This window comes from uncultured Sphingopyxis sp., assembly GCF_900078365.1.
In the GTDB taxonomy this organism is placed as follows: Bacteria; Pseudomonadota; Alphaproteobacteria; order Sphingomonadales; family Sphingomonadaceae; genus Sphingopyxis.
In genome coordinates this window covers 3,292,284-3,347,653 of the sequence record NZ_LT598653.1, presented here as the reverse complement: position 1 = coordinate 3,347,653, position 55,370 = coordinate 3,292,284, and the positions used below count along the sequence as shown (strand labels likewise).

The 55,370-nt window shown below is 66.7% G+C and carries 53 protein-coding genes (2 of these 53 cut by a window edge); 23 read left to right on the top strand and 30 right to left on the bottom strand.

Translation table 11 applies throughout. From position 1 onward, the window contains the following. The 3 genes from QZL87_RS15575 to QZL87_RS15565 form a co-directional block, all read left to right on the top strand. On the top strand, nucleotides 1-951 hold the 3' portion of the coding sequence (locus QZL87_RS15575; protein WP_362987696.1) for an efflux transporter outer membrane subunit. The gene continues 435 nt to the left of window position 1, outside the view; 951 of the gene's 1,386 nt are visible here — the last part of the coding sequence; the start codon falls outside the window, past its left edge; the stop codon is at nucleotides 949-951. Further along, a complete protein-coding gene (locus QZL87_RS15570) occupies nucleotides 951-2,102 on the top strand; it encodes an HlyD family efflux transporter periplasmic adaptor subunit (RefSeq protein ID WP_295321137.1) in 1,152 nt (383 codons plus the stop codon). The genes QZL87_RS15575 and QZL87_RS15570 overlap by 1 nt, the downstream gene beginning before the upstream one ends. A gap of 136 nt (nucleotides 2,103-2,238) precedes the next feature. Continuing rightward, nucleotides 2,239-3,789, top strand: coding sequence for a DHA2 family efflux MFS transporter permease subunit (locus QZL87_RS15565; RefSeq protein WP_295321133.1), 1,551 nt, complete (start codon nucleotides 2,239-2,241; stop codon nucleotides 3,787-3,789). A gap of 3 nt (nucleotides 3,790-3,792) precedes the next feature. Here QZL87_RS15565 and QZL87_RS15560 read toward each other — a convergent pair whose 3' ends face one another. Further along, nucleotides 3,793-4,215 (bottom strand): VOC family protein, encoded by a 423-nt coding sequence (locus QZL87_RS15560; RefSeq protein ID WP_295321131.1) that lies wholly within the window; start codon nucleotides 4,213-4,215, stop codon nucleotides 3,793-3,795. A gap of 134 nt (nucleotides 4,216-4,349) precedes the next feature. Here QZL87_RS15560 and QZL87_RS15555 point away from each other — a divergent pair, with 134 nt between their 5' ends. The 3 genes from QZL87_RS15555 (at nucleotide 4,350) to QZL87_RS15545 (ending at nucleotide 8,233) form a co-directional block, all read left to right on the top strand. Next, nucleotides 4,350-6,233: an ABC-F family ATP-binding cassette domain-containing protein gene (locus tag QZL87_RS15555; RefSeq protein ID WP_295321128.1), complete on the top strand. Its 1,884-nt coding sequence runs from the start codon at nucleotides 4,350-4,352 to the stop codon at nucleotides 6,231-6,233. A 182-nt stretch (nucleotides 6,234-6,415) separates the two neighbouring features. Beyond that, nucleotides 6,416-7,516: a 4-hydroxyphenylpyruvate dioxygenase gene (hppD, locus tag QZL87_RS15550; RefSeq protein WP_295321124.1), complete on the top strand. Its 1,101-nt coding sequence runs from the start codon at nucleotides 6,416-6,418 to the stop codon at nucleotides 7,514-7,516. Between the two features lie 165 nt (nucleotides 7,517-7,681). Then, nucleotides 7,682-8,233, top strand: coding sequence for a VOC family protein (locus QZL87_RS15545; protein ID WP_295321120.1), 552 nt, complete (start codon nucleotides 7,682-7,684; stop codon nucleotides 8,231-8,233). Nucleotides 8,234-8,381: 148 nt separating this feature from the next. Here QZL87_RS15545 and QZL87_RS15540 read toward each other — a convergent pair whose 3' ends face one another. The 10 genes from QZL87_RS15540 to QZL87_RS15495 form a co-directional block, all read right to left on the bottom strand. Further along, complete coding sequence (locus QZL87_RS15540) at nucleotides 8,382-9,035, bottom strand: YqaA family protein (protein WP_295326970.1); 654 nt, start codon at nucleotides 9,033-9,035, stop codon at nucleotides 8,382-8,384. Between the two features lie 206 nt (nucleotides 9,036-9,241). Next, nucleotides 9,242-10,834 (bottom strand): bifunctional phosphoribosylaminoimidazolecarboxamide formyltransferase/IMP cyclohydrolase, encoded by a 1,593-nt coding sequence (gene purH / locus QZL87_RS15535; protein ID WP_295321116.1) that lies wholly within the window; start codon nucleotides 10,832-10,834, stop codon nucleotides 9,242-9,244. A gap of 259 nt (nucleotides 10,835-11,093) precedes the next feature. Continuing rightward, the gene (locus tag QZL87_RS15530; RefSeq protein ID WP_295321113.1) at nucleotides 11,094-12,104 is read right to left on the bottom strand and encodes a phytase; all 1,011 of its coding nucleotides are present in this window, start codon (nucleotides 12,102-12,104) and stop codon (nucleotides 11,094-11,096) included. Beyond that, nucleotides 12,104-14,947 (bottom strand): TonB-dependent receptor, encoded by a 2,844-nt coding sequence (locus QZL87_RS15525; RefSeq protein WP_295321110.1) that lies wholly within the window; start codon nucleotides 14,945-14,947, stop codon nucleotides 12,104-12,106. Before QZL87_RS15525 ends, QZL87_RS15530 begins: the two co-directional genes overlap by 1 nt. Before the next feature lie 458 nt (nucleotides 14,948-15,405). After that, nucleotides 15,406-17,184, bottom strand: a complete 1,779-nt coding sequence (locus tag QZL87_RS15520) for a heparinase II/III family protein (protein WP_295321108.1) — start codon at nucleotides 17,182-17,184, stop codon at nucleotides 15,406-15,408. 3 nt (nucleotides 17,185-17,187) lie between these two features. Beyond that, nucleotides 17,188-17,859 (bottom strand): ribulose-phosphate 3-epimerase, encoded by a 672-nt coding sequence (gene rpe / locus QZL87_RS15515; protein ID WP_295321106.1) that lies wholly within the window; start codon nucleotides 17,857-17,859, stop codon nucleotides 17,188-17,190. 387 nt (nucleotides 17,860-18,246) lie between these two features. After that, nucleotides 18,247-18,489 carry a hypothetical protein gene (locus tag QZL87_RS15510; protein ID WP_295321103.1) on the bottom strand — a complete coding sequence of 81 codons (243 nt, stop codon included), beginning with the start codon at nucleotides 18,487-18,489 and terminating at the stop codon, nucleotides 18,247-18,249. Nucleotide 18,490: 1 nt separating this feature from the next. Then, entirely contained in the window at nucleotides 18,491-18,694 is a 204-nt protein-coding gene (locus QZL87_RS15505) for a toxin-antitoxin system HicB family antitoxin (protein ID WP_295326968.1), read from the bottom strand. 9 nt (nucleotides 18,695-18,703) lie between these two features. After that, nucleotides 18,704-19,606 carry an SPFH domain-containing protein gene (locus QZL87_RS15500; RefSeq protein ID WP_295321101.1) on the bottom strand — a complete coding sequence of 301 codons (903 nt, stop codon included), beginning with the start codon at nucleotides 19,604-19,606 and terminating at the stop codon, nucleotides 18,704-18,706. 98 nt (nucleotides 19,607-19,704) lie between these two features. Beyond that, complete coding sequence (locus QZL87_RS15495) at nucleotides 19,705-20,601, bottom strand: LysR family transcriptional regulator (RefSeq protein WP_295321099.1); 897 nt, start codon at nucleotides 20,599-20,601, stop codon at nucleotides 19,705-19,707. Nucleotides 20,602-20,699: 98 nt separating this feature from the next. On the opposite strand from QZL87_RS15495, the gene QZL87_RS15490 reads away from it, so the two are divergent. Further along, a complete protein-coding gene (locus QZL87_RS15490) occupies nucleotides 20,700-21,449 on the top strand; it encodes an SDR family oxidoreductase (protein ID WP_295321096.1) in 750 nt (249 codons plus the stop codon). Nucleotides 21,450-21,482: 33 nt separating this feature from the next. Continuing rightward, nucleotides 21,483-21,908: a hypothetical protein gene (locus QZL87_RS15485; protein ID WP_295321093.1), complete on the top strand. Its 426-nt coding sequence runs from the start codon at nucleotides 21,483-21,485 to the stop codon at nucleotides 21,906-21,908. A gap of 63 nt (nucleotides 21,909-21,971) precedes the next feature. Here QZL87_RS15485 and QZL87_RS15480 read toward each other — a convergent pair whose 3' ends face one another. Both QZL87_RS15480 and QZL87_RS15475 read right to left on the bottom strand, forming a co-directional pair. After that, nucleotides 21,972-24,089 carry a M3 family metallopeptidase gene (locus QZL87_RS15480; RefSeq protein ID WP_295321089.1) on the bottom strand — a complete coding sequence of 706 codons (2,118 nt, stop codon included), beginning with the start codon at nucleotides 24,087-24,089 and terminating at the stop codon, nucleotides 21,972-21,974. A gap of 320 nt (nucleotides 24,090-24,409) precedes the next feature. Continuing rightward, entirely contained in the window at nucleotides 24,410-25,279 is an 870-nt protein-coding gene (locus tag QZL87_RS15475) for an SMP-30/gluconolactonase/LRE family protein (RefSeq protein ID WP_295321086.1), read from the bottom strand. Nucleotides 25,280-25,545: 266 nt separating this feature from the next. On the opposite strand from QZL87_RS15475, the gene QZL87_RS15470 reads away from it, so the two are divergent. From QZL87_RS15470 to QZL87_RS15455, 4 genes are all read left to right on the top strand, one after another. Beyond that, complete coding sequence (locus QZL87_RS15470; RefSeq protein ID WP_295326961.1) at nucleotides 25,546-26,700, top strand: acyl-CoA dehydrogenase family protein; 1,155 nt, start codon at nucleotides 25,546-25,548, stop codon at nucleotides 26,698-26,700. A gap of 155 nt (nucleotides 26,701-26,855) precedes the next feature. Continuing rightward, entirely contained in the window at nucleotides 26,856-28,025 is a 1,170-nt protein-coding gene (locus tag QZL87_RS15465) for an acetyl-CoA C-acetyltransferase (RefSeq protein WP_295321084.1), read from the top strand. Between the two features lie 160 nt (nucleotides 28,026-28,185). After that, nucleotides 28,186-28,968 carry an SDR family NAD(P)-dependent oxidoreductase gene (locus QZL87_RS15460; protein WP_295321080.1) on the top strand — a complete coding sequence of 261 codons (783 nt, stop codon included), beginning with the start codon at nucleotides 28,186-28,188 and terminating at the stop codon, nucleotides 28,966-28,968. 1 nt (nucleotide 28,969) lies between these two features. Then, the gene (locus QZL87_RS15455; RefSeq protein ID WP_295321078.1) at nucleotides 28,970-29,407 is read left to right on the top strand and encodes an acyl-CoA thioesterase; all 438 of its coding nucleotides are present in this window, start codon (nucleotides 28,970-28,972) and stop codon (nucleotides 29,405-29,407) included. A 188-nt stretch (nucleotides 29,408-29,595) separates the two neighbouring features. On the opposite strand, the gene gmk is transcribed toward QZL87_RS15455, so the two are convergent. Continuing rightward, on the bottom strand, nucleotides 29,596-30,258 hold the full coding sequence (gene gmk, locus QZL87_RS15450) for a guanylate kinase (RefSeq protein ID WP_295321077.1): 663 nt from the start codon (nucleotides 30,256-30,258) through the stop codon (nucleotides 29,596-29,598). Between the two features lie 52 nt (nucleotides 30,259-30,310). On the opposite strand from gmk, the gene QZL87_RS15445 reads away from it, so the two are divergent. Then, the gene (locus QZL87_RS15445; protein ID WP_295321075.1) at nucleotides 30,311-30,871 is read left to right on the top strand and encodes a DUF2585 domain-containing protein; all 561 of its coding nucleotides are present in this window, start codon (nucleotides 30,311-30,313) and stop codon (nucleotides 30,869-30,871) included. 190 nt (nucleotides 30,872-31,061) lie between these two features. Here the strand turns inward: QZL87_RS15445 and QZL87_RS15440 are convergent, their stop codons facing one another. The 4 genes from QZL87_RS15440 to QZL87_RS15425 are packed head-to-tail and all read right to left on the bottom strand — an operon-like array spanning nucleotide 31,062 to nucleotide 33,656. After that, the gene (locus tag QZL87_RS15440) at nucleotides 31,062-31,430 is read right to left on the bottom strand and encodes a hypothetical protein (RefSeq protein ID WP_295321073.1); all 369 of its coding nucleotides are present in this window, start codon (nucleotides 31,428-31,430) and stop codon (nucleotides 31,062-31,064) included. A 21-nt stretch (nucleotides 31,431-31,451) separates the two neighbouring features. Then, nucleotides 31,452-32,864 carry a class II fumarate hydratase gene (gene fumC, locus QZL87_RS15435; protein ID WP_295321071.1) on the bottom strand — a complete coding sequence of 471 codons (1,413 nt, stop codon included), beginning with the start codon at nucleotides 32,862-32,864 and terminating at the stop codon, nucleotides 31,452-31,454. Further along, nucleotides 32,861-33,172 carry a hypothetical protein gene (locus QZL87_RS15430; protein WP_295321068.1) on the bottom strand — a complete coding sequence of 104 codons (312 nt, stop codon included), beginning with the start codon at nucleotides 33,170-33,172 and terminating at the stop codon, nucleotides 32,861-32,863. The genes fumC and QZL87_RS15430 overlap by 4 nt, the downstream gene beginning before the upstream one ends. Nucleotide 33,173: 1 nt before the next feature. Continuing rightward, nucleotides 33,174-33,656 (bottom strand): ClpXP protease specificity-enhancing factor SspB, encoded by a 483-nt coding sequence (locus QZL87_RS15425; protein WP_295321064.1) that lies wholly within the window; start codon nucleotides 33,654-33,656, stop codon nucleotides 33,174-33,176. A 97-nt stretch (nucleotides 33,657-33,753) separates the two neighbouring features. Between QZL87_RS15425 and hisB the strand changes: the two genes are divergently transcribed. From hisB to QZL87_RS15400, 5 genes are all read left to right on the top strand, one after another. After that, nucleotides 33,754-34,341: an imidazoleglycerol-phosphate dehydratase HisB gene (gene hisB / locus QZL87_RS15420; protein ID WP_295321062.1), complete on the top strand. Its 588-nt coding sequence runs from the start codon at nucleotides 33,754-33,756 to the stop codon at nucleotides 34,339-34,341. Between the two features lie 196 nt (nucleotides 34,342-34,537). Further along, nucleotides 34,538-35,146 (top strand): imidazole glycerol phosphate synthase subunit HisH, encoded by a 609-nt coding sequence (gene hisH / locus QZL87_RS15415; RefSeq protein WP_295321060.1) that lies wholly within the window; start codon nucleotides 34,538-34,540, stop codon nucleotides 35,144-35,146. A gap of 145 nt (nucleotides 35,147-35,291) precedes the next feature. Next, nucleotides 35,292-36,023, top strand: a complete 732-nt coding sequence (hisA, locus tag QZL87_RS15410) for a 1-(5-phosphoribosyl)-5-[(5-phosphoribosylamino)methylideneamino]imidazole-4-carboxamide isomerase (RefSeq protein ID WP_295321058.1) — start codon at nucleotides 35,292-35,294, stop codon at nucleotides 36,021-36,023. 124 nt (nucleotides 36,024-36,147) lie between these two features. Then, on the top strand, nucleotides 36,148-36,912 hold the full coding sequence (hisF, locus tag QZL87_RS15405) for an imidazole glycerol phosphate synthase subunit HisF (protein ID WP_295321056.1): 765 nt from the start codon (nucleotides 36,148-36,150) through the stop codon (nucleotides 36,910-36,912). Between the two features lie 49 nt (nucleotides 36,913-36,961). Further along, a complete protein-coding gene (locus QZL87_RS15400; RefSeq protein WP_295321053.1) occupies nucleotides 36,962-38,044 on the top strand; it encodes an ionic transporter y4hA in 1,083 nt (360 codons plus the stop codon). A 212-nt stretch (nucleotides 38,045-38,256) separates the two neighbouring features. Here the strand turns inward: QZL87_RS15400 and QZL87_RS15395 are convergent, their stop codons facing one another. Beyond that, entirely contained in the window at nucleotides 38,257-39,393 is a 1,137-nt protein-coding gene (locus tag QZL87_RS15395; protein WP_295321050.1) for a beta-ketoacyl-ACP synthase III, read from the bottom strand. A gap of 192 nt (nucleotides 39,394-39,585) precedes the next feature. Between QZL87_RS15395 and QZL87_RS15390 the strand changes: the two genes are divergently transcribed. Continuing rightward, the gene (locus QZL87_RS15390) at nucleotides 39,586-40,137 is read left to right on the top strand and encodes a hypothetical protein (protein WP_295321048.1); all 552 of its coding nucleotides are present in this window, start codon (nucleotides 39,586-39,588) and stop codon (nucleotides 40,135-40,137) included. A 512-nt stretch (nucleotides 40,138-40,649) separates the two neighbouring features. Here QZL87_RS15390 and QZL87_RS15385 read toward each other — a convergent pair. Together QZL87_RS15385 and QZL87_RS15380 are read right to left on the bottom strand one after the other, a co-directional pair. Continuing rightward, nucleotides 40,650-41,417, bottom strand: coding sequence for a sulfite exporter TauE/SafE family protein (locus QZL87_RS15385; protein WP_295321045.1), 768 nt, complete (start codon nucleotides 41,415-41,417; stop codon nucleotides 40,650-40,652). Nucleotides 41,418-41,539: 122 nt separating this feature from the next. Further along, nucleotides 41,540-42,466: a LysR family transcriptional regulator gene (locus tag QZL87_RS15380; protein WP_295321043.1), complete on the bottom strand. Its 927-nt coding sequence runs from the start codon at nucleotides 42,464-42,466 to the stop codon at nucleotides 41,540-41,542. Between the two features lie 83 nt (nucleotides 42,467-42,549). On the opposite strand from QZL87_RS15380, the gene QZL87_RS15375 reads away from it, so the two are divergent. Further along, the gene (locus QZL87_RS15375) at nucleotides 42,550-42,885 is read left to right on the top strand and encodes a hypothetical protein (protein ID WP_295321040.1); all 336 of its coding nucleotides are present in this window, start codon (nucleotides 42,550-42,552) and stop codon (nucleotides 42,883-42,885) included. Between the two features lie 137 nt (nucleotides 42,886-43,022). Continuing rightward, nucleotides 43,023-43,166: a hypothetical protein gene (locus QZL87_RS15370; protein ID WP_295321038.1), complete on the top strand. Its 144-nt coding sequence runs from the start codon at nucleotides 43,023-43,025 to the stop codon at nucleotides 43,164-43,166. Nucleotides 43,167-43,181: 15 nt separating this feature from the next. On the opposite strand, the gene QZL87_RS15365 is transcribed toward QZL87_RS15370, so the two are convergent. Genes QZL87_RS15365 through QZL87_RS15355 form a run of 3 tightly spaced genes read right to left on the bottom strand, consistent with a single transcriptional unit; the run spans nucleotide 43,182 to nucleotide 46,986 of the window. After that, a complete protein-coding gene (locus QZL87_RS15365) occupies nucleotides 43,182-43,802 on the bottom strand; it encodes a TetR/AcrR family transcriptional regulator (RefSeq protein ID WP_295321035.1) in 621 nt (206 codons plus the stop codon). A gap of 48 nt (nucleotides 43,803-43,850) precedes the next feature. Continuing rightward, entirely contained in the window at nucleotides 43,851-46,079 is a 2,229-nt protein-coding gene (locus tag QZL87_RS15360; RefSeq protein ID WP_295321032.1) for a TonB-dependent receptor, read from the bottom strand. Nucleotides 46,080-46,113: 34 nt separating this feature from the next. Then, entirely contained in the window at nucleotides 46,114-46,986 is an 873-nt protein-coding gene (locus tag QZL87_RS15355; RefSeq protein ID WP_295321031.1) for an alpha/beta hydrolase-fold protein, read from the bottom strand. A gap of 131 nt (nucleotides 46,987-47,117) precedes the next feature. On the opposite strand from QZL87_RS15355, the gene QZL87_RS15350 reads away from it, so the two are divergent. Further along, on the top strand, nucleotides 47,118-48,473 hold the full coding sequence (locus QZL87_RS15350) for an MFS transporter (protein WP_295321028.1): 1,356 nt from the start codon (nucleotides 47,118-47,120) through the stop codon (nucleotides 48,471-48,473). Beyond that, nucleotides 48,470-49,888 (top strand): amidase family protein, encoded by a 1,419-nt coding sequence (locus QZL87_RS15345; RefSeq protein WP_295321026.1) that lies wholly within the window; start codon nucleotides 48,470-48,472, stop codon nucleotides 49,886-49,888. The genes QZL87_RS15350 and QZL87_RS15345 overlap by 4 nt, the downstream gene beginning before the upstream one ends. Here QZL87_RS15345 and QZL87_RS15340 read toward each other — a convergent pair. The 6 genes from QZL87_RS15340 to QZL87_RS15315 all read right to left on the bottom strand — a co-directional run. Then, complete coding sequence (locus tag QZL87_RS15340; protein ID WP_295321024.1) at nucleotides 49,885-50,616, bottom strand: tRNA (guanine(46)-N(7))-methyltransferase TrmB; 732 nt, start codon at nucleotides 50,614-50,616, stop codon at nucleotides 49,885-49,887. The two genes, QZL87_RS15345 and QZL87_RS15340, sit on opposite strands and share 4 nt — an antisense overlap. 84 nt (nucleotides 50,617-50,700) lie before the next feature. Further along, entirely contained in the window at nucleotides 50,701-51,921 is a 1,221-nt protein-coding gene (gene metK / locus QZL87_RS15335; protein WP_295321021.1) for a methionine adenosyltransferase, read from the bottom strand. Between the two features lie 52 nt (nucleotides 51,922-51,973). Further along, nucleotides 51,974-53,602, bottom strand: a complete 1,629-nt coding sequence (lnt, locus tag QZL87_RS15330; protein WP_295321019.1) for an apolipoprotein N-acyltransferase — start codon at nucleotides 53,600-53,602, stop codon at nucleotides 51,974-51,976. Between the two features lie 288 nt (nucleotides 53,603-53,890). Continuing rightward, nucleotides 53,891-54,409 carry an AAA family ATPase gene (locus QZL87_RS15325; RefSeq protein ID WP_295321017.1) on the bottom strand — a complete coding sequence of 173 codons (519 nt, stop codon included), beginning with the start codon at nucleotides 54,407-54,409 and terminating at the stop codon, nucleotides 53,891-53,893. Beyond that, nucleotides 54,406-54,975, bottom strand: a complete 570-nt coding sequence (gene pnuC / locus QZL87_RS15320) for a nicotinamide riboside transporter PnuC (protein WP_295321014.1) — start codon at nucleotides 54,973-54,975, stop codon at nucleotides 54,406-54,408. The genes QZL87_RS15325 and pnuC overlap by 4 nt, the downstream gene beginning before the upstream one ends. Next, a protein-coding gene (locus QZL87_RS15315; protein ID WP_295321012.1) for a phytoene/squalene synthase family protein crosses the window boundary here: on the bottom strand, nucleotides 54,972-55,370 show its 3' end. 579 nt of this gene lie beyond the right edge of the window; the window shows 399 of its 978 coding nt (coding positions 580-978); its start codon lies beyond the right edge, outside the window; the stop codon is at nucleotides 54,972-54,974. Before QZL87_RS15315 ends, pnuC begins: the two co-directional genes overlap by 4 nt.

The window sequence follows — 55,370 nt, the reverse complement described above, 5'->3', positions numbered from 1 at the left end:
GAGGCGGCGCGCGTCGACGCGGCGCAGGCGCGGCTGATGCTGACCACGGGAATCGCGGCCGCTTATGTGGATCTCGACGGCTATTACCGGGCGCTCGACGTTGCGAACGAGGCGGTCCGCGTCCGTACCGCGAGCGCCGACCTGTCGGGCGAGCGCGCCCGCGCGGGGCTCGAGAATCAGGCGAGCCAGCGCCAGGCCGAAAGCCGCGCCGCCTCATCGCGCGCGGACGTCGTCGCGCTCGAGGAGGCGATCGCGACGACGCGCAACCGGCTCGCCGCGCTGCTCGGCGCCGGGCCCGATCGCGGCCTGTCGATCGAGCGCCCGCACATGGCGCGCGCCGCGCTCGGCCTGCCCGCCGCGGCGGGTATCGACCTCATCGGCCGCCGCCCCGACATCGTCGCGGCGCGCCTGCGGACCGAAGCGGCAGCAAAGCGCATCGACGTCGCGCGCGCCGATTTCTATCCCAATATCAGCCTGTCGGCGCTCGTCGGGCTCCAGTCGCTCGGGCTGTCGAACCTGTTCAAGTCGGGGTCCGAATATGGCAATGGCGGCGCCGCGATCAGCCTGCCGATATTCGAGGGCGGGCGGCTGCAGGGGCGCTATCGCGGGTCGCGCGCCGATTATGACGCAGCGGTCGCGACCTATGACCGCACGCTGATCGGGGCGCTGCGCGATGTCGCCGACATCGTCGCCAGCCGTGCCGCGACGGCGCGCCAGCTCGCCGGGCGCCGCGAGGCGCTGGCCGCCGCCGCCGAAGCCTCGAAACTCGCCGGGCTGCGCTATCGCGCGGGCCTCTCCAACCAGATCGTCCAGCTCACCGCCGAGGACAGCATGGTCGCGCTCGACCGCGCGGTGGCCGAGCTCGAAGCGCGGCAGCTTTCCCTCGACATCGCCCTGATCCGCGCGCTCGGCGGCGGATATCGGGCCAGCAATCCAACAGGAGACGAATGATGGCCGACGAAACGGCTGCCGCCGAAACGGGCGCTCCCGAAATCGACGCCGCCGAAACCAATGGCGAGAAACGCAAGAAGCTGCTGCGCATCCTCGCGATCACGGTCGTGGCGGTCGCGGCGCTGTGGGGCCTCTGGTATTTCCTGACCCAAGCGGGGCGCGTCCACACCGACAACGCCTATGTCGGTGCCGATTCGGCGCAGGTGACCGCGCTCGTCTCGGGCCCGGTCAAGGAAGTGCGCGTCAGCGGCACGCAGGCGGTGAAGAAGGGAGACATCCTCGTCATCCTCGACGACGCCGATCAGCGGATCGCCGTCGCCGACGCCGAAGCGGCGCTCCGCCTTGCGCGTCAGCGTTACGGCCAGGCCGACGCCAATGCCGACGCCGCGCGCGCGCGCGTCGCGGCGCGCGGCGCGGAGATTGCGCAAGCCAGGGCGCGGCTGCGCGACGCGAATGCGACGGTCGAACGCGCGCGCGCCGAACTGGCGCGGCGCGAAAGCATCGCGGGCACCGGCGCGGTGTCGGGCGAGGAATTGACCGCGGCGCGCGCGGCGTTGGCCTCGGCGAGCGCGGCGCGCGACCTCGCCGCCGCGGGCATCGCCTCGGCCGAAGCGACGCGCGGATCGGCGAGCGGCGATCTCGGCGCCGCCGAAGCGGTGGTGCGCGGCACGACGATCGACACCGCGCCTGATGTCGCCGCCGCCGAAGCGCGGCTCGAAAAGGCGCGGCTCGATCTCGCGCGCACCGTGCTGCGCGCGCCGGTCGACGGCATCGTCACCAACCGGCAGGTGCAGGTCGGCCAGCGGATCGCGGCGGGCGCACCGATCATGGTCATCGTCCCCATCGCCACCGCCTATGTCGATGCCAATTTCAAGGAGAGCCAGTTCGGCGATATCCGGATCGGCCAGCCAGTCGAGCTGACCTCGGACTATTATGGCGGCGACGTCGTCTATCGCGGCAAGGTGATCGGCATCGCCGGCGGCACCGGCGCGGCCTTCTCGCTGATCCCGGCGCAGAACGCGACGGGCAACTGGGTGAAGGTCGTCCAGCGCCTGCCGGTGCGCATCGCGCTCGATCCGAAGCAGCTCAAAGAGCATCCGCTGCGCGTCGGGCTGTCGATGGAAGCCACGATCGACACGCGCGGAAACTGAGCGATGTGTTCTCTCTTAAACTCGTCATTGCGAGCGAAGCGAAGCAATCCAGAGCGGTATAACGCCGCCCCTGGATTGCCACGTCGCCTTCGGCTCCTCGCAATGACGAGCTATTTTTACGACACGGCCGCCTGATATGGCAAGCGCCGCCGCCCCCGCATCCGCGATTCCCGCCGAGCCGCAGCCGCTGAGCGGCGTGCGGCTGCTCGTCGCGGCCTTCGCGCTCGCGCTCGCCAATTTCGTCGTCGTGCTCGACACGACGATCGCCAATGTGTCGGTGCCGCATATCGCGGGCGGGCTCGCGGTGTCGCCGACGCAGGGGACATGGGTGATCACCAGCTACGCGGTCGCCGACGCGATCAGCGTGCCGCTCACCGGCTGGCTCGCGATGCGCTTCGGCACCGTGCGCTGGTTCATGATCTCGATCATCGGCTTCGGCATCTTCTCCTTCCTCTGCGGCATTTCGCGCACGCTCGATGCGCTGGTGCTCTTCCGCGTGCTCCAGGGGCTCGCGGGCGGCCCGCTGATGCCGCTGTCGCAGATATTGCTGCTGCGCATCTTCCCCAAGGAAAAGGCCGGGCTCGGCCTGGCGATCTGGGCGATGACGACGACCACCGCGCCGATCCTCGGCCCGATCCTCGGCGGCACGATCAGCGACAATTGGACCTGGCCTTGGATCTTCTTCATCAACCTGCCCGTCGTCGCGATCTGCGCCTTCGGCGTCTTCACCCTGCTGACGCCGTTCGAGACGAAGCGCGAGAAGGCGCGCATCGACGTCGTCGGCCTGATCCTGCTCGTCGTCTCGGTCGGCGCGTTCCAGATCATGCTCGACACCGGCCGCGAGCACGACTGGTTCGGATCGGCCTGGATCGTCGGGCTCGCGATCGTCGCCGCGATCAGCTTCGCCGCTTTCGTCATCTGGGAGCTCACCGACGCCAATCCGGTCGTCAATCTGCGCATCTTCCGCTTCCGCGGCTTCAGCTTCGCGACCGCAGCGATATCGCTCGGCTTCGGCGCCTTTTTCGCGCAGGTCGTGCTCACGCCGCTCTGGCTCCAGCAGGTCGCGGGTTATACCGCGACGCAGACGGGCTTCATCGTCGCCTGGCTCGGCGTCTTCGCGGTGCTATTGTCTCCGGTCGCCGCTGGTCTGATCACCAAGATCGACGTGCGGCTCACCATATCGGCGGGCATTCTCTGGATGGCGGTGATGTCGATCCTGCGCGCGAGCTGGAACGCCGACGTCGGTTACTGGACGCTCGCGCTGCCGCACATATTGCAGGGAATCGGCATGCCCTTCTTCTTCGTCGGGCTGACCGCGCTCGCGCTGAGCTCGGTGCCCGCGCAGCATCAGACGTCGGCGGCGGGGCTGATGAGTTTCCTGCGCACATTGTGCGGCGCGATCGGTACTGCGATCGCGACGACCGCATGGGACGACGCGACGCGCACCTCGCGCTCCGAACTCGTCTCCTCGCTCAACAATGTCGAAGCGACGATGACCTCGCTGCAAAATGCCGGCTTCACGCTCGAACAGGCGCGCGCCGCGATCGAGCGGCTGGTCGAGGTGCAGGCCTCGACGCTCGGGGTGCTCCACCTGTTCCTGGCATCGGGCGTCGTCTTCGTGATCGCCGCCATCTCGGTGTGGTTCGCGCCGCGGCCGAAGCAGATTTCGATGGGCGGCGGGCACTGAGCCCTATTTCGCGAACAATTGCGCCAGATCAGCAAAGGCCTTGAACTCGAGCGCATTGCCCGCGGGGTCGAGAAAGAACATCGTCGACTGCTCGCCCGGCTGGCCCGGGAAGCGCGTGTGCGGTTCGATCACGAATGCGACATCGTACGCCTTCAGCCGCTCGGCGAGCGCCTGCCATTCGGCGGGCGGCAGCACGACGCCGAAATGCGGCACGGGCACGTCATGCCCGTCGACCGGATTATGCGCCGCCCTGCCGCGCGGCGTATCGATGCGGTGCGCGACGATCTGGTGGCCGTAGAGATTGAAGTCGATCCAGTCGGGGGCGCTGCGTCCTTCGGAACAGCCGAGAACCGCTCCGTAGAAATGGCGCGCGGCATCGAGGTTATCGACGGGAAAGGCGATGTGAAAGGGGGCGAGGTCGGCCATGCCCCGTCTTTTGCCGCACCGGCGCCGCTTATGCCAGCCCGGGACTTGGGCTTTGAAGAGGGGCGTGCTACGGGCGCCGTCGCTTTTTATCGTCATCCCGGCCTTCGCCGGGATGACGAAATGGTTGGATATATATGCTGACGATCAATGGCCTCACCGTGCGCCTCGGCGGGCGCACCATCCTCGACCGCGCGACCGCGAGCCTGCCGGGCAAGAGCCGCACAGGCCTGATCGGTCGCAACGGCGCGGGCAAATCGACCCTGATGAAGGTGATGATCGGCCAGCTCGAAGCCGACGAGGGCGGGATCGAAATGCCGCGCAAGACGCGCGTCGGTTATATCGCGCAGGAAGCGCCGAGCGGCAGCGCGACGCCGTTCGAGACGGTGCTCGCCGCCGACACCGAGCGCGCCGCGCTGCTCGCGGCGTCGGAGGTCGAGCAGGACGCGCACAAGCTCGGCGACATCCACGAACGGCTGATCGCGATCGACGCCTATGCCGCGCCGGCGCGGGCCGCGCGCATCCTGATCGGCCTCGGTTTCGACGAGGAGATGCAGGGGCGCCCGCTTGACAGCTATTCGGGCGGGTGGAAGATGCGCGTCGCGCTCGCGGCGCTGCTGTTCTCGAACCCCGACCTGCTGCTGCTCGACGAGCCGTCGAACCACCTCGACCTCGAAGCGACGATGTGGCTCGAAAGCTTTCTGCGCGCCTATCCCGGCCAGCTCGTCGTGATCAGCCACGAACGCGACCTGCTCAACAATGTCGTCGACCATATCCTGCACCTCGAGGGCGGCAAGGTGACCCTCTATCCCGGCGGCTATAATGATTTCGAGCGCCAGCGCGCCGAGCGCATCGCGCAGCTTGCCGCCGCCAAGGCCGCGCAGGACGCGCAGCGCGCCAAGCTGCAGGATTATGTCGCGCGCAACAGCGCGCGCGCCTCGACCGCGAAACAGGCGCAGTCGCGCGCCAAGCAACTCGCGAAGATGCAGCCGATCGCCGCGGTCGCCGAGGACCCCAGCCTCGTCTTCGATTTTCCGAGCCCCGACGAGCTCAAGCCGCCGCTGATCACCCTCGACCTCGCGAGCGTCGGCTATGCGCCGGGCGAACCGATCCTGACGCGGCTCAACCTGCGCATCGATCCCGACGACCGTATCGCGCTGCTCGGCCGCAACGGCAATGGCAAGACGACGCTCGCACGCCTGCTCGCGGCGCAGCTGACGCCGATGGACGGCGCGATGGCGGCGTCGGGCAAGATGCGCGTCGGCTATTTCACGCAGTATCAGGTCGAGGAACTTGACGGCGCCGACACGCCGCTCGGCCATATGACGCGCGTGATGGCGGGCAAGACGCCGGGGGCGGTGCGCGCGCAACTGGGGCGTTTCGGCTTCACCGGCAACAAGGCGACGACCGAGGTCGGCAAGCTGTCGGGCGGCGAACGCGCGCGGCTCGCGCTCGCGCTGATCACGCGCGACGCGCCGCACCTCCTCATCCTCGACGAGCCGACCAACCACCTCGACGTCGATGCGCGCGAGGCGCTGGTGCAGGCGCTGAACGGCTTCGACGGCGCGGTGCTGATCGTCAGCCACGACCGCCACATGCTCGAACTCACCGCCGACCGGCTCGTGCTCGTCGATGGCGGCACCGCGCGCGATTTCGACGGCAGCATGGACGATTATGTCGCCTTCATCCTCGGCAAGGGTGCAGCGAACGACGATGCCAAGGGCGCGCCCGCCAAACCCAAGGACGCCAAGGCCGCGAGGCAGGAAGCCGCGAAGGCGCGCGAAGCACAGGCTGCGCTGCGCAAAAGCGCCAAGGATCACGAGGTGCAGGCCGAGAAGCTGAACAAGCAGATTTCGGCAATCGACCGCGCGATGTTCGACCCCGCGAGCGCCGAACCCGCGCTCGCCAAGCTGACGATGGGCGACCTCGCGCAGCGCCGCGGCAAGGTCGCGGCGGAACTGGAGCGCGTCGAGGCGGCGTGGATGGAAGCTCTCGAGGCGATCGAGACGGCAGCGGCCTAGCCGAGAGATAGCGTCGCCCCCGCGAAGGCGGGGCCGCTGTCGTCCTTACCCTTCCTCGCTACGTAAACCTCCAGCGGCCCCCGCCTTCGCGGGGGCGACGTCTTGGCTCGTCGCTCGCGCATTGACTCCCGCTCCGCATTCCATCATAGTAGTTTCAATTGAAACTATATAGGGAATGCACCATGGCCGACCTGTTCGAAAACCCGCTGGGCCTCGACGGCTTCGAATTTGTCGAATTTTCGGCGCCCGAAAAGGGCATTCTCGAACCCGTATTCGAACGCATGGGCTTCACCCGCATCGCCCGCCACCGCTCGAAGCAGGTCGAACTGTGGCGCCAGGGCGGGATCAATTTGATCGCCAATTACGAACCGCAATCGCCCGCGGCCTATTTCGCCGCCGAGCACGGCCCGTCGGCGTGCGGCATGGGCTGGCGCGTCCGCGATGCCGCCAAGGCCTATGCCGAGGCGATCGCGCGCGGTGCCGAGCCGGTCGAGGTCAAGACGGGCCCGATGGAACTGCGCCTGCCCGCGATCCGCGGTATCGGCGGCTCGATCATCTATCTGATCGACCGTTATGAAGGCAAAAGCGGGGACGGCGACCTCTCGATCTACGACATCGACTTCGTCTATGAGGACGGCGTCGATCGCCATCCGGTCGGCGCGGGGCTGCAGGTCATCGATCACCTGACGCACAATGTCTACGGCGGCCGGATGGCGCATTGGGCCGCCTTCTACGAGCGCATCGCGGGCTTCCGCGAGATTCGCTATTTCGACATCAAGGGCGAATATACCGGCCTCACCTCGAAGGCGATGACTGCCCCCGACGGCAAGATCCGCATCCCGCTGAACGAAGAAGGCGCGGGCGGCGGCGGCCAGATCGAGGAATATCTGCGCGCCTATAATGGCGAGGGCATCCAGCATATCGCCTTCGCCTGCGACGATCTCTATGCCGCGTGGGACAAGCTGAAAGCATTCGGCAACCCCTTCGCGCCGTCGCCGCCCGAGACCTATTACGAGCTGCTCGCCGAGCGCCTGCCCGGCCACGGCGAGCCCGTCGACGAACTCAAGTCGCGCGGCCTGCTCCTCGATGGCTCGACAACCGAGGGCGACCCGCGCCTGCTGCTCCAGATCTTCGGCCAGACGGTGATCGGCCCCGTCTTCTTCGAGTTCATCCAGCGCAAGAAGGACGAAGGCTTCGGCGAGGGCAATTTCACCGCGCTCTTCAAGTCGATGGAACTCGACCAGATTCGCCGCGGGGCGCTGGAAGTAAAAGAGAACGCCTGACCCTTTCTCCGTTCGTGCTGAGCCTGTCGAAGCACCGCCCTTCTCTTCGACGCTCGAAAGAAAGAACGGCCCCCTTCGACTGACTTGTCAGTCGCTCAGGACAGGCTTCGACAAGCTCAGGGCAAACGGAATTAGGGAGGTTCAGCACGAACGGAGTTGGATAAGATGACCAGCCAATCGCCTATCAAATTGGGCGGCGTCCACCACGCCGCCTATCGCTGCCGCGATGCGAAGGAGACGGTCGACTGGTACGAGCGCATGCTCGGCATGACCTATACGACCGCCTTCGCCGAGGATCATGTGCCGTCGACCGGCGAGTACGACCCTTACATGCACGTCTTCCTCGACGCGGGGAACGGCAATATCCTCGCTTTTTTCGAGCTGCCCAACCAGCCCGACATGGGCCGCGACGAGAATACCCCGATATGGGTCCAGCATCTCGCGTTCAAGGTCGGCAGCTATGACGAGCTGGTCGCCGCGAAGGAGCATCTGACCGCGAACGGCGTCGACGTGCTCGGCCCGACGCACCACGGCATCTTCAAGTCGATCTATTTCTTCGACCCCAACGGCCACCGCGTCGAACTCGCATGCGACATCGGCACCGATGAACAATATGCCGAACTGAAGCGCGTCGCGCCGTTGATGCTCGACGAGTGGAGCCGGACGAAAAAGGCGCCGCGCCACGCCGATTGGCTGCATCAGACGGCTAACGAATGACCTTTTCCCCCTCCCGCAAGCGGGAGGGGCAGTGAGGCTTACGAGCTTGCTCGTTAGCCGCAGCGGGGTGGGCACAACGCACCGTCGCTGCCCACCCCCGACCCCTCCCGCCTGCGGGAGGGGAGGCCAGGTCGCTACCGCTGACGCCTTACTTCCGATCCAGCCCGATGCTTTCCAGCGTCGCGCCGCTGCATTTGTCGGCCGCCTTCGTCTCGCCGTCGCCCGACAGCGCGCCGATCGCGAGGAAGCCCGCGACCACCGCGACGAGGAAGGCGCCGGTGACCCAGATCAGATATTTGTCGATAAACGCCTTGATCGGCGCCCCGAACAGCCGGAACAGGATGCCGACGAGCATGAAGGAAAAGGCCCGGCTGGCGAAACTCGCCCACAGGAAGGTCCAGAAGCTCATGTGGATGAAGCCGGCGGTGATCGTCAGCAGCTTGAACGGGATCGGCGTCGCGCCTTTGATCAGGATAATCTCGGCGCCATATTTGCGTAGATAGCAGGCGGCGGGCGGAAAAGCGTCGGTCAGCCCGAGCGCGCCGAGCAGCGCCAGCCCGACGCTTTCATAGAGGAAGAAGCCGATCAGATAGCCGAGCATCCCGCCGGCGACCGACGCGATCGTGCAGATGAGCGCATAGCGCACCGCCTTCTTCGGATCGGCGAGGCACATCAGCCCCAGCAGCGGATGCGGCGGGATCGGAAAGAAACTCGCCTCGATGAAGGAGACCAGCGCCAGCCAATATTCGGCGTGTGGATGCGCGGATTTCTCCATGGTCCAGTTGTAGAGATTCTGGATCATGGACTTGCTGCGGGGCGTTGCGGTCATGCGGATCCTTGTCGGCGGGTCAGGATGACCACGGCCTCCCTATGCCGGTCGTGCCGGGCGAAATAAAGCCCCTCGATAGGAGCCGTCGCCCCCGCGAAGGCGGGGGCCGTTGTCGGCCTTGTCCAGCGATCAAGACATAAACCGCCAGCGGCCCCCGCCTCCGCGGGGGTGACGGTCATTTAGTGCCGGAAATGCCGCATCCCGGTGAACACCATCGCCAGCCCCGCTTCGTTCGCCGCGGCGATCACCTCGTCGTCGCGGATCGAGCCGCCCGGCTGGATGACGCAGGTCGCGCCCGCCTCGACCGCGGCGAGCAGGCCGTCGGCAAAGGGGAAGAAGGCGTCGCTCGCGACCGCGCTGCCGACGGTGCGCGGCTGCGCCCAGCCGTGCGATTCCGCGGCTTCGCGTGCCTTCACCGCGGCGATGCGCGCGCTGTCGCGGCGGTTCATCTGCCCGGCGCCGATGCCCGCGGTCGAGCCGCCCTTGGCATAGACGATCGCGTTCGACTTCACATGCTTGGCGACGGTCCAGGCGAAGAGCGCGTCGGTCAGCTCCTCCCCGCTCGGTGCGCGCTCGGTGACGACCTTCAGGTCGGCGCGGGTGATGCGGCCATTGTCGCGGCTCTGCGCGAGCCAGCCGCCGGTTATGCCCTTGAGCATCAGTCCGCCGCGCGCCGGATCGGGCAGCTCGCCGGTCAGCAGCAGCCGCAGATTCTTCTTCTTCGCGAACACCGCGCGCGCATCGGCGTCGGCGTCGGGCGCGCAGACGACTTCGGTGAAAATGCCGCTGATCAGCTCGGCGGTCGCGCCGTCGAGCGGCCGGTTGACCGCGATGATGCCGCCGAATGCCGAGGTGGGATCGGTCTTGAAGGCTTGCTGGTAGGCGTGCAGCGGATCTTGCGCCACGGCCACCCCGCACGGATTGGCGTGCTTGACGATCACGCAGGTCGGCTCGGCCTCGCGGAATTCGGCGACCAGTTCAAGCGCGGCGTCGGCGTCGTTGATATTGTTATAGCTCAGTTCCTTGCCCTGGACCTGCTCGGCGCCGGCGATGCCGCGCGGTCCGGGCACGGCGGGAATATATAGTGCCGCCTTCTGATGCGGGTTTTCGCCATAGCGCAGCTCGTTTGCCAGCTTCGCGGTCAACGGCAGGGTGTCGGGGAAAGTCTTGCCTTGATCGGCGATCGCGAACCAGCGCGCGATCGTGCCGTCGTAATTTGCGGTGTGGGCAAAGGCCGTCGCCGCGAGCCGCCTGCGCAGCGCGATCGTCGTGGCGCCATGGTTGGCGTCCATTTCCGCGATCACCGCGGCATAATCCTCGGGCTCGGTCACGATGCCGACGAAGGCATGATTTTTCGCCGCCGAACGCACCATTGCGGGGCCGCCGATGTCGATATTTTCGATAATTGTATCGCGGTCGGCCCCGCTCATCATCGTTTTCAGGAAGGGGTAGAGGTTGACGACGACCAGATCGATCGCGCCGATGCCATGCTCTTCCATCGATGCGACATGCGCCGCATCGTCGCGCACCGCGAGGATGCCGCCATGGACCGTCGGGTGCAGCGTCTTGACGCGGCCGTCCATCATCTCGGGAAAGCCGGTGAGGTCCGACACGTCGAGAACATCGTGGCCGGCTTCGCGCAGCGCCTTCGCGGTGCCGCCGGTCGACACCAGTTCGACGCCATGTTTGACGAGCGCGGCGGCAAGCTCGGCGAGCCCCGCCTTGTCGCTGACGGACAGAAGGGCGCGGCGGACGGGAATCAGGTCGGTCATGGGAAGGGCGGCCTTTGCAGGATGGGAAAGACGCGGTCCCCCTAGGCGTGTGCGCCCGCTATCGCAAGCGGCGCGGCCCTAAAAAAGCTCCGTGCTCCCGCGAAGGCGGGAGCCCATCTTCTGCCGGCTCCATGTTGCGCCGATCGGAGATGGGTCAGTATCGGGTTGACCATGCCCCGCATGGTCAAGGATCGTCCGGGGGACGATCCGACCCGATGCTCCTTCGCGGGGACACATGCGATAAACTGGCGCTGTGGCTTTACAGCCCCAGCGCCGCCGCGATCCGGTCCCAGCGCACCAGCTTGAAATTCTGCGCCAGCGCGCCATTGTCGCCGTCCTGCGCGAGGAAAATCCCGTCGGGATAATCGGGGCCGAAGTTGCCCGCGACCGCTTCGATCCCGTCGGTCTCGCTCGTCGCGCCATATGCGCCGGCGGCGACCGCGAAGCGCCCGACATAATCCATGCCGGGCAGGCGGAAGACCGCATAGGCGTTGTCGCCCTGGCTCGACGCAATCAGATAGCGTTCGCCCTTGTGATCGATCGTCGCAAGCCCCTCGACGTCGGCGACGAGGCGCTGGTTGTCGACCGGCGCGACAAGGCGCGCGGTCGCTCCCTTGCCGTCCGGTTTCAATTCCCAGATGCCGCCGTCTTCCTCGCCGACATAAAGCGTATCGCCGTCGAAGACGCAGCCTTCGGACTGGGTCGGAATCTTGTGCTCCCACACGACCGCGAAGCCCGGTGCCGCGCCCTCGACCAGCGTCAGCGTGCCGACGCGCACCGTGCCGTCCTTGACGATCAGCGCCGCGGTGATCGGCTGGCCGGGCGCGCTTTTCTTGAGGCACAGGCCATAGGCTTCGCCCGTGCCCGCCGCGGCGCGTCCGCGCGGGATGATCGCCGGCCCCTCCGCATCGAGGCGGAAGACCGCGAGATGCGCGTTCACCCCGTCGTTGCGGTCGCTCGCGACGATGATGTCGCCCGCGACATCGACATTGTTGACGAGGCCCGCCTGCGTGAAGGCGATGTCCTTGCCCGCAAGGTCGTAGACGTGCAGCCCCGCCTTCTTGTCGGTCGCGACGATCAGCGCGTGGTTCGGGTTGGCGGGATCGACCCAGATCGCCGGATCGTCGGCGGCGTCGGCGCGGTTCGTGCCCACGGGCTGCGTTTCGCCGCTCGCGGTTACCTGGACCGGCGGCAGGCCGGTGATCATCGGCGCGCCCGCGGCGCAGCCGGCGAGCGAAAGGAGCGGGAGCAGAGTGAGGAGGCGGCGCATCAGAACTTCACCCGCGCGCCGAATTTCATCGTCCATTTATACTGCTCGAACTGCAGCAGATTCTGCCGCGCGCCGACATTGTTATAAGCATAATATTTGGCGTTGTTGATGTTCACCCATTCGTAAAAGACCTGGACCTTCTCGGTCACGTCGACCTTGGCCGACAGGTCGAGCTGGAAATGATTGTCGATGATCCGGTCTTCGGCCGCGGTGTCGCCGAGTTCGTCGAGATATTTCGAGCGATAGGTGCCGGCAAGGCGGAGCGAGACCGGGCCCTTTTCATAACCCAGTGCGGCGTTGAACGTATGCTTCGACGCGGCCGGCAGGTTGATCTTGCGCAGGTCGGTGATGTCGCCGTCGGTCGGCACCTTCCCGGTCGCGTCGGTATAGGTGTAGTTCGCGTTCACCAGGAAGCCGTCGAGCGGCGCGGGCAGGAAGCGCAGCGCCTGCGTATAGCTGAGTTCGAGGCCCCAGACCTTGGCGCTGTCGCCATTGATCGGGATCGTCGCCTCGTCGAATGCGATGCCATTATATTCGCCCGCGTCCTCGAGGTTGGTATCGACGATGAAATTCTTGATGTCCTTGTAGAAGACACCCGCCGACAGCGCGCCGTTATTCGGCAGATAATATTCGACCCCCGCGTCGAAATTCCACGCTTCATAGGGCTTGAGGTCGGGGTTGCCGAATTCGCCCTCGCGTTCGTTGTCTTCATTCTGCTCGATGGTGAAGCGCGGCGCCAGCTTCGACAGCTTCGGCCGGACGAGGCTCTTCGATGCCGCGGCGCGCAGCACGAGGTTCTGTTGCGGTTCCCAGCGGATCGTCAGGCTCGGCAACCAGTCGCCATAGCTGCGCTTGAACTGGTTGGGCACGCTGATGACGGTATCGTCATCGGCTTCCGACCCGTCGGGCAGTTCGCCGCCCTCCTCGATCAGCGTCACCGTGTTGGCGCGGATGTCGTTCTTGGTGTGCTCATAGCGGACGCCGCCGATCACGCGCAGCGTACCGCTGTCCCAGCGGCCGAGCAGATAGGCCGCGGCGACATCCTCGCTCACCGAATAATCCTCGACCGACGAATCGAACAGCGAGTCGAGCTCGTTGAGTTCGAAATCGCCGCGATTGGCGTCGAAGAAGTCGCGCACGCCCCTCTTGCCCAGCACCGGCGAGATGTCGGTGATGCGATAGGTCTGGTTGCCGACGAGATCAGCCATCGTCAGCCCGTCCATCTCCCAATATTGCGTTTCGAGATTATAGCTCTTGTCGCGCCAGCGGCCCTTGGCGCCGGCCTGGACGGTGAAGGTGCCGCCCGTCATCGCGAACTCGCGGCCAAGGTCGAGCTTCGCGCCCCATTCCTTGTCCCGCGAGTCCGACAGGCCGGTGACTTGCACGCTGTCGAGTTCATATTGCGACGGGTCGCCGAAGTTCGCGATCGCGCCCGCATCGCCGCCCACCGTATAGCGCGGCCGCCGCGGATCGGCGAAATCGAGCCCGAGCAGCAGGCCATCGTCCTCGAAGCTCTGTTCGAAATTCGCGGGGTCGATCGATCCATTCTCGCGCTCGGTCGATTTCGCATAGCTGACCGAATATTTCGCGTGCCAGCCGTCGCTGTCGGTCTCGCCGCCCAGCGTGATGCTGCGGATGCGCTGGCGCTCGAAACGGTCCTTCAGCGAACGCTGGACCTGAAGCTCGCCGTCGACGTCGCCATAGACGAGATCGGCGCCGCTGCCGGTGATCTCGCCCGCATCCTCGAGCTTGAGGCTCGTTTCGCGGCGATATTCCTGGTCGTCGAACTGGCTGTAGATGCCGCGGGCATAAAGCTTGGTCGACGAACCGAGGCGGAAGTCGAAGTTCAAATTGGCCGAGATGCGCTCGCGCTCGACGTCATAGTCGCGATAATTGACCTCTTCGGTCGTGATCCGGCCGTCGTCCTCGTTCCAGCCGTCGGCCTCGATATTGTCGGTCTCGAACTTGCGCTGATAATAGGAAAGGCCGCCCGACACGCCGACATTGTCGCCAAGGCGCTGCGCGAAATCGATGCTGCCCTTCGGGGTCAGCTTTTCCGAATAATCATTATAGCTGCCCTCGATCTTCGCGGTGAGCAGATTCTTGCGGCGCTCGAAGGCGCTCGTCGTGTGGATCTCGATCGACGCGCCGATCGTGTCGGCGTCCATGTCGGGGGTCAGCGACTTCTTGACCTCGATCGATTCGATGCTGTCGCTCGAAATCACGTCGAGCGCGACGGAACGGACGTCGCTTTCGGGCGCGGGCAGGCGCACGCCGTTGACCGAGGTCGCGTTGAGTTCGGGGTCGAGCCCACGCACCGAGACGAAGCGGCCTTCGCCCTGGTCGTTGAGGATGTTCACGCCGGGCAGGCGGCGTAGTGCTTCGGCGACATTCTGGTCGGGGAACTGGCCGACCGCGTCGCGGGTCAGCACGCTCTCGACGCCGTCCGCCGCCTTTTGCCGCGACAAGGCGCTCGCCTGGTTCGCCGACTGGCCGAGGACGAGGATCGATCCGTCGGTGCCCAGCACGATCCGCGCCGTGACGTTGCCCGATTCGGGAACCTCGATGGTGACCCTCCGCGTCTCGGCGCCCACATAGGTCGCCTCGATCGTATAGGTGCCGGCGGGGATGTTGGCGAAGCGGAAGCTGCCGTCGCGGTCGGCCTCGGCGACGCGGCCCAGTTCGACGATGCGCAACTGCGCGCCCTGCAGTGCGCGGGTGTCGGTGGCATCGGCCACGCTGCCGGTGACGTCGCCGGCAAGGGCGGGAGCGGGAAGCGCGGCCGCGAGCGAGAGGCAGGTACCGATCAGGATGCGCGAACGGACGGTGCGAAACTTGTGCATGGAGATCCCCCGAAGAGTGAGAAGATCGCCGGCTCCTGTTGGCTCCCGGCGAGTCGAGGGGCCAGTGGCAGGGCTCTATGACCGCTGTGTTACGCGAGTGTCACACTAATGAAACAGAAGGAGAGGGGGGCCGGTCAAGCTCAACGAATCGGTCGCGATTCAAGCCGCCGGAAATTGTGAGCGATCTCTGTTTTGTGAAATCGTCGCGGGTGCGATGGCTTTCGACCGCAAACAGACATAGCTGAAACGCAAGCCCCTCCCCTTCAGGGGAGGGGTTGGGGTGGGGGCCATCGGCCTTGCGCAAGGCCGATGGCCCCCACCCGCTGCGACTAGCGAACAAGTTCGCAAGTCTCGCTGCCCTCCCCTGAAGGGGAGGGCCTGATCTGGATCAACGCCCGCTCACCACCCCAATGCCGCCATTGCGTCGCCGGCTCCGCGGGAACTTCGGGTGCGGCCGGTCACCCGATATGCTTGAATATCCACCCCACGCTCGCGCCGCCCGCCGGCGCGTTGCCGGTGACGACGAGCTGTTCGGTCGGGTGCGGCCGCCCTTCGCCGTCGACCCACAGGCTTTCTTCGACCGTCAGTTCGCCTTCGGAGGTGCGGAATTGCCAGAGCGGACCGCCGTGGATGCGCAGCAGCGCGCCCAATTTGTCGGCGGTCAGGCTCGCCGAAATATTGCGCCCGAGATGAAAGCGCATCGTGAAGCCCTTGTCGCCCTTGCGCCGTGTGCGCGGGGCGGGGAGCAGCATGTCCTCGCCGCGCAGCTCGCGCCCGTTGGGCGAGAGGATCAGCAGGCGGCGGTGGATCAGCCCGTGGCGGCGCGCATAGCCGTCGTGGCTCATCTCGAGCCGGCTGCCCTGCGGCGTCTCGCGCCGGTCGAGCTCGACTTCGGTCACCCCCTTGCCGAGCGAGCCGCTGCCGAGGATCGCGGTCGAATTGGCGTCGCCCAACGTCAGCGTCGAATGCGCCGCGGTGGTGCGAAGGCCGCGCGCGAGGTCGGCGGGGATCGTTGCGCCGGTCAGCGCCGCGCCGCCGCAATTGACGACGATCCGTTCGTCGCCGTCGCTGAGTTCGAAGGCGAGGGTGGAGGCGCAGCCCGCCTCGGTCACGCGGGCGATCGGCGGCGGCGCCGCGTCGGCGAGCAGCACGACCTTGTTCGCGACGAGCCGCTGGTAACCCCAGTCGCGCGCCTGCTTGAGCGGGCGCGTGCGCACGCCGCTCGCGTTCACGATCGCCTGCACGGTGGCGGCGGAGGTCGCGCCGCTGCCCTGCCAGCTGCCCATGCCGCCGTCACTGTGGACGAGGCCGAGCAGCGCGGGAACCGCGCGCGCGAGCACTTCCTGGACGAAGGGCGGCACCTCGATACGGCGCATGTCGTAAATCTTGACGAGCATCGACAGCGCCATGATCGCGTCGAGCTGCGCCTGCGGCGAGCGCGAGATATTGCCGCCGTCGGCGTAGAAGCTCGTTTCAAGCACCTTGCGCAGCCCCGCCTCGCCGAAGACCTGCCGCGGTTCGCCGCCGGGCATGAGGAGCGACGCGGCGACGATGCCGACCCACGCGACCATCTGCCCCGTGCCCGGCCGCGTCTTGTCGGCGACGCGATCGAGGTGGCGCGCCGCGCGCGCGAGATGGTTGAGCACCGCCGAGCGATAGACGAGGTCGCTCGACGACAGGATCAGCGGCGCGTGCGCGGCCCAGAAGAGGATGCGCCAGGCGGTGTTGTCGGCCTTCCACGCGGGTTCGCTCACCGTCTCGCCATGCGTGCCGAGCCAGTGGCGCACGACCGCCTCGGCGATCGGGGCGCCGTCGGCGCGCGTGCCGGTCGCGGCGAGATCGCGCAGCCAGGCGAAGCTGTGAAGATAGTCGGCGAAGGGCGGCGCGACATTGAGCGCCGCGAAGTCGAGCTCGCCGAGCGGCAGTTTCAGCCCGCGATGCAGGAAATGCCCGGCGCGGATCGCGGTGCCCGCGCGCGCGTCGCCCGGCACCGGATCGGCCGGCACGCCGAGCAGCTTGAGCGGAAAGCGCCCCTTCAGCCGAAAGGCGTGGAGCGGGGTGCGCCAAGTCAGCCGCGTGATCGCGTTGGCGACGCGGTCGCCGAGCGACAGCCCCTTGTCGGCGGGCAGGCGGATCAGCCGCTTGCCAGGCTCGATCGTGTCGTCGAGCGGCGCGGCGTCGGCACCGGGATCGAGCGGCGGGTCGGCGGGGGCAGAAGTCAGCGGTCTCCCCTCCATCGATCAGGCTCCGCGCAGGCGCCGGATGTTGTCGGCGTAAGCGTCGGGCCCGCCCTTGAAGGTCGCGGTGCCCGCCACCAGCACATCGGCGCCCGCCGCTATGGCGAGCGGCGCGGTCGCCGCATCGATGCCGCCATCGACCTCGAGCCTGATGTCGCGACCCGACTTGTCGATCATCTTTTTAACCGCTTCGATCTTGCGAAGCTGGCTCGAAATGAAGCTCTGGCCGCCGAATCCGGGGTTGACGCTCATGATCAGGACGAGATCGATCTCGTCGATCAAATAGTCGAGCATTTTCGCTGGCGTCGCGGGGTTGAGCGACACGCCCGCCTGCTTGCCGAGCGATTTGATATGCTGGACTGTGCGGTGGATGTGCGGCCCCGCCTCGGGATGGACGGTGATGATGTCGGCGCCCGCCGCGGCGAAGGCATCAAGGAAATGATCGACGGGGCTGATCATCAGATGGACGTCGAAGGGCAGCGACGAATGCGGCCGCAGCGCCTTCACCACCATCGGTCCGATCGTCAGATTGGGGACATAATGGCCGTCCATCACGTCGATATGCACCCAGTCGGCCCCCGCCGTCTCGATCGCGCGCACCTCCTCGCCCAGCTTCGCGAAATCAGCGCTCAGGATCGAAGGGGCGATACGGACGGGGGTGGTGGAGCCGGTCATGGACCGGCCTTAACCATCTAGCGAGTCGGGAGCAAGCGGGGGCAGGGCGCTATCGGTGGAAAAGCGGGACGCAGCGCGACGATGGCGAACGAAAGGTTTCGGCCGGTAGTTGCCATTTCATTTCTCGTCACCCCGGACTTGATCCGGGGTCCATTCACGCAGCGTTGAAAGAATGGATCCCGGATCAAGTCCGGGATGACGAATGTCTGAGACCAGCCGATTGCGGCCTCTTACATCGTCATCCCCGCGAAAGCGGGGACCCAGAGCGTACGTGGGCTGATCCCAGACTGGGTTCCCGCTTTCGCGGGAATGACGAAGGTAGGGAATGGCAGCTCTCCCCCCAAGGCGGACGTTCGCGGCGGCCTCCTTCATTCGGTTCGGCCTGCATCAACGCCAGCGCCAGCCGCCTTCGGTCCGCGCGCGATAGATCGGCATCGGGGCGAGCGCCGCGAGCACGACCGCGATCACCATCACCACCGGCCGCTCGCGCAGCAGCACCGCCAGCCCGGCGATCAGCGCGATGTGGAGCGCGAGCAGCACCCAGCCCTGCCAGGCGACCGGCAGGCCGGTGCCATAGCCGTGCCACTTGGCGCGGAACCACGGCCCCTGGCGCATGAACAGATGCAGCATGTCAGTTCGCTTCCTTGGCCGGCCGGCCCCGCTTCGGAGCTTCCGATTGCCGGACGCTCACGCCGCGCCGCCCCAGCGCCTCGCGCAGCAGGACCTCGATCTCGGCGTTGGCGCTACGCAATTCGGCCGCCGCCAGCCGCTCGATCGCGGCATAGAGCGCGGGATCGAGGCGGAGGGCAAAGGCTTTCTTGGCGGATGCAGCCATCATTCCGACTCAATAGAGCGAGCCGGTGTTGACGACGGGCTGGGTGTCGCGTTCGCCGCAGAGGACGACCATCAGGTTCGACACCATCGCCGCCTTGCGCTCGTCGTCGAGGGTGACGACATTCTTTTCCGACAGGTGGGTGAGCGCCATCTCGACCATCGTCACCGCGCCCTCGACCAGCTTCTTGCGCGCCGCGATCACCGCTTCGGCCTGCTGGCGGCGCAGCATCGCGCCTGCGATTTCCTGCGCATAGGCGAGGTGGGTCAACCCGCATTCGTCGACGGTGATGCCCGCGACCTCGAGCCGCTCGATCAGCGCCTTGCGCAGTTCGACCCCGACCTCGTCATGGTTGCCGCGCAGTGTGATTTCCTGATGCTCGATGTCGTCATAGGGATAGCGCGAACCGATCGAACGCACCGCGGCCTCGATCTGCGCCATCACGAATTCCTTGTAATCGTCGACGTCGAACAGCGCCTGCGCGGTGTCGGTGACGCGCCACACGACCTGCGCCGCCATTTCGATCGGGTTGCCGCGCAGGTCGTTGACCTTGATCTTGTCCGAAATCACATTGTTCGCGCGCACCGCGATCTTCTTGCGCGTCAGCCACGGCAGCACCCAGCGCAGCCCTTCCTGGCGGTCGGTGCCTTTATAGGCGCCGAACAGCTGGATCGCCGCGGCTTCGTTCGGATTGATCAGGTAAAAGCCGCAGAGGATCAGCAGGCCGACGACGCCCGCGACGACGACCAGCGCCCATTTCCACGCGACCATGACCTCGGCATTGGCGTTGCTGATCGCCGCCCAGGCGGCGAGCCCGAGCAGCGCCAGCCAGACGAACAGCATCAGATAGCCGCTCTGCGTCGCGGCGCGCACCTCCCGGCTGCGGTTCAGCGCGGGCGTCCCTGTTTCGACCATGTTTCCCTCCGAATCACTCGATATGAATATGATATCATATTTATATCGAACCGGCGGGCAGTCAATCGGCAAGTTGGCGACGCGCGCGGCGTGCGATTTCAGCGCGGCAGCAGGTGGGGCGCCAGTGCGGCGGCGACGAAATCGTGGAACAGGCGCACGCGCAGCGGCGCGAAGCGTCCGAAGGCGTGCAGCGTCTGCACCGGCACCGCGGCGAGCGGCTTTTGCGGCAGCACTTCGACCAGCCGCCCCGCCGCCAGATCGCCCGCGACCGCGGCGCGGAGCAATGGCGCGATCCCGGCGCCGTTCAGCGCGGCGATCCGCATCGCCTGGCCCGAATCGCTGTCGATCGCGCCGTCGACGGCGAGCCGCGACCCGTCGGCAAAGCCGATCGGATAGGCGCGCGCGCCGAGCCGGTAGCGGATATGCGCCGCTTCCCGGAGTTCATCGATCGACGCAGGCACGCCCGCGCGCTCCAGATAGGCGGGCGCCGCGACGAGGACGAGCGGCAGCGTGCCGAGCGGCCGCGCGATCCAGTCGGTCGCCGCGACCTCACCCGCGCGCAGCGCGACGTCATAGCCTTCGCGCACCAGGTCGACATGCCGGTCGGTGATGCTGATCTCGAGCGCGATCTCGGGATGGCGCGTCATGAAATCGCGCGTGAGCGCATCGACGAGGATCGGTCCCAAAATGCCGGGCAGGCTGATCCGCAGCCGCCCGCGTGCAGTGCCCGCCTCGCCCAGCGCGTCGCCCGCCTCCTCGAGCGCCTGGAGCAGCGGCGCGATGCGTTCGTAATAAGCGGCGCCATCGGTGGTCAGCGCGAGCGAACGCGTCGAGCGCAGGAACAGCTTGATCCCCAGCCGCCGCTCGAGCCGCTCGACATTCTTCGAGACCGCCGACGGCGTCGTCCCCGCGATCCGCGCCGCCGCGCTGAACGAACCGGCTTCGACCGTGCGGACGAAGGCGAAGAGCCCGGTCGTGCGTTCCAATCGCTTCATTCGATAGTTTTTGGCAAAGATGATGTGCTATTGTCCAGCCTTATCCGCCGTTGGGGAATAGCCATATCGCGTCCATCACAATGTGAAAGGACAGGATCATGTCGAGTCTGAAGGGAAAGACCGCCGTCATCACCGGCGGCAACAGCGGCATCGGCCTCGCGACCGCGAAGCTTTTTGCGCGCGAAGGCGCCGAGGTGGTGATCACCGGCCGGCGGGGGCAAGTCGTCGATGATGCGGTGCGCGAAATCGGCGCCGGAGCGGTCGGCTTTCCAGGCGATTCCGCCGATCCCGCGCACCATCGCGCGCTCGCCGGCTTCGTCCGCGAACGCTTCGGCGGCGCCGACATCTATGTCGCGAACGCCGGCGTCATCACGATCACCGCTTCGTCCGACGTCACCGAGGCCGAATATGACCAGCAGTTCGCGATTAACGCGCGCGGCACCTTTTTCGGGGTGCAGAGCATGGCGCCGGTGCTGCGCGACGGCGGCGCGATCATCTGCGTCGGTTCGCTCGCGAGCGACAAGGTGCTTGACGGCCACCCCGTCTATGCCGGGACCAAAGCGGCGATCGGCGCCTTCGCGCGCAGCTGGGCGCTCGAATTCAAGGATCGCGGCATCCGCGTCAACATGCTGAGCCCCGGTCCTACCGACACCGCAATCGTCGAAAAGCTCGGCGTGCCGCCCGAAGAGCGCGCGGGGTTCGAGGCGATGATGGCGGGCGCGATCCCGCTCGGCCGCTTCGCCCGTCCCGAAGAGCTGGCGCAGGCCGCGCTCTTTCTCGCGTCGGATGCGGGGAGCTTCGTCACCGGCATCAACCTGCGCGTCGATGGCGGCATGGCGCTGCTCTGAAACCCGCATCTCCCCATAATGAAAGGAAAGACCATGACCCAGCCTCCCACCGACCCGGCGATCGCGGCGCTGATCCACGACGTCGTCCATATCGGCAGCGCCTATGACATCGACGGCATGGAGCGGCTCTACACCGCCGACCAGAGCTTTCTGGTGCTCGGCGGCGACGGCGAGGTGCGGCGCGTCAGCCGCGCCGACTCTTTCGCCGAGTTCCGCGCGCGCCGCGACGCGGGCGAACCGCCGCTGTCGACCGAGCACCGCATACTCCACGTCGAACAGCAGGGCGATCATGCGACCGCCATCCTCTACCGCCGCATGAGCCCCGACGCGCCCGCGGCGATGTACGAACTGCGATTGCGCAAGGACGGCGGGCGCTGGCGGGTCGCGGGCGAGACCGTAACCCCCTGGCCCGGCGGCATCGACGGCAATTTCCTGCCCGCGCGCCGGCAAGCCGCCTGAGCGGCGCCCGGCAGGCGTACCGGTGAAGCGGTCGAGGCGGAAATCCCGCCTCGACCGTTTCGCTTATTCGGTCGGGAAACCGCGCTTTGCCAGCAGTGCCTTCACATCGGGGTCGCGGCCGCGGAAGGCGCGATAGGCCTCGGCGCGGTCGGTCTCGTTGCCCGTCATCAACAGGATCGTGCGGAATTTGTCGGCCACCGTCCGATCCCACGGACCGCCGGCTTCGGTGAAGGCCGCCCAGGTGTCGGCGTCCATCGTTTCGGACCACAGATAGCTATAATAGCCCGCCGAATAGGCGTCCGAGCTGAACAGATGGCCGAACTGCGGCAGGCGGTGCCGCATCACGATTTCCTTCGGCATGCCGATTTCGGCGAGCGTCTCGCGCTCGAACTTGTCGACATCGGTCGGCGGGGTCTTGCGGTCGTGCAGCTTCATGTCGACGATCGCGCTCGCCAGATATTCGACCGTGGTGAAACCCTGGTTGAACTTGTCGGAGGCGAGGATCTTGTCGACCAGCGCCTGCGGCATCGGTTCGCCCGTCTTGTAGTGCGTCGCATATTTCGACAGCACTTCGGGGGTCATCAGCCAATTTTCGTTCACCTGGCTCGGATATTCGACGAAGTCGCGCGGCACGCCGGCGAGCGCCGGATAATGGACCTGCTGGAGCAGGTAATGGATCGCGTGGCCGAATTCGTGAAACAGGGTCTGCGCATCGTCGAGACTGATCAGCGTCGGCTCGCCCTTTGCCGCTTCGGTGAAATTATTGTTGTTCGACGCGAGCACATTGCGTTCGCCGCCCAGCGTCTGCTGGCTGCGATAGGTGGTCATCCACGCGCCCGAGCGTTTGCCGTCGCGGGCGAAATTGTCGAGGTAGAAGACCCCGACATTCTCGTTCGTCTTGAGGTTATAGACCTCGAAGGTGCGGACCTTGGGGTCGAACACCGGGATCGTGCCGGTATTTTCCTTGAAGCCGAGGTCATAAAGCTGCCCCGCCGCCCAGAACATGCCCTGGGTCAGCTTGTCGAGCTGGAGGTAAGGCTTCACTTCGCTTTCATCGAGGTCGTATTTCGCCTTGCGGACCTTTTCGGCATAGAAGCGGTAATCCCACGGCTCGATCGTGATCTTCGGCGTCTTGTTCGCCTTCGCCTCGGCATCGGCGATCGCCTGCATGTCGGCGACCTCTTCCTTCACCCGCGCGACGGCGGCGGGCCAGACCTTCATCATCAGCCCCATCGCGGCCTCGGGGGTCTTCGCCATCGTGTCGGCCATGCGGTAATGCGCGTGGGTCGGGAAGCCGAGCAGTTCGGCACGCTGCTGGCGCAGCTTCAATATTTCGGCGATCGTCGCATTGGTATCGTTCGCGTCGCCATTGTCGCCGCGGTTCACGAAGGCCTTCCAGACCTTTTCGCGAAGTGCGCGGTTGGTCGCATTCTGGAGCACCGGCTGCGCCGACGAGCGCGTATTCTTGATCGCCCACTGGCCGGGCTTGCCATTGGCTTCGGCGGCGGCGGCGAGCGAAGCGACGAAGCCGGGTTCGAGCCCCGCGAGCTCGGCCTTGTCGGTGACGAAAGTATAGAGCTTCTCGTCGCCGAGCAGCTTCGACGAGAAGGCCGAGAACAGGCCTTCGAGCTTCGAGTTCATCTCGACCAGCTTCGCCTTGTCGGCGGGCGACAGGTTGGCGCCGTCGCGCACCATCTCGTCATAGCTGCGCTCGACGATGCGGATCTGCTGCGCGTCGAGCCCGCTCGAATGGCGCTTCTCGTAAACCGCCTTGTAGCGCGCGAAGAGCCCCGGATCGAGGAACAGCTCGGTGTAGAATTTGGTGAGCTTGGGGCTCCATTCGGCGTCGATGTCCTCGACGCGGTCGCTCGACTTGTTCGACGTCTGCACGCCCCACAGCGCGAAGAGGCGCTCCATCGTGTCGCCCGCCAGCATCATCGGCACATGCGTATTCTCGAAGGTCGGCGCCTCGGGATTGTCGATCACAGCCTGCACCTGCGCCTTGGTCTCGGCCATGCCCTTGGTGAAGGCGTCGGGGAAGAGTTCGGGGTCGAGCTTGTCCCACGGCGGCACCCCTTCATAGGGGCCGGTCCAGGGTGCAAGCAGCGGGTTCGTGCCCGCGGAGGCGGAGGCGGCCGGCTGCGCGGCGGCGGTGGGTTCGGCGGCGGTTGCGGTGCTCATCTGGCTATAACCCACCATCATCGCGGTGGATGCAAGCAGGATCGACAAACGGCGGGCAAAAGGCTGCGCTGGGCGCGACATCGATAAATCTCCCCGGAGGATAAGGTTTCGGACGAAACCATGTCTGGAGCCGTCTTAACCGGATATGACAGGGGGGTGCAAGGGTGGGAGGCCTAGTTGATCCTCCCTGTGGCCGCAGGCCATGGGGAGGTGGCAGCGGCGAAGCCGCTGACGGAGGGGCATAACGCGACGTCGCCGCCCCTCCACCACCGCTTCGCGGCGGTCCCCCTCCCCATGGCCTGCGGCCACAGGGAGGATATTCAACCCCCAAACATCGGCTGAACCAGCCCCGGCACATCCACACGGAAAGTGAACACCCCGCCCGCATGCGGCTGCGCCTTGCGCTCCTCATCGGTCAGATTCTTGCCCGCGCTGGTGACGAACGCCGTCTTCAAATCCGGCCCGCCGAACGCGATCATCGTCGGGTGCTGCACCGGCAGCTCGACCGTCTGGATCAGCTCGCCCGCGGGCGAGAAGCGCACGACGCGCCAGCCGTCCCACAGCGCCGACCAATAACAACCTTCGGCGTCGACCGCGGCGCCGTCGGGGCGGCCATGGCCGAACGCGAACTGGTGAAAGACGCGGCCGCCCGCCAGCGTCCCGGCGGTCATATCGACGTCATAGGCGCGGATCGCGTGGCTTGGCGTGTCGGCGTGATAAAAGGTGGCGCCGTCGGGGCTGAACGCCGCGCCGTTGCTCGTCGTCAGCCCATGCAGGATTTCGGTCAGCGACCCGTCGGGGTCGAGCCGGTAGAGCGTCGCCGCGGGGTTGGCCTTGTCGCGCGTCAGGCTGCCCACCCAGAGCCGGCCGCGCGCATCGACGCGCCCGTCGTTGAAACGCTGCTCGGGCTTGTCCGCGAGCACCGCCGGGCCGAAGGCGCGCGGCGCGCCGCCCCATTGGTCGATCAGCGCGCAGCCATTTTCGAGCGCGGCGACAAGGCCGCCCCCCACGCGCGGCGCGATGCAGCCGACCTGTTCGGTGAGTTCCATCACTTCGTCGGCGCCCGTCGCCGGGTCGGTGCGATGGATTTTGCGGCCCTCTATATCGACCCAATAGAGGCGGGCTTCGGCGGCGTGCCAGACGGGCGATTCGCCGAGCAAGGCGCCGGCGTCGAGGAGCAGTTGGACCATGCGCCGGTCATAGCGCGGCGGGGCAGGACTGCCCAGCGGCTGCAAACCTATTCGCTCCCATACACATCCGTCGCCCCCGCGAAGGCGGGGGCCGCTGGAGAGGTGGCGCAAGGCCGACTGCGGCCCCCGCCTCCGCGGGGGCGACGCGATAGTTCATGCCGTAGCGTCTTTCCACTTGACGTGGACGTAAACGTAAGGTCTCTTGGCCCGGAAAGATGCGGCCGACTCCCCGCTCGCGTTCGGCTGCTCCAAGGGAAAGGAAAATGATGTCGCTCGATAGTCTCTCGCGCACCGCCTATAACGAGGATCATGAGGCGTTCCGCGCGACGGTGCGCCAGTTCCTCGAAAAGGAAGTCGCGCCCAACGCAGCGCAATGGGCCGAGGACAAGATCGTCCCCAAGTCGATCTGGCCCAAGGCGGGCGAGATCGGCATGCTCTGCCCGACGGTCCCCGAGGAATATGGCGGGCTCGGCCTCGACTTCGGCTATAATGCGATCGTCGACGAGGAAAGCGCCTATTATGGCCGCGCGACCACCGGCTTCTCGCTCCAGTCGGACATCGTCACCAGCTACATCGTCAAATATGGCAGCGAGGAGCAGAAGAAGCACTGGCTGCCCAGGATGGTGTCGGGCGAGACGATCACCGCGATCGCGATGACCGAACCGGCCACGGGCTCGGACCTTCAGGGGATGCGCACGACCGCGAAAAAGGACGGCAATCATTATGTCATCAACGGGTCGAAGACCTTCATCACCAACGGCCAGAACGCCGACCTGATCCTCGTCTGCGTCAAGACCGACACCGAGGTCGAGCCGGCGTGGAAGGGCGTCTCGATCGTGCTCGTCGAGGCCGACCGCGAAGGCTTCCAGCGCGGGCGCAACCTCGACAAGATCGGGCAGGACGAGGCCGACACGTCGGAGCTTTTCTTCAACGACGTCCGCGTGCCGATCACCAACTGCCTCGGCGAAGAGGGGCAGGGCTTCATCTATCTGATGAGCGAGCTTCCCCAGGAGCGGCTGTCGATCGCTGTCAGCGCGCAGGCCTCGGCGCAGCGCGCCTTCGACGACACGGTCGAATATACGCGCGAGCGCAAGGCGTTCGGCAAACCGATCCTCGATTTCCAGAACAGCCGCTTCGTGCTCGCCGATTTGAAGGCCAAGCTGCAGGTCGGCTGGGCGCATCTCGATTGGGCGCTCGCGCGCCACATGAAGAAGGAACTGACCCCCGAGGAGGGCGCCGCGGCGAAGCTGTGGCACACCGACCTCCAGTGGGAGGTGATGGACAAGTGCCTCCAGCTGTTCGGCGGATCGGGCTATATGAACGAATATCCGATCGCCCGCGCCTGGCGCGCGGCACGCGTGACGCGCATCTTCGGCGGCACCAACGAGATCATGAAGGAACTGATCGGGCGGAAATTGTAAGAATCCCCTCCCGCAGGCGGGAGGGGCAGCGAGACTTGCGAGCTTGCTCGCTAGTCGCAGCGGGGTGGGCATCTCACCCCCGGATGCTCGCTTCGCTCGCGCCCACCCCTGACCCCTCCCGCCTGCGGGAGGGGAATTAAGAAAGGAACTCCCCTATGGCTACAGCCTATATCGTCGATGCCGTCCGCACTGCCGGCGGCCGCCGCGGCGGCCGGCTCGCGGGCACGCACCCCGTCGACCTCGGCGCCGCGGTGTTCGACGCGATTGCCGACCGCAATGATTTCGACACCTCGAAGATCGACGACGTCATCACCGGCTGCGTGTCGCAGGGCGGCCAGCAGACGATGGACGTCGGCCGCAACGCGGTGCTCGCCTCGAAGCTCCCCGACTCGATCCCCGCCGTCACCATCGACCGCCAGTGCGGTTCGTCGCAGCAGGCGATCCAGTTCGCGGCGCAGGCGGTGATGTCGGGCACGCAGGACATCGTGCTCGCAAGCGGCATCGAAAGCATGACGCGCGTGCCGATGGGCAGCGTCGCGACGCTGTTCATGAAGGAGGGGCTCGGCAATTATAAATCGCCGCGGCTCGAGGAAAAATATCCCGGCATCATGTTCAGCCAGTTCATGGGCGCCGAGATGATCGTCAAGAAGCACGGCTTCACCAAGGACGATCTCGACGCCTTCGCGCTCGAAAGCCATCGCCGCGCCAAGGCGGCGACCGAGGCCAGCCTATTCGATCGCGAGATCGTGCCGGTCGAGATCGAGACGGCCGAGGGCAAGCAATGGCACAAGATCGACGAAGGCATCCGCTTCGACGCGACGCTGGAAAGCATCGCGGGGGTGAAGCTGCTCCAGGAAGGCGGCACGATCACCGCCGCGACCTCGAGCCAGATCTGCGACGGATCGTCGGCGGTGCTCGTCTGCTCCGAACAGGCGCTGAAGGACCACGGCCTGACCCCGCGCGCGCGCATCCACCATGTGTCGGTCACCGCGGGCGACCCGGTGATCATGCTCGAAGAGCCTTTGTTCGCGACCGAACGCGCGCTCAAGAAAGCGGGCATGAAGATCGAGGACATCGACGCTTACGAGGTCAACGAGGCGTTCGCGCCGGTGCCGCTCGCCTGGCTCAAGTATCTCGGCGCCGATCCGGCGCGGCTCAACCAGCATGGCGGCGCGATCGCGCTCGGCCACCCGCTCGGCGCCAGCGGCGCGAAGCTGATGGCGACCCTGCTCGGCGTGCTCGACGCGACGGGCGGCAAATATGGCCTCCAGACGATGTGCGAAGGCGGCGGCCAGGCGAATGTGACCATCGTCGAGCGGCTGTAACGATCGGCAACCCCTCCCCTTCAGGGGAGGGGCAGAGAGACTTGGTCCGGCGCAGCCGGGCCTTAGTCGAGCGGGGTGGGGGCCATCGGCCTTGCGCAACCTCGACAGCCCCCACCCCAACCCCTCCCCTGAAGGGGAGGGGCTTAAATAGGAGAAACCCATGAAACTCGATTCCACTATATCCGCCGTCGTCACCGGCGGCGCCTCGGGCCTCGGCGCCGCCACCGCGCGCCTGCTCGCTTCGAAGGGCGTCAAGGTCGCGATCTTCGACCTGCAGGAAGAAAAGGGCAAGGCGATCGCCGAGGAACTCGGCGGCGTCTTCTGCGAATGCAACGTCACCGACGACGCCTCGGTCGACGCGGCGTTCGCCAAGGCGCGCGCGGCGATCGGGCAGGAACGCATCCTCGTCAACTGCGCGGGCACCGGCAACGCGATCAAGACCGCGAGCCGCTCGAAGGAAGACGGCAGCATCAAGCATTTCCCGCTCGACGCCTTCAACTGGATCATCCAGATCAACCTCGTCGGCACCTTCCGCTGCATCGCCAAGTCGGCGGCGGGCATGCTGACGCTCGACCCGATGGAAGACGGCGAACGCGGCGCGATCGTCAACACCGCGAGCGTCGCGGCCGAGGACGGCCAGATCGGCCAGGCGGCCTATTCGGCGTCGAAGGGCGGCGTCGTCGGCATGACGCTCCCCATCGCGCGCGACCTCGGCAACGAGAATATCCGCGTCAACACCATCCTGCCCGGCATCTTCGACACTCCGCTGCTCGCCGGCGCGCCGCAGAATGTCCGCGATGCGCTCGGCGCCTCGGTGCTCAACCCGAAGCGGCTCGGCAACCCCGACGAATATGCCAATCTCGCGCTCTGCATGATCGAGAACGGCTATTTCAACGGCGAGGACGTCCGCCTCGACGGCGGCATCCGCATGGCGCCGCGCTGACATGCCCAAACCGGAAAGCTGGCGGCTCGACGCCGCCAGCTACCCCGTCTGCATCGAACTGCAGACGCGCTTTCAGGACATGGACATCAACGGCCACCTCAACAATGTGGCCTTCGCCGCCTTGTTCGAAAGCGGCCGCGTCCTCCTCAACCGCGACGTGCGTCCGCTCGGCGAGCGCCCCTCGAACGAGCGCACGATGGTCGCCGCAGTCGAGATCAACTATCTCGCCGAGGGTCATTTCCCAGACCCGGTCCAGATCGCAACCGGCATCGGGCGCCTCGGCGCCTCGAGCTGGACGATCGTGCAGGCGATGTTCCAGAACGGCCGCTGCATCGCGACCTGCGACACGGTGGTGGTGTGCCGCACCGACGGCCAGGCGAAACCGCTGCGCGCGGAGATGGTGGCGGAACTCGAAGCGAAGCTGGCGCGGGCGGCGTAAAACTCCTTCTCCCTTGATGGGAGAAGGATACGAAGCCTTGCGCCGAAGGCGCTAGGCGCTGTTGGATGAGGGTGATGGTGCGTCCTTGCGCCGCCCGCTTCAGGCCGAAACCGGACCCCCGCCGCTGCGACTAGGCGGCAAGCCGCCAAGTCTCGCTGCCTCCCCCATCAAGGGGGAGGAGGTAAAAATCAGAGCTTCTTGTCCGCATCGGGCACCGACCGGATCAAATCGCGCGCAAAGCCGATCAGCCCGATCTGCCGCCGCCGCTTCAGCCGCTCTGCGCGCAGGATCGCGCGCACCTCGTCGAAGCAGCCTTCGACATCATCGTTGATCAGCACATAGTCGTAACCGTCCCAGTGGCTGATCTCGTTCGCGGCGCGCTCCATCCGCGCGGCGATCACCTCGTCGCTGTCGGTATTGCGGCTGCGCAGCCGCCGCTCCAGTTCCTCCATCGTCGGCGGCAGCACGAAGACGCGCACGACGTCGGGCCCGGCTTCCTGATAAAGCTGCTGCGCGCCCTGCCAGTCGATGTCGAACAGCACATCCTTGCCCGCGGCGAGCAACTCCTCGACGGGCGCGCGCGGCGTGCCGTAACGGTGCCCGAAGACATGCGCCCATTCGAGAAACTCGCCGTCGGCGGCCATCTTCTTGAAGGTTTCGACATCGACGAAATGATAATGGACCCCGTCGATCTCGCCGGGCCGCGGCGGGCGCGTCGTCGCGGAGATCGATAGGGCGATATCCTTGTCGGCCTCGAGCATCATCCTCGAGATCGTGGTCTTGCCCGCGCCCGAGGGCGAGGAGAGGACGAACAACACGCCGCGGCGGTTCAGGTGGACGCTTTCGGTCATGGGCGCTAATTGCGCGAGAGACGGGCGCGGTCAAGCGGGAAGGGGCGGCGAGATGCTGGGGATTTCAAGACGGGGCTGGCTGGTCGCCGCGGCGCTGCTCGCCGCCTTCGCCGCCATTCTCTTCGCGATGGGGCGCCCGCCGATCTGCCCGTGCGGGACGGTCAGCCTGTGGCACGGCACCGTGCAATCGAACCAGAACAGCCAGCAGGTTTCGGACTGGTACAGCTTCAGCCATGTCATCCACGGCTTCCTCTTCTTCGGCCTGTCGCGCTGGCTCATCCCGCGCCGGCCCTTGTGGGTCGCGCTCGCGCTCGCGATCGGGATCGAGGCGGCGTGGGAAATCCTCGAAAATTCGCCCGTCATCATCGACCGCTATCGCGAAGTCACCATGGCCTATGGCTATTCGGGCGATTCGATCCTCAATTCGGTGAGCGACGCGCTCTTCATGATCCTCGGCTTCCTCGCGGCGAGCCGGATGCGCTGGTGGGTCACCGTGGCGGTCGCGATTCTGTTCGAGCTGTTCACGCTATGGACGATCCGCGACAATCTGACGCTCAATGTGCTGATGCTTGTCGCGCCCGTCGAGGCGGTGAAGGAATGGCAGGCGGGGTGACACTCGATATCCTCCCCCTTGATGGGGGAGGCAGCGAGACTTGCGAACTTGTTCGCTAGTCGCAGCGGAGGGGGTGCGCTCTCGGCCCGAAACCGTGGTGCAAGGACGCGCCTTCACCCCCATCCAACTTCGCCTAATCGCTTCGCGATAAGGCTGCGTATCCTTCCCCCATCGAGGGGGAAGGCGGCTTTCAATGGATCGCCGCGCCCCGGCCGTTGCTGTCGACCGGAATAACCGGCGGCAGCGCGTCGCCGATCGTTTCGCCGTCGGTCGGCACTTTCGCAGTGCCCGCATAGGTATCGACGACCCCCGCATCCGCCAGCGCGGGATCGATCGCATGCGCCTCGCGCGCCGCCTTGCGCGCTTCGGCGCGCTCGGCCCATCGTTTCGTGAGATAGGCGCCCGCGACAGTCGCCGCGAGCACCGCATAGCGTTGCGGGAACAGGCGCCGCGCCGCGAACAAGGTGCCGGCGCCGATCACCGCGCCCGCGACGGGATGATTGCCCTTCTGGCGTCCGATGGCGCTGCCCAGAACGCCGCCTACGATGCGACCGATCATGCTCATCTCTCCTTCCCCCGATTAATGCCCCGGCACGTGCCGGGGTTCCGAACCCAGCATGATGCGCGGATCGACGACGCGATCGAAGGTCGCGGCATCGACATAACCAAGGTCGAGCGCCGCTTCCTTGAGCGTGCTCCCCGTCTCGTGCGCGTGCTTCGCGATCTTCGCGGCCTTGTCGTAACCGATTTCGGGCGCGAGTGCCGTCACCAGCATCAGCGAACGGTTCATCAGCTCGTCGATGCGCGCGCGATTGGGCTCGATCCCGACGACGCAATGTTCGGTGAAGCCCGTCATGCCGATGCTCAGCAGCTCGATCGAGCGCAGCACGTTCGACCCGATCAGCGGCTTGAAGACATTGAGTTCGAGATGACCCTGCAAGCCGCCGACGGTCACCGCCTGATGGTTGCCGATCACCTGCGCGGCGACCATCGTCAGCATCTCGCACTGGGTCGGGTTGACCTTGCCGGGCATGATCGAGCTGCCCGGCTCGTTCGCGGGCAGGTCGAGCTCGCCGAGCCCCGCGCGCGGGCCCGATCCGAGCAGGCGGATGTCGTTCGCGATCTTGGTCAGCGCGACGGCCAGCGTGTTCAGCGCGCCCGAGAAGAAGACGAGCCCGTCGTTCGATGCGAGCGCCTCGAACTTGTTTCGCGCGGGCTCGAACGCGATGCCCGTGCTTTTCGACAGCTCTTCGGCCATCGCGACGTCGAAGCCCGCGGGCGCGTTGAGCCCGGTGCCGACCGCGGTGCCGCCCTGCGCCAGCTTGCAGATATTGTGCGCGAGCGCGCCCTCGATCCGCGCGCGACAGGCGATCAGTTGCGCCACATAGCCCGAAAATTCCTGGCCGAGCGTCAGCGGCGTCGCGTCCTGCAAATGGGTGCGCCCGATCTTGACGATCTCGCCCCAGGCTTCGGCCTTGGCGGCGAGCGCATCGGTCAATTCGGCCAGTGCGGGCAGCAGCCGCGCCGTCGTCTCGACCGCGACCGCGACGTGCAGCGCGGTCGGGAAACTGTCGTTCGACGACTGGCCCATGTTGACATGGTCGTTGGGATGGACCGGAGCCTTGCCGCCGCGCGTGCCCGCGAGCTTTTCGTTCGCGATTCCCGCGATCACCTCGTTCGCGTTCATGTTCGACTGGGTGCCGCTGCCCGTCTGCCAGATCGCGAGCGGGAACTGGTCGTCGTACCGGCCCGCGACGACGGCCTCGGCCGCCTCGGCGATCGCATCGGCCAGTCCCGCATCGAGCCCATGGTCGCGGTTGACCCGCGCCGCCGCGCCCTTGATCCGCGCGAGGGCATGGACGATCGGCAGGGGCATCCGCTCGTGCGCGGGAAAGGCGAAATTATGGCGGCTGCGTTCGGTCTGCGCGCCCCAATAGGCTTCGGCCGGAACCTCGATATTTCCGATGGAGTCGCTTTCCGTTCGCATGCTCATGCTACCAGCATCCTTGTCACCAGAACCGCGCCCGCCCAGATCATCGCGACGAGGCCGAGCAATTGCCAATAGCCGCTCTCGCCCACCCGCCGCCGCAGCCACGCCGCGGCCAGCCAGACGAGCATCAGCGCCGGGGTCAGGATCAACAGCGTGAAGCGCAGCAGCCCTTCGGCGATCTGGCCGTGCCGGCGCGCCTCGAAGATGGCATAGCCCTCGACGCCCCACCAGAAGGCGGCGGTCAGCACCACCATGCCGGCGAGCGCCCAATATTGCCAGAAACGGCTGGGGGGCCAGGCGGGGCCCGCCACGCTATTTCCGCTTGCCGAAATCCACCGTCACGACGTTCGATCCGTCCTCGCTCGTCACGTCGGGGCGATCATTGTCGGCCTCGTCATGCGGCTCGGGCTGCGCGGCCTCGTCGTCGCTGACCTGGAATTGCAGCCCGAAATCGACCGACGGATCGACGAAGGCGGTGATCGACGCATAGGGGATCGTCAGCATCGACGGCGTCTGGTTGAACGACAGGCCGACGCGGAAATGATCCTCCGCGACGCTGAGGTCCCAGAAGCGGTTTTGCAGCACGATCGTCATTTCGTCGGGAAATTTGGCGATCAGATGCGCGGGGATGTCGACCCCGGGGGCCTGCGTCTTGAAGGTGATATAGAAATGATGTTCGCCGGGCAGGCTGTCATAGCCTTCGATCTGGCTCAGCACGCGGCCGACCACGGCGCGCAGCGCATCCTGCACGATTTCGTCATAGGGAATCAGGCTGTCGCGAACGTCATCACTCATGACGCGAGGGGATGAACGCGCGCCGCGTGCGGGTCAAGGGGGGTCAAGGGGGGAGAATCGCCTTGCAACGCGAAACAGACGCTCTAAGGGGTCGCCCATGCGAACCGCCACCGTCCAGCGCACGACCAAGGAAACGGATATCGCGATCACCGTCAATCTCGACGGCACGGGCGAATATTCGGTGTCCACCGGCATCGGTTTCCTCGACCATATGGTCGAGCAACTGTCGCGCCACTCGCTGATCGACATATCGATGCAGGTGAAGGGCGACCTCCACATCGACCAGCATCACACGGTCGAGGATTCAGCGCTCGCGCTCGGCGAAGCGGTCGCGAAGGCGCTCGGCGACAAGCGCGGCATCGCCCGCTATGGCGAGGCGCACGCGCCGATGGACGAGACGCTGACGCGCTGCGTGCTCGACATTTCGGGACGCCCGCACTGCGTCTATAAATCCAGCTTCTCGCAGCCGCGGCTCGGCGAAATGGACACCGAGATGTTCCCGCACTGGTTCGCGAGTTTCGCGCAGACCGCGGGGATCACGCTGCACATCGAGATGCTCTACGGCGAGAATAACCACCACATCGCCGAAAGCATGTACAAGGCGCTCGCGCGCGCGCTGCGCCAGGCGGTCGAAATCGACCCGCGCAAGGGCGATGCGATCCCCTCGACCAAGGGGGTCTTGTGAGCCTCCCCTCCCGCAAGCGGGAGGGGCAGCGAGACTTGCGAACTTGTTCGCTAGTCGCAGCGGGGTGGGCCACGCACACGCAGCCGCTCGCTTCGCTCGCCCCACCCGGCTCAGGGTCGGTCGTGCCCCCGGCACGACCTGAACCAGCCGGGGGCTGGTTCACCCAGTGCCCCCCTCCCGCAAGCGGGAGGGAGATTTGAGCGCCATCGCCCTGATCGACTATGGCGCGGGCAATCTTCGCTCGGTGCATAACGCGCTCGTCGCGGCGGGCGCGGATGATGTTGCCGTCACCGCCGATCCCGATGTCGTCGCCCGCGCCGACCGCATCGTGCTTCCCGGCGTCGGCGCCTTCGCGGCGTGCATGAATGGCCTTTCGGCGATCGACGGGTTGATCGCGGCCATGGAGCATCGCGTGCGCGGCGAGGGGGCGCCCTTCCTCGGCATCTGCGTCGGCATGCAATTGCTCGCCGACGCGGGCGAGGAGCATGGACGGCATGAAGGGCTCGGCTGGATCGGCGGCACCGTCCGCGCCTTCGATCCCGTACCGGGCCTCCGCATCCCGCACATGGGCTGGAACGACGTCGCGCCGACCGTGGCGCATCCGGTGATCGCGGCGGGCGAGGCCTATTATCTCCACTCCTATCATTTCGCCGATGCCGCCCACGTCGCCGCGACGAGCAGCCACGGCGCGACCTTCACCGCCGCGGTGGCGAAGGACAATATCGTCGGCGTCCAGTTCCACCCCGAAAAAAGCCAGGCCTACGGCCTCGCAACGCTCGAAAGGTTCCTGACGTGGCGGCCCTAGTTCACGCCCTCCCCTTCAGGGGAGGGCAGCGAGACTTGGGAGCTTGCTCCCTAGTCGCAGCGGGTGGGGGCCATCGGCCTTGCGCTACGCTGATAGCCCCCACCCCAACCCCTCCCCTGAAGGGGAGGGGCTTTAGGAACATGCCATGACCCTGACCATCTTCCCCGCGATCGACCTCAAGCGCGGACAGGTGGTGCGGCTCGCCGAGGGGGATATGGCGCGCGCGACCGTCTATGGCGACGATCCGGCCGCGCAGGCGCGCCTCTTTGCCGATGCGGGCGCATCGCACCTCCATGTCGTCGATCTCGACGGCGCCTTTGCGGGCGAAAGCGTCAACGGCGCGGCGGTCGAGTCCATCGTCGCCGCCTTTCCGGGCAAGGTGCAGGTCGGCGGCGGCATCCGTAATCGGGAAGGCGTCGACCGCTGGCTCGCGCTCGGCGTCAGCCGCGTGATCATCGGCACTGCGGCGCTCAAGGACCCCGAATTCGTCAAATCCGCCGCGCGCGACCTTCCCGGCCGGATCGTCGTCGGCGTCGACGCGCGTGACGGCATGGTCGCGACCGAGGGCTGGGCCGACGTCTCCGACGTCCGCGTGGAAGACCTCGCGCGCCGCTTCGAGGATGCCGGCGTCGCCGCCTTGCTCTTCACCGACGTCGGCCGCGACGGGCTGCTCAAGGGCTGCAATGTCGCGGCGACCGTGGCGCTCGCCAAATCGGTGAGCATCCCGGTGATCGCATCGGGCGGCGTCGCCGACATCGGTGACATCCGCGCGCTCCGCCCGCATGTCGCCGACGGCATCGAAGGCGTCATCACCGGCCGCGCGCTCTACGACGGCCGCCTCGATCTGGCGCAGGCGATTGCGGCGGGGCGTGGGTGAAAATGAAAGCCATCCTCTTTTCCGTTCGCCCTGAGCTTGTCGAAGGGCCGTCCTTCTTTGACGTCGAAGAAAAGAACGGTGCTTCGACAAGCTCAGCACGAGCGGATTTTGGAGGCATTTTCTTGTGACCGTCCGCGTTCGCGTCATCCCCTGCCTCGATGTCGCCGACGGCCGCGTCGTCAAGGGCGTGAACTTCGTCGACCTGCGCGACGCGGGCGATCCGGTCGAGGCCGCACGCGCCTATGACGCCGCGGGCGCCGACGAGCTCTGCTTCCTCGACATCGGCGCGAGCCATCAGGGCCGCGGCACCCTGCTCGACATGGTCGCGCGCACCGCCGAGGTCTGCTTCATGCCGCTCACCGTCGGTGGCGGGGTGCGCAGCGCGGACGACGCGCGCGCGCTGCTGCTCGCGGGCGCCGACAAGGTCGCGGTGAACAGCGCCGCGGTCGCGCGCCCCGAACTCGTCGCCGACATCGCGGGCCGCTTCGGCAGCCAGTGCGCGGTCGGCAGCATCGACGCGCGGCGCGTTGCGGATGGTCGCTGGGAAATCTTCACCCACGGCGGCCGCAAACCGACCGGCATCGACGCGCTCGAACACGCCGTCCGGCTCGCCACCCTCGGCGCGGGCGAACTGCTCGTCACCTCGATGGACTGCGACGGCACCAAGGACGGCTACGACCTCGCGCTCACCCGCGCGATCGCTGATGCGGTCGGCGTCCCGGTGATCGCGTCGGGCGGGGTCGGCAACCTCAACCATCTCGCCCAGGGCGTGATCGAAGGCCATGCGAGCGCGGTGCTCGCCGCCAGCATCTTCCACTTCGGCGAAGCGACCATCGCCGAAGCGCACGCGCGGCTCGCCGCCGCCGGATTGCCCGTCCGCGCACATTAATTGCGCCCCAGGGGGTAGTCAGCTTGGAAAGTGGCTGCAATAGAGCACCATGACCTCCAAACTCCGTGTCGCCGACCGCACCAACGACCTCTTCCCGATCCTCGGCTTCCTCACCGCGATCGCGAGCTTCGCGATGCCGCTCAATCCCTGGCTGGTCGCGATCATTCTCGCGGGCGCCGTCGTCGCGGCGGTCCATCATGCCGAGGTGATCGCGCACCGCGTCGGCGAGCCCTTCGGCACGCTGATCCTCGCGCTGGCGGTGACGGTGATCGAGGTCGGGCTGATCCTCACGCTGATGCAGGCCGAACCCGAAAAGGCGCTGACGCTCGCGCGCGACACGGTGTTCGCCGCGGTGATGGTGATCCTCAACCTGTTGATGGGCCTCTGCCTGCTCGCGGGCAGCATCCGCCACCACGAACAGAGATTCCAGCGCACCGGCATCGGCGCCGCGCTCGCGACCCTGACCGTGCTCACCATCGTGACGCTGGTGCTCCCCAATTTCACGTCGAGCGTGCCGGGCCCTTTCTATTCGGCGACCCAGCTTGGCTTCGTCGCGACGGTGTCGCTGATCCTCTACGCGACCTTCGCGCTCGTCCAGACGGTGCGCCACCGCGACTATTTCCTGCCCGAGGGCGAGGCCTATGACGAACCCGACGCGCACGCCGCGCCGCCGAGCGGCCAGCGCACCGCCATCTCGGGCGCGCTGCTGCTCGCCAGCCTGTTCGCGGTCGTGCTGCTCGCGAAGAATCTCTCGCCGGTGATGGGCGCGCTGCTAGCCGACTGGGGCGCGCCGCCCGCGGTGCTCGGCGTGCTGATCGCCGCGCTCATCCTCGCGCCCGAAGGGCTCGCGGCGGTGCGCGCGGCCAAGGCCGACCGCCTCCAGACCAGCCTCAACCTCGCATTGGGATCGGCGCTGGCTACCATCGGCCTCACCATCCCGGCGGTCGCGATCCTGTCGATCGTCGCCGATATGCCGATCAGCCTCGGGCTCGACGCCAAGTCGACCGTGCTCCTGTTCCTGTCGCTGATCGTATCGGTGCAGACGCTCGCGAACGGCCGGACGACCGTGCTGCAGGGCGTGATCCACCTGATGCTGTTCGCGATCTATCTGTTCACGACCTTCGTGCCGTAACCGTCGCGTTTGAAAGGGTTCACGCGAAGACGCGAAGACGCGAAGAAGGACCGAGAGGGTCGATCGAAACGGCACGAAGTGCCAGTTCTCGTCCATGACGCCGTAAAAACGTGCCTTCGGCACGAAATAGGTCCACGACGCATTCCGCAGCCCTCTTCTTCGCGTCTTCGCGTCTTCGCGTGAATCAAACTAATCGAACGCCGGCCCCATCATCAGGTCTTCCGGACGAACACCGTCCCCGCCGAATAGCCCGCGCCGAACGAGCAGATCAGCCCGGTATCCCCCGCCGCCAAATCCTCATGGTGCAGGTGAAAGGCGATGATCGACCCCGCGCTCGACGTGTTGCCATAGGTATCGAGCACCGTCGGGCTCTCGTCCGCGCTCGCCTCGTGTCCCAGAACCCTTTGGGCGATCAGCCGGTTCATATTGGCGTTCGCCTGGTGCAGCCACAGCCGCCGCATGTCGCCGCCTTCGAGGCCGAGCAGCTCCATCTGCTCGACGATCATGTTCGCGACCATCGGCACGACTTCCTTGAACACCTTGCGGCCTTCCTGGACGAAAAGCTTGTCGGTCTTCGGCCCCGACTGGTCGATGCCGCCGTGCGCGCGGTTCAGGAAGCCGAAATTGTTGCGGATGTTGTTCGAAAAGACGGTCTTGAGCTTGGTGCCGAGAATGTCCCAATGTCCCTCGGGAGCAATATCCTTGTCCTCGACCAGAATCGCGGTCGCGACGTCGCCGAAGATGAAATGGCTGTCGCGGTCGCGCCAGTTCAAATGCCCCGAACAGATTTCGGGGTTCACGACGAGCACGCTCTTAGCATGGCCCGCGCGGATATAGTCGGCGGCGGTCTGGATGCCGAAGGTCGCCGATGAGCAGGCGACGTTCATGTCGAAGGCGAAGCCGTCGATGCCCAGCGCGTCCTGGATCTCGACCGCCATCGCCGGATAGGGGCGCTGCATGTTCGACGCGGCGCACAGCACCGCATCGACGTTGGTCGCGTCGCGCCCCGCGCGCGCCAGCGCGTCTTTCGCCGCCGCGACGCCGATTTCGGCAAGGATCGACAGCTCGTCGTTGCCGCGTTCGGCGATACGCGGGGCCATGTGTTTCGGATCGAGAATGCCTGCCTTGTCGACGACGAAACGCGATCCGATCCCGCTGGCCTTCTCGATGAATTCGACATTCGATTCAGTCAGTTCGGGTGCATCACCCGCTGCGATGGCCGCCGCATTTTCTCTATTGTGCAGCGCAACATACGCGTTAAAACTGGCGACAAGTTCTTCGTTGGAGATCGCTTCGGCGGGGGTGAAAAGGCCGGTTGCGGAAATGACCGGCTGCGGTGCGTTGGGCATGGTGGACCTGCGTGTGTCTTATGGCTTCAAGACACGCTGATTAGGCCCCGTCGCGGCATCGCGCAACGCCCCGTGATTTGCTGAACGTGTCCCGACACCATGGTTAACCTGCCACTAACCAATATGGTGACAGACTGTTGGATGCAGGCCTCCGGGGGGATGGCTCCCCGGGCGCCGAGCGGGAGCATGACCATGGCGACGCGTTCAGGACCGGCCGCAGGCGACCTGTCCCTTTCCGAAATCAAGGAATTTGCGGGCTTTCCCGCGGCGACCCAGCGCTATATCCGCCGTTCGCTCGACATCGGGCTCGAACGCGACGATGCGATCGCGCGCTGGTCGCGCGACATGGTCGAGGAAACCGCGATTCGCGTCCAGGCGCGCGTCTACCAGCGGCTCGGCGAGGTGCGCGCGCATATTCCCGACGACAGCGGGCTCGACGCGCTCGAAGGCTTCATGGCGCCCCTGATCGCGGTGTCGGCGTTCGACCTCGGGCAGGACCGTTTGCCGGGCTTCGCCTCCTATCGCTTCCTCTACGAACGGCTGCTCGGCGCGCACGCGCGGCCGTGGCTTCCCGGCGCCTTCTGCGCCGCCGCCTCGCTGCCGCACCTTCATCCCGACAAGCGCAAGATCCTGCTCCAGTCGATCAGCGAAGCCGCCGCCACCGCCCCTGGCTGGTCGGCGCGCGAGCCGAGCTTCTTCCCCGAATGGGTCGACAAGATCGACGAGACGCGGCCGGCGAATTGATCGGCGGCTTTGGGGGTGGTGAGCGGACGTTGACGCTCATTGCAGGCTGACGATAAATCCCAGGACATGAAACGCTATCGCCCTCTGTTCTTGATCGTATTGATTGCGGCATTGCTTTTCGTGGGCGTCGCAATCGCGGTCCTACGCGCCGACCGGTGTTCCGACGAGGGCGGAGTTGTCATAGCATTTACGACACGAAATCAGCACTGCGCCGACCGCAATTAGCCGTTCGGCTTGTGTCCGCAACCGGTCGTTTCCGGTCTTTCGTCATCCCGGACTTGATCCGGGATCCATGATCGCACCGTCGTCGTGGACCCCGGATCAAGTCCGGGGCGACGATGAACGAAACATCCTCCCTGTGCCGTAGGCATGGGGAGGGGGACCGTCGCCGTAGGCGATGGTGGAGGGGCGGAACCTCGCGCTATAGCCCCTCCCGTCAGCCCCACGGGCTGCCACCTCCCCATGGCTTCGCCACAGGGAGGATTAAGGTCAAACCCGCCGTCACCCCATCGTCAAGCCAGCGCCTTGTACAGCCCGAACGCGCTCGTCGCGGTCAGCACGGTGCCGACCAGCATCAGCATGACCTTGGGCGAGAAGCGTTTCGCCATCATTGCGCCGATCGGGGCGGCGACGACGCCGCCGATGATCAGGCCGAGCGTCGGGCCGAGAATATCGTCGATGCCGAGGTGCCAGATAAAGGCGAGCGAAACCGCGACCGCCAGGAAGAATTCGACGCTGTTGACCGTGCCGACGACCTTGCGCGGTTCGCCGCCCTGGACGAGCAGGTTCGAGGTCACGACCGGGCCCCAGCCGCCGCCGCCCGCGGCGTCGAGGAAGCCGCCGACGACCGCAAGCGGCCCGACGACCTTGGGTTTGGAAAATTTGGGCGGATACAGCACGCCGCGGATCAGCAACCAGATGCCGATCAGCACGAGATAGCCGAGCACGAAGGGTTTCACGACCTCGGCGTGCAGCGACGACAGCACATAGGCGCCGAGCACCCCGCCGATCACCCCGGGGATCAGCAGGCGAAAGAAGAGCGGCCAGTCGATGTTGCGATGGAACACATGGCTCAGCCCCGACACGCCGGTGGTGAAAATCTCGACGACGTGGATGCGCGCCGACGCGGTCGCGGGCGGGACGCCGAGCACTGCGACGAGCAAGGTGTTGCAGATCACCCCGAACGCCATCCCGAGCGCGCCGTCGACGAGCTGCGCCGCGAAGCCGATGAGGATGAACGGCAGGAGCGCGGTAAAGTCGATGGCCGCAAGATCAATCATGTTTCATCCCAACTCTTTTGGTTGACAACTTGCTGCCGGGATTTGCGGCGATGCGCCAGCGCAAATTTTCTGCTGGCGGCAAAGGGATTTGTTTCCACGCCGGGCCGCCATCCCCTGCAGGCTCAGCCTGTGATCTCGTCGGGCAGATATTCGCGCACATAATCGATGAACGCGCGCAGCTTGGGCATGACCTGCTTGCGCCCCGGATAATAAAGGAAAAGCCCCGAGGTCGCGGCGCAATAGTCGGTGAGCACCAGTTCGAGCTCGCCGCTTGCGACCATCGCCTTCGCCATCGGCTCGGCCATCATGCCCATCGCGACGCCGGCGCGGATCGCGACGAGCGCGGCGATCCAGTCGTTGACGATCACCGGCCCGGTGACGCCGACGTCATATTCGCGGTTTCCCTTCTCGAACGTCCACGGCATCAGCGCGCCCGTCGCGAGGCGAAAGCGGATGCAGCGATGGTCGCGCAACTCCTCGGGCGTTTCGGGGCGGCCGTGCTTGTCCAGATAGGCGGGCGCCGCCGCGACGACGAAGCGAAAGGGGCCGGTCAGGCGGACCGCGATGACGTCGGCGTCGAGCGATTCGCCCATCCGCACCCCGGCGTCGAAACCCCCGGCGCTGAGGTCCGCCAAGGCATCGTCGGCGTAAATCTCGAGCTCGATATCGGGATAGGTTTCGCAGAAACCCGCGATGATCGGCTCGAACAAAGGCTGCACCGCGCCGCGCATCAGGTTGATCCGCAGCCGTCCCGCGGGCCGGTTGCCGAGGTTGCGCGCCGCCTCATAGGCGTCGGCGAGCCCCGAATAGGCGGGCGCCGCGCGCTCGAGGAACATCTCGCCCGCCTGCGTCAGGCCGACGCTGCGCGTCGTGCGCATGAACAAGGGCGCACCCACGCGCGCTTCGAGTGTCTTGATCGTCTGGCTGATCGCCGAGGGCGAGACGCCGAGGTCGGCGGCGGCGGCGGAAAAGCTGCGCCTTTCCGCGACACGCAGGAAGGCTTCGATCCCGTCGAGCGCCCCTTGGGGGATTGTTAAATCCTGCTTCAAAGCACTTGCAGATTATAGAGGATTATCTAAGTGCGCAACCGCACCTATAAAGGTTGCACAACGAAACGAAAGGAACCTCTCCCATGTCCTATCAGCTCTCCTCTTTCCGCCGCTTTCCCACCGCCTTCGCCATCGTCGCCGCTTCGGCGCTCGCCTTCACCGGCCTGATGGCATCGGCGACCCCCGCTTATGCCCAGTCGGGCGGCGATTATCGCTGCGCCGGGCTCGCCGAACAGGCGCATGTCGCCGCAAGCGGCGTCGAGGGCAGCAAGCAGTCGAGCGCCAAGCGTTTCGTTTCGACCGGCAAGAAGCTGTGCGAAGCGGGCAACGAACGCGCCGCCGCCAAGCAGTTCCGCGCCGCGCTCAAGATCGCCGGCGTCGCCGAAGTCGAAACCGACAGCCAGATGGCCTCGCGTTAATCTGCTGCGCTAGACAACCGACACCAATCTCCGGAACCGTCCTCTCCCTCTCCCCGACGGATCCACAAAACTGGGGCGGCCCTCGACGCGGGGCCGCCCCATTTGTTTCTGCGCGGCGGGTGGAGTAGACTGCGGCGATGCGAGACAGGAAACCGCACCCCGAAACCCGGCCCGATCGCCCCGCAAAGCCCCCGGTGCCGCTTTGCCGCTACGAAGAACTGGCGATGCGCGAAAACCGGCTGCGGGAGGAAAAGGCCGCCAAGCGCGAAACGGACGCCTAGAGCTTCCCGGCTTCGTCAAGGGCCGAAGACCAGTTCGAGCATCTGGCGTTTCCATATCGCCACCGACCGCTCGATCAGCGCCATGTCGGGATTGCGGATATATTCGACCGTCAGGCCGCGCGTGACCGCGTTGTTGAGCAATTGCAGCGTCTGATACGCCTCGTCATTGTCGATGCCCGCCGCGCGCAGGATCAGATGGCCCCACAAGCGGACCCTGCGGTCGAAGCGCCGCGCGCTCGGTCCGACCTCCTGGTCGAGATCGGGATCGTTGCGCCGCGCGAGATGGATTTCGAGCACCGCCGCCATCTCGGGGCGGCTGACCATCTGGTAGTTGGCGTCGATCAGATTTTCCATCGACTGCCGGGGTGTCGCGCCGGCGCGGATGGCTTCGGCATAGATGCGGGTGCGATAGGCGGCGAATTCGGCGGCGACCGCGGCCATCAGCTTCGCCTTCGTCGGGAATTGATGCTGGATGGCGCCGAGGCTCATCCCCGCCGCGTCGCGGATCGCGAGCATCGTCGCGCCCGAATAGCCCTGCGAGCACAGCACGTCGCGTGCGGCCGCGAGCACCTTGGCGCGCGTCGCGGCGCTGCGGTCGGCCTGGCTGCGCCGGGGTCTGGTCGCGGTCCTCGTCATCCCTCGATCATCTGCGATAGCGTGTGCGCCGCTGATAAGCGAGCCGCCTCAAAAAGCCACCGTCGCGTTGACGCCGATCGTGCGCGGCCGGATGATGCCGGTCCCGAGCGCGCCATTGGCGTTGCGCGGCAATCCCGCGACGCCGAGCAGCGCCTGCGTCGAGGTGATCCCCCGGCTGTTCGTCAGATTATTGGCATAGGCGCTCAGCGCATAGCGGCCGAAGTCGAGCCCGGCGCGCAAATCGACGACCTCATAGGCGTCCACGCGTGCGAAATAGCCGTATAGGGCGCGATAGGCGGGGTCGAAGCCGCCGCTTTGCCGCGAGAGCGAGCGGATCGAGCCGCCGATCGACGCACTGACGTCCGATCCCAGATCCCACTGGTAATCGGCGTTGAGGCTGACGGCATATTTGGGGGTGAAGGGCAGGCGGTCGCCCTTCACCGCGCCGACCGCGACCGGGTCGGTGTCGCCGCTGAGCCGCGCGTCGGTGTAGGTGAAGCCGATCGACGTGGTGAAGCCCCGCGCCGGCCGCAGCGTCGCGACGATTTCGGCGCCGTCGACCTCGGCGCTCGTTCCGTTCACATTGACGCCGAAGCCGTTGACTACCGCCGCGAGCTGAATGTCCTGCCAGTCGATATGATAGAGCGCCGCCTCGATCGAGGCGCTGCGGTCGGCGGTGTCGCCTTTGAACCCGATTTCATAGCTGGTGACGGTGTCGGGCTCGAAGGTCGTCGGCGTGCCCGGCGGCGAGCCGATCGGGATGACGTTCGGGCCGCCGGGGCGGTAACCCTTGGCGACGCGGGCATAGAGCGATGCCCGATCGCCGAACTTGATTTTCGGCGCGACCGACCAGGTGAAGACATTGTCGGAAGAGCGCAGCCCGTCGATCGCCGCCGCGCCGAGCAGCACGCCATCGGTCACCTGTTCGGCGCGCTGGCTGTTGTGGCTGTACCGGCCGCCGAAATCCATGTCGAACCAGCGCGACAGATGCAGCGTCGCATTGGCGAAGCCCGCGATCTCCTCATAGCGCGAATCGAGATGGAATACCGCGTAGTCGAAGGGCAGGTCGATCGGCGTCAGCACGCCGGGCGTCCCCGGCACCGCGCTTTTCAGATTCTGGAAGATCCGCGCCTTTTCGTGGGTGTAATAGCCGCCGACCATCCATTCGAGGACACCGCCGCCGTTCGATGCGAGGCGCAGCTCCTGCGTCCATTTGCGATTCTCGGTCTGCTGGTCGAAATAGACATAGGAGCCGCCGAGCGCCGCCGACAGATTGGCGGTATAATCGGCGCGAAACGACTGGAGCTGCTCGCCATAGCTCGTCGCCGAGGTCAGCGTGACGCCGCCGAAATCATAATCGATCGTGCCGTTATAGAGCCGGTATTTCACATCGCTGAAGGTCGGCAGATATTCGGACTGGGTCAGGCCGCCATAGAGCGGCTCCAGCGTCGCCGGGTCGGCCTCGACGATGCCCGGCGCATCGACGTAGAGATTCTGGACCAGCGCGCTCAGCCGGACGCTGAGGCCGGCGCCGGGTTTCCAGAGCAGCGACGCGCGCCCGCCGTAATTTTCGAAATCATTGATGTTGCTGCGGACGTTCGATCCGGCGGTGCCGATCGAGTCGATATAGCCGCCCTGCTTGCGGTAAGACCCCGACGCGCGAAACGCCAATGTCTCGCCGATCGGGACGTTGACCATCGCCGCGCCGCGGTACGAGGCGTCGCCGCCGTCGGTGAACTCGACCCCGCCGAGCGCCTTCGCCTCGAAGCCCGAAGTCGAGGGTTGGTTGGTGACGAATTTGAGCAGGCCGCCGAGCGAACTCGCGCCATAGAGCGTCCCCTGCGGGCCGCGCAGCACCTCGATCCGCGCGATGTCGAAGCTGTCGAAATCGCCCGCGAGTTCGGACCCGTTGGCAAGGCCGGTGCTCGACCCGAAGGGCGTCTCGTCGACATAGACCGCGACGGTCGAGGCGACGCCGCCGGTGTTGATGCCGCGCAGCACGAGCCGCCCCTGACCGGGCGTGCCCTGCACGAGCTGCAGGCTCGGGACATTTTTGAGGTAATCGGCGAAATTGGTCGCGCCCTGCTGTTCGAGCGTCGCGCCCGACACGACCGACACCGATTGCGGCACGTCGATCAGCGACTGCGTTCGTTTCTGCGCGGTCACGACGATCTCTTCGCCGAAGCCGGTGTCGCCGTCCTGCGCCCAAGCGGCGGCGGGCGAGGCGAGGGCGAGGGCGAGAGCGGTGCCGCTCAGGGCCTTGGTCGAAAGTCGCATATTCGGTCCCCTCATCGGATTTTCGTTGTTCGTTTCAGCGGTCGCGGCCGAGCGCGAAGCGCATCCCGTGCAGGATCGCGGCGGGCGCGGCGGAGACATGGTCGTCCTCGGCGAAGGCGATGTGGCGGAGGTCGGTCAGGCCGGCGTCGCCGAGAGCGCCGGCAAATTCCTTCGCGGCATCGACCATGCGCGCGGCGCGGATCTGCGCCTGCGCTTCCTCCAGCGTCACGCCGATCCCGTCGGGCACGCTCGTCGGCAATTCCTGCTCCTTCGCGCCGACGTCGACGAACACGCGCGGCTGGCGGGGCAGGGCGGCGAGCCGCGCCTTGAACGCCGGCAGCGCATCGAGGATCGCGAAGCCGTTCCACCAGAGCGACGGGCTGCTCGCGATGAAGGCGGCGAAGCTGCCCGGCCGCGTCAGCAGCGCGTGCGCGGCGAACAGCCCGCCGAGCGAATGGCCGAACAATATCTGCGGGCCATCGGCGGAATTGGGATAACGCGCCGCGATTTCGGGGCGCAGCCTGTTCGTCAGAAAGGCGAGGAAGGCGTCGGCGCCGCCGCCCGCGGCGCCGCCGATCGCTGCCGCCATCCCGCCCAGGCTTTCCAATGCTTCGGCGCCGATCGGCGGGGCGAGGTCGGCGGTGCGGCGTTTCAGGAAATCGGCATAATCGGCGTCATAGCCGATGCCGACGACATAATGGGCCGGAAAGGCGGCGGCGCTCGACACCGCGCGCGCGATTTCGGCCGCCATGCCGAACAGCAGGTCGCCGTCGACGACATAGAGGACGGGAACGCCGCTCTCGGGCATCGGCGCCGCCGGCGGCGCGACGCTGATCGTCAGCGCGCCCTCGCCCGACGGATGGGGAAGGGTGAATTGTTCGAGCGCGGCCCGCACCGAAAAGGACATCGATCGTCTCCTGACGGAGGGCGGCGCTTGATGCTGCCGGCCTCTCTTTTCGTCGATGCGACTCATCTGCCCCATTTACAATAAAGTCAACTTGTTTATTATGGGCGCCGAGCAAGCTCGGGGAGAGCGATATGGAAATCGGGATGACAAGGGCGGTCGAAGGCCAGGCGCGGAGCGCGACCGCATGGGCGTGGTACGGCCTCGCCGTGCTGCTGATGACGACGCTTTTCGCCTTCGTCGTCCGCCAGATGCTCAGCCTGATCGCGCCGTCGCTCCAGGCGTCGCTCGGCTTTTCCGACTTGCAGCTCGGCATGTTGCAGGGCCTCGGCATGGCGATTTTCGCCAGCATCGCGAGCTATCCGATGGGCTGGCTCGCCGATCGCTTCGGGCGCCGCCTCCTGCTCGCGCTCGGCGTTGCCTGCTGGTCGCTTGCGACCGCGCTCTTCGCTTTTCAGGACAGCTTCGGGGGGCTGTTCGCCGCGACGATCGGCATCGCGATCGGCGAGGCCGGGCTCGCGCCGATCGTTTTCGCGCTGATCCCCGATCTCTTTCCCGAAAGGCAGCGCAACACCGCGAATTTCATCTTCTACGGCGGCTCGCTGCTCGGCGCCGGGCTCGGCATGGCGCTGGGCGGCGTCCTGCTGCAATGGCTTGCCGGAGCGCATGGCGCTTTCCCCGGCTGGCTCGCCGACATCGACAGCTGGCGCCTCGCGATGATGCTGATCGCGCTGCCGGGGCCGGTCTTCTTCCTGCTCGTCCTGACGATGCCGCTCGGCAGTCGGGGGAGCGCGGCTGGAACGCCGGCCGGGACCGATGAAGCGGGCGCGCGCGATTTCATCCCCTATGCGACCGCGCACTGGCGCACGCTGGCCTGCATCTTCGGTTCGATTTTCGCGATGGCGGTTGCGATGACCTCGGGGCTGATGTGGTTTCCGCTGGCGTTGCCGCGTGCTTTCGGGATCGATCCCGCGACGGTCGGCGTCGGGCTCGGCACCGCGATCACCATCGCGACGCTCGTCGGCGTCGTCCTCGCGCCGCTGACGCTCAGGCTGCGCCGCGCGGATGCCGGTCTCGGCCCCGTCAGGGCGGCCGCGATCTTCGTCGCGCTGACCCCGCTGCCCGCCGCCTTGCTGCCGTTCACCACTTCGGCGTTTCAGGCCTATGCCCTCGCGGCGGTGCAGGGTGCGCTCGGCATCGCCGCCTCGTCGCTGATGCCCGGCGTGCTCCAGAATCTGGCGCCGCCGCACCTGCGGTCGCGCGTTCTGGCGCTGCTCGGCATCGTCAACGCGCTGGCGCTTGCCGCATCGCCCTTGGTGGTCGGCTGGATCTCCGGGCTGATCGAAGAGCCGCGCGGCATGCTCTACGCCATCACCATCGTCAGCCTGCCGTCGCTGATCGTCTCGGCGATCCTGATGGCATTCGCACCCGGCCCCTATGCCGCTACGCTCCGGGCGATCCGGCCGGAGCTTTCGAAGGAATTCTCATGACGACGACGCACTCGACCGGCCCCGCGCCTTCGGACATGACCGGCATGCGCGCGGCGCTGGCCGCCGGACGCGTCACCGCGTCGGCGCTCGTCGATCGGGCGATCGAGCGCGCCGAAGCGGTCAACCCGCAGCTCAACTTCATCGCCTGGCCGACGTTCGAACGCGCGCGCGGCCAGGCGGGGGAGGCGCGGCCGGGCCCGCTCGCCGGGGTGCCGACGCTGATCAAGGACATGCTTCCCGAAAAGGGCATACCGGCGAGCTTCGGTTCGGCCGCGCTGCGCGATTTCATTCCGCCCGACGACGCCCCCTATGCGCGGGCAATAAATGGCGCCGGGCTGATCTCGATCGCGCGCTCGGCGATGCCCGAACTCGGGCTCAATGCGGTCACCGAATCGCCCTTGCTCGGCCCGACGCGCAATCCGTGGAGCCTCGATCATACGCCGGGCGGCTCGTCGGGCGGCGGCGCGGCGGCGGTCGCCGCCGGGGTGGTCCCGGTCGCCCATGCGAGCGACGGGCTCGGGTCGATCCGCCATGGCGCCGCCCCCTGCGGCCTTGTCGGCCTCAAGCCCTCGCGCGGCCGCAACGCCGGCGAAGAGGCCTTCCGCTCGATCGCCGACCTGACGGTGAACGGCTGCGTCAGCCGCACCGTGCGCGACACCGCGGCGTGGCTCGAAGCGACGCAGACGCGCGATCCGAGCTGCCTGCCGCCGACCCCGCTCGTGACCGCGCCGGTCGAGCACCGCCTGCGCATCCATGCCTATAGCCGGGTGATGCGAACCGGCGCGCTGCCCGACGCCAGCGTCGGGCGCGTCTTCGGCGAAGCGATCGCGTTGCTCGACCGGCTCGGCCACGCGGTCGCGGACGCCGGGCTTCCCTTCGAGGGCCCGGCGGCGATGGAACTGCTCGGCACGATCACCGAGGGCATGTTCAGCCGCCGCCTCGGCATGCTGTCGCAGGCGATCGGGATCGCGATCAAGGCCGAGGACCTCGAGCATCGGTCGGCGACGCTGGTCGCGGCGGGCGAGGCGATCGGCGACGCGGAGTTCGCGGCGGCGTGGACCGCGATGGAGGCGGTGGTCGCCGCCTATCTCGACCGGCTGGAGGCGATCGACATCTGGATGACGCCGACGCTCGGCAGCGAAATCCCGCGCATCGGCGTCTTCGGCCCCGATATTTCGTGGGACGATCAGAAGGATCCGCTGATCGACTATGCCGGCTATTGCTGGATCGACAATTTCGCCGGCACCCCCGCGATCAGCCTGCCGATCGGATTCAGCGACAACGGGCTGCCGGTGGGTGTGCAGTTCGCGACGCGTCCCGGCGGCGAGGCGCTGCTCCTCGCGCTGGCCTATCAACTCGAAGCCGCGCTCCAGTGGCAGCGGCATATCCCGCCGATCTGGGCCGGCGACCCCTAACGGCGCCGGTAGCGGAAATACCAGACTTCGTGCCCCTGCGCGCGCGCCTTCGCCTCATAGCGTGTTTCGGGCCAGCCGCCGGGGCGCTGCTGGAAATCGCGCGCGTCCTTCGCCAGCCATTCATACTGGTGACGGTGGCGGCGCATCACCATCAACGCGTGCTGGAGGTAAATCGGATGGTCGGTGCCGAAGCGAAACTCGCCGCCGGGCTTGAGCTTCGCCGCGATCAGATCGAGCGGCCCGTCGTTCATCATCCGCCGCTTCGCGTGGCGCGCCTTGGGCCAGGGGTCGGGGTGGAGCAGATAGGCGAAGGATAGCGCGCCGTCGGGGATCCGCCGCAGCACTTCCAATGCGTCGCCATGGTGGATGCGGACGTTGCCGAGCGGCAGGCGCGCGCCCCCCTTTTTTGCGAGATGGGGATCGCCCGCGACATGGACCAGCGCCTGCGCCACCCCGTTGATGAAGGGCTCGGCGCCGATGAAGCCATGGTCGGGCAGCATGTCGGCGCGTCCCGCCATATGCTCGCCGCCGCCGAAGCCGATTTCGAAATGCAGCGGGCAGTCGTGGCCGAACAGGCGCGCCGCGGTGACGTCGCCTTCCGCCGGGACCGCGATCTGCGGCAACAGCATATCGACCAGATCCTGCTGCCCCGCGCGCAGCGGCTTGCCCTTCGATCGGCCGTAAAGGCGGTTGAGGGTCGTCGGATCGCCGGGTTTATGCGCAGTCATGGCGCGCCCGTTAGCGCGGCGAAGCGGGGGCGGCAAGCGCCTGAACCCGTGTGGCGGGGACGGCAAGCGTCCCCGCTTCCCACATCAGGCCGCGAGCGCGGCCTTGAGCTTGTCGACGAGGTCGGTGCGCTCCCACGGGAAGGCGTCGCCGTCGGCGGTGCGGCCGAAATGACCATAGGCGGCGGTCTGCCGATAGATCGGCTTGTTGAGCCCCAGATGCGTGCGGATGCCCTTGGGCGTCAGGCGGACGAGCCCGGGGATCGCGGCTTCGATGCGGCCTTCCTCGACGGTGCCGGTGCCGTGCAGGTCGACATAGATGGAGAGCGGCTCGGCGATCCCGATCGCATAGCTCAGCTGGATCGTGCAGCGGCGCGCCAGCCCCGCCGCGACGACATTCTTCGCCAGATAGCGCGTGATATAGGCCGCCGAGCGGTCGACCTTGGTCGGGTCCTTGCCGCTGAACGCGCCGCCGCCGTGCGGGCTCGCGCCGCCATAGGTGTCGACGATGATCTTGCGGCCGGTCAGCCCGGCATCGCCGTCGGGCCCGCCGATCTCGAAGCGCCCGGTCGGGTTGATGTGATAGACGGTGTTCGCGGTGAGCAGTTCGGCGGGCAGCACGTCGGCGATCACGCCGAGCACATATTTGCGCAGCTCGGTATATTTCGCCTCGTCGCCTTCGCCCTTGTGGAAATAATAGCCCGGCGCATGCTGCGTCGACACGACGATCGCGGTCGCCTCGACCGGACGCTCGTTGGCGTAGCGCAGCGTGACCTGGCTCTTGGCGTCGGGTTCGAGGAAGGGCGCGGTGCCCGCCTTGCGGTCGGCGGCCATGCGCTCGAGGATCTTGTGGCTGTAGTCGAGCGTCGCGGGCATCAGGTCGGGGGTCTCGTCGGAGGCATAGCCGAACATGATCCCTTGGTCGCCCGCGCCTTCGTCCTTGTCGCCGCTCTCGTCGACGCCCTGCGCGATATGCGCCGACTGGCCGTGGAGATTATTCTCGAAGCGGAAGCTCTGCCAGTGAAAGCCCGACTGTTCATAGCCGATTTCGCGCACCGTATTGCGGACGGTCGCCTCGATCTCCTCGAGCGCGCCCGGCGCCCAGGCGTCATTTTCGAACACGCCCTTGCAGCGAATCTCGCCCGCGAGCACGACAAGCTGCGTCGTCGTCAGCGTCTCGCACGCGACGCGCGCCTCGGGATCCTTCGACAGGAACAGGTCGACGATCGAATCCGAAATCTGGTCGGCGACCTTGTCGGGGTGCCCCTCCGACACGCTTTCGGACGTGAAAAGGAAGCTGTTGCGCATGGGAAAGCCTTCTCGAAATCGAATATAAAGGATGCTTTATGTCTGCGCGCTGTTAGCGTCCCGAGCGCCGGAAGGCAATGGTCAGCGCGAGCAGCAGCAGGGCGAAGCCGACGGACAGAATGTTGCCGAAGCGTGCGAAGAGCGTCGGCGCGCGCGCGGGCGGCACCAACGCGTCGATGCGCCCCGCCGCGTGCATCGGCAGCGATTCGACGATGCGGCCGTCGGCGTCGATCACCGCGCTGATCCCGGTCGGCGTCGCGCGGATCACCGGCAAGCCCTCCTCGATCGCGCGGAGGCGCGCCTGCGCCAGATGCTGCGGCGGGCCCCAACTGCCGAACCAGGCATCGTTCGACGGGTTGAAGATGAAGTCAGGGCGATGGTCGCGATCGACGACCTGGCCCGAAAAGATGATCTCGTAACAGATTTGCAGCCCCGCGCGCCCGAAGGCGCCGAGATCGAGCGTGCGCGCGCCCGGCCCCGGCCAGAAATCGATGTCGCCGGGCGCGAGCCGCGACAGGCCGAGCGCCGACAGCAGCGGCCGCATCGGCAGATATTCGCCATAGGGCACCAGATGCGCCTTGTCGTAGCGCGGGCCGAGCCTGCCGTCGGCATGCACCGTCATCACCGCATTGCGTGCGCCGACCACATCGCCCGTCTTGTCGAGTTCGAGCTTGAGCGCGCCAAGCAGCATGACGTCGTCGGGATTCATCAGCCTCGTCAAGCGCGCACGCGCTTCGGCCGGCGAGCGGTCGTAATAGACCGAAGGATAGCCGCGTTCGAGATAGTCGGGGACGGCGGCTTCGGGCCACAGAATCAGCCGCGGCCGATCGTCCCTGGGTGTCGTCAGCCGCGCGAGCTTGGCGAAATTGGTGTCGGCCTTGCCGCCCTCCCATTTGTCCTGCTGGCCGATATTGGGCTGGACGACGGTGATGGGGATGCCGTCGGCTTCGGTCACCGACCTGGATATGGGGCCGTTCGGCAACAGATACGCCAGCGCCAGAAAACAGGCGATCACCACACCCGCTCCTAGCTGTTGAAGAAGCTGGGATCGCCGGCTTGGGTATGGACGCATCCGTTCATGGCGATCGGGACGCGGCTGGGCCAGCCACAGCACATAGCCGGCCGCCAGCAGGACGGTTGCGGATCCGCCGTAGGTGCCGACCAATCGCAACAAACCGAAAAAGTCACCGATCGTCGCGACGAGCGGGTTCCACGCAAAGCCGGTAAATACCCAACTCCGCAGCCATTCGGTGAGCGTCCAGAGTGCCGCGAAAGCAAGAACGAAAGACAGCGTAAGGCCCGTCGGCGGCGCGCCGAATCGCCGCACCATCCACGCCCCCCACGCAGTCAGTGCGGGATAGACCGCCAGATAAAGCGCCAGCAGCACGACCGCGATCCACCCCAGCCACGCGGGCATCGCCGCCTGATAGGTGAAGGCGGTCGCGATCCAGTTGAGGCCGATCGCGAAATGGCCGACCCCGAACGCCCAGCCGATGCCGGCGGCGCGGCGGCCGCGCGCGGCTCGCGCGACGAGCGCCATCCAGCCCGCGAGCGCCAGCAGCGTCAGCGGCCAGAGGTGGAGCGGCGCGAACCCCGTCGCCGAAACGGCGCCGAGCAGCACGGCGAGGAGCTTCGGCCAGCGGTCGGCGAAAGCGATGATGCGGAGGGAAAGCGCGGTCACGCGCGTTGCTTTAGCCGCGCGGCGGGGCGGGGACAATGAGGGTTGCGCTGGTCTGGTGATCCGCTTTCGGCCGGAAGCGGACGTCTCCTTGTCAAGCCCCTCCCCTTCAGGGGAGGGGCAACGCAGACTTGGCAGCTTGCTGCCTAGTCGCAGTGGGTGGGGGCTATCGGCTTTGCGCAAGGCCGATAGCCCCCACCCCAACCCCTCCCCTGAAGGGGAGGGGCTTGATGAATCGCAACGCCCGCTCGCCACCCCAAAGCGGAAATCCACCCCGTATCCGCAACCCGGTCACCCCAGCCCCGCCGCCTCGATCGCCGCCAGCGCATTCTCGACCCGCGCATCGCCTTCGCCCTCGACCCATGCCCAGGGCAGCCGGCGCCGGTCGAGTTCGCCGATCGCAACCTCCATGAACTGCGCCCGCGCAAGCTCGGAGCCGAACAGGCGCGTGCCGTCCTCCTGCCACGGCAGGTCCATCGCGGGGACCAGATAGAGGTCGGCGGCCGCGTCCCATTGGTCGATTTCGGGCAGGCGGCGGCCGAGCAGCATGATCGCCCACGCCTGCGTCATCAGCGGATCGGTGTCCGACACGAGCCAGTCGGGCTTTTGCGCGAGCGCTGCTTCGGTCGCCGCGCGGTGCCCGTCGAAGATCGCGAGCAGATCGGCCGCGTCGAGGTCGGTGCCGTTGGCCTCGGCATAGGTGCGGCCATATTCGGGGACGACGAGGCCGCCGAGCCGCAGCGCGAGGCGCGGGGCGAGGGTCGACTTGCCGGTGCTTTCGGCGCCGTGGAGGCAGATATGGCGCGTCACGGCGTCATCCCGTCCGTCGCGGCGGCGCGGCGCCACTGGACCAGCCCGTCGATCGACAGGCCGAGCAGCACGACATAGACCGCGCTCGTCGCGTAAAGCCCGCGCGAGGCGAAGAGCGGGATCGCGATCAGGTCGACGAGGATCCAGAGGAACCAGCTTTCGACGCGGCGGCGTGCGAGCAGCCATTGCGCGGTGATGCTGAGCATCGCGATCGCGCCGTCGATCCACGGCGCGGCCGCGTCGGTGTGGCGGTCCATCGCGAAGCTCCAGCCCGCCCAGGCGGCGATCGTCGCCAGCGCCCAGCCCCGGCGCGCGCTGCCGCTCATCCAGCGCACGGGCACGCCGCTCTCGTCGCGCGCGCGCATCCATGCCGCCCAGCCGTAAAGGTTGAGCGCGAAGAAAAAGCCCTGAAGCAGCATGTCGCTATAGAGTTTCGCCTCGAAGAAGACGAAGGCGTAGAGCGTCACGGCGACGAGCGCGAAGGGATAGTTCCACACGCTGCGCAGCGCGACGAGCGCGACGTTGATCAGCACCAGCGCCGCGGCGATCCATTCGAGATAGCTCATGCCTCCGCCGGGCCGCCGTCCGGGGGGGAGGGCCGGGGCCGCGTCCATAGCCCGTCGCGGCTGATCCGCCGCTGCGGCGGGCGGCGCAGCACCGACCAGCCGGCGCGTGCGACCCAGCCGAGCTTGGCGGCGAGGCTTGATGCCGCGCGGTGGTCCCACGCATGGTCGCCGCGCGCGCGCACTTCGCGCGCGATGTCGCCATAGATGCCCGCGGCGGCGAGCACCGCCCAGCGGCTGCGCGGGGGCAGCAGCCTCGCGCCCCAGCGTCCCGACGCCTCATATTCCCCGGCCATTTCGGACAGCCATCGGGCCATCACCGACAGGCGCGCGCGAAAGGCGGGGTGCATGTGCTGCCCCGGCGGGATGTCGAGTTCGACCATCCATTCGACCGGCAG

Excerpts from the sequence above, each read along its gene's own strand:
- QZL87_RS15570 (WP_295321137.1), top strand. The coding sequence starts at position 951 with ATGGCCGACGAAACGGCTGCCGCCGAAACGGGCGCTCCCGAAATCGAC.
- QZL87_RS15565 (WP_295321133.1), top strand. The coding sequence starts at position 2,239 with ATGGCAAGCGCCGCCGCCCCCGCATCCGCGATTCCCGCCGAGCCGCAG.
- QZL87_RS15560 (WP_295321131.1), bottom strand. The coding sequence starts at position 4,215 with ATGGCCGACCTCGCCCCCTTTCACATCGCCTTTCCCGTCGATAACCTC.
- QZL87_RS15555 (WP_295321128.1), top strand. The coding sequence starts at position 4,350 with ATGCTGACGATCAATGGCCTCACCGTGCGCCTCGGCGGGCGCACCATC.
- hppD (WP_295321124.1), top strand. The coding sequence starts at position 6,416 with ATGGCCGACCTGTTCGAAAACCCGCTGGGCCTCGACGGCTTCGAATTT.
- QZL87_RS15545 (WP_295321120.1), top strand. The coding sequence starts at position 7,682 with ATGACCAGCCAATCGCCTATCAAATTGGGCGGCGTCCACCACGCCGCC.
- QZL87_RS15540 (WP_295326970.1), bottom strand. The coding sequence starts at position 9,035 with ATGATCCAGAATCTCTACAACTGGACCATGGAGAAATCCGCGCATCCA.
- purH (WP_295321116.1), bottom strand. The coding sequence starts at position 10,834 with ATGACCGACCTGATTCCCGTCCGCCGCGCCCTTCTGTCCGTCAGCGAC.
- QZL87_RS15530 (WP_295321113.1), bottom strand. The coding sequence starts at position 12,104 with ATGCGCCGCCTCCTCACTCTGCTCCCGCTCCTTTCGCTCGCCGGCTGC.
- QZL87_RS15525 (WP_295321110.1), bottom strand. The coding sequence starts at position 14,947 with ATGCACAAGTTTCGCACCGTCCGTTCGCGCATCCTGATCGGTACCTGC.
- QZL87_RS15520 (WP_295321108.1), bottom strand. The coding sequence starts at position 17,184 with ATGGAGGGGAGACCGCTGACTTCTGCCCCCGCCGACCCGCCGCTCGAT.
- rpe (WP_295321106.1), bottom strand. The coding sequence starts at position 17,859 with ATGACCGGCTCCACCACCCCCGTCCGTATCGCCCCTTCGATCCTGAGC.
- QZL87_RS15510 (WP_295321103.1), bottom strand. The coding sequence starts at position 18,489 with ATGCTGCATCTGTTCATGCGCCAGGGGCCGTGGTTCCGCGCCAAGTGG.
- QZL87_RS15505 (WP_295326968.1), bottom strand. The coding sequence starts at position 18,694 with ATGGCTGCATCCGCCAAGAAAGCCTTTGCCCTCCGCCTCGATCCCGCG.
- QZL87_RS15500 (WP_295321101.1), bottom strand. The coding sequence starts at position 19,606 with ATGGTCGAAACAGGGACGCCCGCGCTGAACCGCAGCCGGGAGGTGCGC.
- QZL87_RS15495 (WP_295321099.1), bottom strand. The coding sequence starts at position 20,601 with ATGAAGCGATTGGAACGCACGACCGGGCTCTTCGCCTTCGTCCGCACG.
- QZL87_RS15490 (WP_295321096.1), top strand. The coding sequence starts at position 20,700 with ATGTCGAGTCTGAAGGGAAAGACCGCCGTCATCACCGGCGGCAACAGC.
- QZL87_RS15485 (WP_295321093.1), top strand. The coding sequence starts at position 21,483 with ATGACCCAGCCTCCCACCGACCCGGCGATCGCGGCGCTGATCCACGAC.
- QZL87_RS15480 (WP_295321089.1), bottom strand. The coding sequence starts at position 24,089 with ATGAGCACCGCAACCGCCGCCGAACCCACCGCCGCCGCGCAGCCGGCC.
- QZL87_RS15475 (WP_295321086.1), bottom strand. The coding sequence starts at position 25,279 with ATGGTCCAACTGCTCCTCGACGCCGGCGCCTTGCTCGGCGAATCGCCC.
- QZL87_RS15470 (WP_295326961.1), top strand. The coding sequence starts at position 25,546 with ATGTCGCTCGATAGTCTCTCGCGCACCGCCTATAACGAGGATCATGAG.
- QZL87_RS15465 (WP_295321084.1), top strand. The coding sequence starts at position 26,856 with ATGGCTACAGCCTATATCGTCGATGCCGTCCGCACTGCCGGCGGCCGC.
- QZL87_RS15460 (WP_295321080.1), top strand. The coding sequence starts at position 28,186 with ATGAAACTCGATTCCACTATATCCGCCGTCGTCACCGGCGGCGCCTCG.
- QZL87_RS15455 (WP_295321078.1), top strand. The coding sequence starts at position 28,970 with ATGCCCAAACCGGAAAGCTGGCGGCTCGACGCCGCCAGCTACCCCGTC.
- gmk (WP_295321077.1), bottom strand. The coding sequence starts at position 30,258 with ATGACCGAAAGCGTCCACCTGAACCGCCGCGGCGTGTTGTTCGTCCTC.
- QZL87_RS15445 (WP_295321075.1), top strand. The coding sequence starts at position 30,311 with ATGCTGGGGATTTCAAGACGGGGCTGGCTGGTCGCCGCGGCGCTGCTC.
- QZL87_RS15440 (WP_295321073.1), bottom strand. The coding sequence starts at position 31,430 with ATGATCGGTCGCATCGTAGGCGGCGTTCTGGGCAGCGCCATCGGACGC.
- fumC (WP_295321071.1), bottom strand. The coding sequence starts at position 32,864 with ATGAGCATGCGAACGGAAAGCGACTCCATCGGAAATATCGAGGTTCCG.
- QZL87_RS15425 (WP_295321064.1), bottom strand. The coding sequence starts at position 33,656 with ATGAGTGATGACGTTCGCGACAGCCTGATTCCCTATGACGAAATCGTG.
- hisB (WP_295321062.1), top strand. The coding sequence starts at position 33,754 with ATGCGAACCGCCACCGTCCAGCGCACGACCAAGGAAACGGATATCGCG.
- hisA (WP_295321058.1), top strand. The coding sequence starts at position 35,292 with ATGACCCTGACCATCTTCCCCGCGATCGACCTCAAGCGCGGACAGGTG.
- QZL87_RS15400 (WP_295321053.1), top strand. The coding sequence starts at position 36,962 with ATGACCTCCAAACTCCGTGTCGCCGACCGCACCAACGACCTCTTCCCG.
- QZL87_RS15395 (WP_295321050.1), bottom strand. The coding sequence starts at position 39,393 with ATGCCCAACGCACCGCAGCCGGTCATTTCCGCAACCGGCCTTTTCACC.
- QZL87_RS15390 (WP_295321048.1), top strand. The coding sequence starts at position 39,586 with ATGGCGACGCGTTCAGGACCGGCCGCAGGCGACCTGTCCCTTTCCGAA.
- QZL87_RS15385 (WP_295321045.1), bottom strand. The coding sequence starts at position 41,417 with ATGATTGATCTTGCGGCCATCGACTTTACCGCGCTCCTGCCGTTCATC.
- QZL87_RS15375 (WP_295321040.1), top strand. The coding sequence starts at position 42,550 with ATGTCCTATCAGCTCTCCTCTTTCCGCCGCTTTCCCACCGCCTTCGCC.
- QZL87_RS15370 (WP_295321038.1), top strand. The coding sequence starts at position 43,023 with ATGCGAGACAGGAAACCGCACCCCGAAACCCGGCCCGATCGCCCCGCA.
- QZL87_RS15365 (WP_295321035.1), bottom strand. The coding sequence starts at position 43,802 with ATGACGAGGACCGCGACCAGACCCCGGCGCAGCCAGGCCGACCGCAGC.
- QZL87_RS15360 (WP_295321032.1), bottom strand. The coding sequence starts at position 46,079 with ATGCGACTTTCGACCAAGGCCCTGAGCGGCACCGCTCTCGCCCTCGCC.
- QZL87_RS15355 (WP_295321031.1), bottom strand. The coding sequence starts at position 46,986 with ATGTCCTTTTCGGTGCGGGCCGCGCTCGAACAATTCACCCTTCCCCAT.
- QZL87_RS15350 (WP_295321028.1), top strand. The coding sequence starts at position 47,118 with ATGGAAATCGGGATGACAAGGGCGGTCGAAGGCCAGGCGCGGAGCGCG.
- QZL87_RS15345 (WP_295321026.1), top strand. The coding sequence starts at position 48,470 with ATGACGACGACGCACTCGACCGGCCCCGCGCCTTCGGACATGACCGGC.
- QZL87_RS15340 (WP_295321024.1), bottom strand. The coding sequence starts at position 50,616 with ATGACTGCGCATAAACCCGGCGATCCGACGACCCTCAACCGCCTTTAC.
- metK (WP_295321021.1), bottom strand. The coding sequence starts at position 51,921 with ATGCGCAACAGCTTCCTTTTCACGTCCGAAAGCGTGTCGGAGGGGCAC.
- pnuC (WP_295321014.1), bottom strand. The coding sequence starts at position 54,975 with ATGAGCTATCTCGAATGGATCGCCGCGGCGCTGGTGCTGATCAACGTC.